Origin of the sequence: Rhodococcus phenolicus (assembly GCF_001646785.1) — a bacterium.
GTDB lineage: Bacteria > Actinomycetota > Actinomycetes > Mycobacteriales > Mycobacteriaceae > Rhodococcus > Rhodococcus phenolicus.
On sequence record NZ_LRRH01000011.1, the window covers coordinates 1 to 57,671 of the forward strand.

The window sequence follows — 57,671 nt, forward strand, 5'->3', positions numbered from 1 at the left end:
GTTGATCGTGCGCGTACCCAAGGCCTGACCCATTCGTCCCTGACGCATACACCCGTCACGGCCCCGGCGCATGCCGTCGGGGCCGTGACGTGCCTCACGTCAACGACGGGTCGTCGTAGGACTCGGGCACAATGGCGAGCATGACGAACATCCTCGACCTGTCCACCCCCGCGAAGCGATTCCGTCTCGTCGCCATCTGGGAAGCAATCACCTGGCTGGCCCTGCTGATCGCGATGTTCTTCAAGTGGGTGCTCGGCCACGAGGAAGCCATCCGGATCCCCGGCATGGTGCACGGCATCGCCGGATTCATGTTGTTCGTCGTCGTCGCCCTCGCGACCGCCTGGTCGCTCAAGTGGGATCTCAAGACGACATTCCTCGCTCTGGTCTCGAGCGTCCCGCCCTTCGGCACCATCGTCTTCGAGCGCTGGGCTGTGCGCACCGGCCGCCTCGGCGAGCTCTCCGATCCCGCTTCGCGCGAAACCGAGCCCGCACTGTCCTGACCACCCGACACGGTGCGCGCAGAACGTGACAGACTGGACGGCGTGACTCGACCCGGTTCCCGTCCAGCACGTTCCGCCGCGGCAGCAGCGGCGATCTCCGGCGCGGTGGATCTCGCACCGCTCAAGGAGAGGGCATCCGCGCCGCCGCCGCCTCCACCGCCGTCCGGTGACGGTGCCGCCGCCGGCGGCCTCGCTCCCGTCATCGACGTCACCGAGGCCACCTTCGAGGCCGAGGTACTGCAGCGTTCCATGCAGGTCCCGGTCATCGTGGACCTGTGGGCCACTTGGTGCCAGCCCTGCAAGCAACTGTCACCGGTCCTCGAGAAGCTCGCTCACGAGGCCGGCGGCACCTGGGTGCTCGCGAAGGTGGACGTCGACGCCAATCCGCGTATCGCCCAGGCGTTCGGTGTCCAGTCGGTGCCGACGGTCGTCGCGATCGCCGGTGGGCAGCCGATCGCCGACTTCCAGGGCGTGCAGCCCGAATCGGCGTTGCGCGAATGGATCGCCGCGATCCGGAACGCCGTCGCCGGGAAGCTGTCCGGCCCGCCCACAGGCGAACCGGAAGACACCCCACCGGACCCGCGGTTCATCGCCGCCGAGCAGGCACTCGACGCCGGCGACCTGGCCGGAGCCGAGGCCGCCTACAACCTGGTCCTCAACTCCGAGCCCAACAATGCCGAAGCGCTCGCCGCGGTGCGTCAGGTGCGGTTCCTCGCCCGCGCCCAGGAGCTGCCCGACGACGCGGTCGAGCGGGCCGACGCCGCGCCCGCCGACCTCGACGCCCAGCTGGCCGCCGCCGACGCCGAATTGTTCGCCCAAGAGCCGGAGAAGGCGTTCGCCCGGTTGATCGGGTTCGTCTCCCGCAGCGTGGGCGACGAGAAGACGGCCGCCCGTACCCGGCTGCTCGAACTGTTCGAGCTGTTCGATCCCGCCGAGCCCTTCGTCGTCACGGCGCGACGGAAGCTGGCGTCGGCGCTGTACTGAACACCGGTTACCAACAGACGAACGGCCCGGTCGCGGCACTGCCGCCACCGGGCCGTTCGCACTGCGGGGCCGTTCGCTCGAGTCAGTGGTACCTGCCGGTGCAACCTGCCTCGCCGCCGAGCACACCCGTGCGGAACGCATCGACGCGGGCGAAGCCGCTGGGGACAGTGTTTCCGTTGACATCGCTCGCGGCGAGACCGTCGGTGAGCAGCCCGGACACGGCCTCGTCGAGGTCGCCGGGGGACAACCACACGAGACTCTCGTCGGGATTGCCCGTCGGGTCGACGTTCGTCGGGCTCAGCGCGGCGCTGATCGCCCCGGACAGGCACGCCGCGCGCAGGGCGGTCTGCGCGTCGGTCAGCGACGCCCCGGCCTCTCGCTGCACGGCGAGCGCATACCGCGAGGCGAGCAGCACGTAGGCGTTGTAGTCACCGCGGACGTCCGCACTGAACGGATTCGACCCGGATTCCGGGGGCGCGCCACGCTCGGCGAGTTCCTCCAGGTCGACGCCGATCGTGTTCGTCGCCGGGCAGTACGACACCGGCGAGGTCGCCTTCGCGTCCGGGCAGCCGAGGTCGGAACCGGACAGGTCGAGCGTGGGCGGCGACGACAACCCGAACACGTAGTCGAACGAATGCATGATCTGCTCGACGGATTCGGCGGTGACGGGCAGCTCTCCGTCGTCGCTGCTGTCGAAGAACTGCGGAAGATCGGCGCGCCGGGATTCGACCTCGGTGGCGTCGATGCGCGTGCAGGCCTCGGCGCCGTCGGAGAAACCGATCTGCATGGCGGTGACACGCTCGAACGCCGACCCGTGGACGGAATCGGGATCGTTGGGGTCGGTATCGCGGAACTGGACCATCGACGCGAGTACCGAATTGAGTCCGTCGGACGTGTTGAGCTGGAAATGCTCGGAGTTGCCTTCGGCGACGTGCCGGACGAACGCGCCGGCGAAGCAGTCCGCCTGCTGCTCGAATACGATGCCCGGGTCGTCGTCGGAGACGATGCCGGACTTGTACTGGATGGCGTGCCCGTATTCGTGGGCCAGCACCATCACCACCGACATCGGGCCGAACACGTCGATCAGCTCGGGCAGGAGGAATGTGCGGTCCCACCCGATCACGTCGCCTCCGCTGCAGTACGCGGCGTTGACGAAGTCGAAGGTGGGCTCGCCACAGAACTCGGGACCGCGGCGCTCGGAGGGGTCCCACGAGAGCAGGGTCGAGACCGGTTCGAACGTCCCCTTCGCGATCGAGCCGAACGTGCGCTCCCAGTACGCCTCGATGTCGGCGATCGCGTTGCCCACCAGGATGTCGACGTCGCCGCCGTCACCGTTCTCGACGGTGACCTCGGCGTCCGGCACGCCGCTGCGCGGGCCGGACGGGCCGGACGACACGGCCAGTCCGGCGACGGTGAACGGGTTGTCGTAGATCGAGACGGCGGTGCCCTCGATCCGGCTCGCGCAGCCGGCCAGCAGAGCCACGGTCAGTGCTCCGAGCGCGCACCGCGTCGGCCAGCCCGTCCTTCTCACCTTGATCGCTCCTGTCGTCGAAGGACCGCGGTCACCGATGCAGTGCCAGCCAGATCGCACCGTGAGCGGGCAGGGTGACCCGCGCCGAAGCGGGTCGTCCGTGCCAGGAGTGCGCCGTTGCCGTCACGGCACCGAGGTTTCCGGTTCCGTTACCGCAGTAGGCGGTCGCATCCGTGTTGAGGATTTCCACCCACCGACCCGTTTCGGGTAATCCGACACGATAGTCCGCGTGGGTGCTCCCGGAAAAGTTGTACAGGCACGCGACGATCGAGCCGTCGCTCCCGTAGCGCAGGAAGCTGAGCACGTTGTTCACCGCGTCGTTGGCGTCGATCCAGGAGTAGCCGCCGGGTGAGGTATCCAGCGTCCACAGCGCGGGATGCTCGCGATACGTGCGGTTGAGGTCGCCGACGAGCTGCCGGACCCCGGTGTGCAGCGCACCGGTGTGTTCGTCGTCGAGCTGCCACCAGTCCAGGCCGCGTTCTTCCGACCACTCGGCGACCTGCCCGAATTCCTGTCCCATGAACAGCAGCTGCTTGCCCGGATGCGCCCACATGTACGCCAGCAGGGCGCGCAGGCCGGCGGCCTTCGTGAAGTCGTCGCCGGGCAGCCGGGTCCACAGGGTGCCCTTGCCGTGCACGACCTCGTCATGGCTGATCGGCAGCATGAAATTCTCGCTCCACGCGTACATCAACGAGAACGTGATCTCGTGATGGTGGTAGGTGCGGTGCACGGGGTCACGGGAGAGGAACCCGAGCGTGTCGTGCATCCAGCCCATGTTCCACTTCATGTCGAACCCGAGTCCGCCCACATTGGTCGGACGCGTGACGCCCGGCCACGCCGTGGATTCCTCGGCGACGGTGACCACACCCGGATGGAGTTTGTGCACGGTGCCGTTGAGTTCCTGCAGGAACGCGACGGCTTCGAGGTTCTCGCGACCGCCGTGGATGTTCGGGGTCCAGCCGCCGTGCGGCCGTGAGTAGTCCAGGTACAGCATCGAGGCGACCGCGTCGACGCGCAGTCCGTCGATGTGGAACTCCTCGATCCAGTAGAGGGCGTTGGCGACGAGGAAGTTGCGGACCTCGCGGCGTCCGAAGTCGAACACGTAGGTGCCCCAGTCGAGTTGTTCGCCGCGGGTGGGGTCGGGATGTTCGTACAGCGGGCTGCCGTCGAACCGGGCGAGGGCCCAGTCGTCCTTCGGGAAGTGCGCGGGAACCCAGTCCATGATCACGCCGATCCCGGCGCGGTGCAGCCGGTCGACGAACTCGCGGAACTCGTCGGGAGATCCGAAGCGGGAGGTCGGCGCGTAATACGAGGTGACCTGATATCCCCACGACCCGCCGAACGGATGCTCGGCGACGGGGAGCAGTTCGATGTGGGTGAAGCCGGTTTCGGTGACGTACTCGGCGAGCCGGTCGGCCAGTTCCAGGTAGCCGAGGCCCGGCTGCCAGGACCCGAGATGCACCTCGTAGACGCTCATCGGTTCCTGCCACGGCTGGGAGTTCGCGCGCGTTTCGAGCCACTCGCCGTCGCGCCACGTGTGCCGCGACTCCGTCACCACCGACGCGGTCGCGGGTGGCACCTCGGTCGCGTACGCCATCGGGTCGGCCTTCTCGCGAACCGAGCCGTCGCGACCGTGCACCCGGAACTTGTAGAGGGCGCCCGGGTGGACGTCGGGGACGAACAGTTCCCACACACCGCTGGACCCGAGCACCCGCATCGGCGCGGTCCGTCCGCCCCACATGTCGAAGTCGCCGGTCACCGTCACCCCGCGCGCTGCGGGTGCCCACACCGCGAAGGAGGTGCCGGTGACCGTGCCGTCGGGGGTCTCGTACGCGCGCGGGCGCGCACCGAGGATCTCCCACAGCCGCTCGTGGCGGCCCTCGGCGAACAGGTGCAGATCCAGTTCGCCGAGCGTCGGGAGGAATCGGTAGCCGTCGGCGACGACGACGGTGTGGCCGAACGGGTAGGTCACCACGAACCGGTAGTCGGCCGGGTCGTGCACCGGAACGAGCGCGCTGAACACGTCGGATCCCACCGGTTCGAGGGGATGATCGACGTCTCCGATGCGGACCGCGACCTTCTCCGCCCCCGGGCGCAGCGCGCGGATCAGGGTGCCTTCCGCGTGCGGGTGCGCACCGAGGATCGAATGCGGGTCGTGGTGTTCCCCGGCCGCCAGGCGCGCCAGGTCGCCGGGGGCCGGTGCGTGCCGGCGTGTCGAGACCGAGGGGGAGCCCGGCCGGTTCGGGGTGGGGTCTTCCTGCCGGGTCACGGCTACCTCCTGTAGGCGAGGGTGGTGCGCGCCGGCACCCCGATCGGTGGCAACACGAGAATGTGCGCGACGGCCCGCCACGGCTCGAGGCGCACGAAATTCGCCTGCCCCCAGTGGTATTCCTCCCCACTCACCTCGTCATGCACGGTGAAGTGCTCGTGCCAGTCCCGTCCGATCGCCGGCATGTCCAGCCACAGCGTGCCCTGTTCGGCGGCATACGGATCGAGGTTGACGACGGTGAGCACCGTGTCGCCCGACGTCGGATCGAACTTCGAGTAGGCGAGCAGCGCATCGTTGTCGATGTGGTGGAAGTGGATGTTGCGCAGCTGCTGCAGCGCCGGATGTGCACGCCGGATCCGGTTCAGCGCCGCGAGCCACGGTTCCAGTGATTCGCCGCGGCGGCGTGCCTCGTCGAACCGTCGCGGCCGCAGCTGGTACTTCTCCGAATCCAGATATTCCTCGCTGCCCGGGCGCACCGCGACGTGCTCGTACAGCTCGTATCCGGAATACACCCCCCAGGTGGGGGCGAGGGTTGCGGCCAGCGCGGCGCGCAGCGCGAACATGCCGGGACCGCCCCGCTGCAGCGTCTCGTGCAGGATGTCCGGGGTGTTCACGAACAGGTTCGGCCGGGCCTCGTCGGCCTTGGCGGCCAGTTCCTGCCCGAACTCGGTGAGTTCCCACTTGGCTTCCCGCCACGTGAAATACGTGTAGGACTGGGTGAATCCGCGCCGGGCCAGCCCGTACATCCGGGCCGGCCGGGTGAACGCCTCGGACAGGAACAGCACGTCGGGATCGGTGAGCTTGACCTCGCCGATCAGCCATTCCCAGAAGTCGGCTGGCTTGGTGTGCGGATTGTCGACCCGGAAGATCTTCACGCCCAGCGCCACCCAGTGCCGCACCACGCGCAGCACCTCGGCGTAGATGCCGTCGCGGTCGTTGTCGAAGTTGACGGGGTAGATGTCCTGGTACTTCTTCGGCGGGTTCTCCGCGTAGGCGATCGTGCCGTCCGGCAGCACCGTGAACCATTCGGGATGCTGCGTCGCCCACGGATGGTCGGGGGCGCACTGCAACGCCAGATCCAGTGCCACCTCCAGATCGAGTTGTGCCGCGCGGGAAACGAAGTCGCGGAAGTCCTGCTCGGTCCCCAGCTCCGGGTGGATGGCGTCGTGGCCACCCTCGTCGGAGCCGATCGCCCACGGCGACCCGACGTCGTCGGGTCCGGCGACGAGGGTGTTGTTCGGTCCCTTGCGGTTGATCTTTCCGATCGGGTGGACCGGCGGCAGATACACCACGTCGAAGCCCATCGCGGCGATCCGCGGCAGGTCCGCGGCCGCGGTCGCGAACGTGCCGTGCCGTGGGGTTCCGTCCTCGTTCCAGCCGCCGGTCGAACGCGGGAAGAACTCGTACCAGGAGCCGAACAGGGCGCGCCGCCGGTCCACCTGGGCGGTGAACGCACGTCCCCGGGTGACCAGTTCGCGCAGCGGATGCGCCCGCAGGATCTCGGTGACATCGGCGGCGAACGCCGGCGCGACCCGTTCCGGCAGCGTCCGCGGCGACCTGAGCGAGGCGGCGACGGCGAGCAGCGCGGGGCGGTTGCCGCGGGGCACCGTCTTCGCGGCCTTCTCGAACAGCTCGGCGCCGATCTCGAGATCGTTCGCGAGGTCCTCGGCGCCCTGGCCGGCGGAGATCTTCGCGTCCACCGCGTGCCGCCAGGTGGTCACCGGATCGCTCCACGCCTCCACCCGGTACGTCCACGTTCCGGGGCTGGTCGGGGTGAACGTCGCGTGGAAGGTGTCGGGCAGCGACCCGGGCGCCATCGGGATGCGGACGAGTTTGCCCTCGGTTTCCGGGTCGGAGCCGGGGCCGCGGACGGCCAGGGTCGCGGCGACCGCGTCGTGCCCCTCGCGCCACACCACCGCCGACACCGGCACGACTTCGCCGACGACGGCCTTGACCGGATAGCGCCCACCCGCGATCTGGGGCTGGACGTCGTCGATGGCGAGACGACCTGTCACATGTACTCCGTTTCCGTGTGCGGCCGGCAGGCGAACCGGGCGATACGAACAGCGCGGTGTATTCGCAGACAACCGTAATCGAGGTGCGGATTCCGGGCCGATCATGCGGCCGGTTTGCTCCGCGGGCCGCGATCGGCGGGTGCACCCGTGGCCGGGGCGTCGGGTGAGGGCCGCCCGGACGGACGTCACAGCTCCCGACCTCGCGCCACGACGGAAACTCGGTAGTCTTCGCGGGGTGAAAGCCTTGCGTCGGTTCACCGTACGAGCCCACCTTCCCGAGCGGCTGGCCGCGCTGGGAACCCTGTCCGCCAACCTGCGGTGGTCCTGGCATCCGCCGACCCAGGATCTGTTCGCGACCGTGGACCCGGCTCTGTGGGAACACGTCGGTCACGACCCGGTCCGGCTGCTCGGTGAGGTCCCGCCGTCGCGGCTCGACGAACTCGCCGCCGATCCCGACTTCCTGGAACGGCTCGGTGCCGCCGCCGCGGACCTGGACGAGTACCTGGCCCGGCCGCGCTGGTATCAGCACCAGCAGGAGCGCGGCAACGACATGCCGGGGGGCATCGCCTACTTCTCCATGGAGTTCGGTGTCAGCGAGGTCCTGCCCAACTATTCGGGTGGTCTCGGCATCCTCGCCGGCGACCACCTCAAGGCGGCCTCCGACCTCGGGCTGCCGCTCATCGGCATCGGACTGCTGTACCGCTCCGGCTACTTCCGGCAGTCCCTGACCGCCGATGGCTGGCAGAGCGAGCACTACCCGTCCTACGACCCGCAGGGTCTGCCGCTGCGCCTGCTCAGCGAACCGGACGGCACCCCCACTCTGGTCACCGTCACCGTGCCCGGAAACCGTGAGCTGGCCGCGCGCGTGTGGATCGCGCAGATCGGACGGGTGCCGTTGCTGTTGCTCGACTCGGACATCGCCGGCAACGACGAGGAGCTGCGCGGGGTCACCGACCGTCTCTACGGCGGCGACCAGGACCACCGCATCAAACAGGAGATCCTCGCCGGCATCGGCGGCGTGCGCGCCGTGCGCGCCTACACCCGCATCCACGGCCTGCCCGACCCCGAGGTCTTCCACATGAACGAGGGCCACGCCGGTTTCTCGGGGGCCGAGCGCATCCGGGAACTGGTCACCACCACCGGGCTCGACTTCGACGAAGCCCTGTCCGCCGTGCGCGCGGGCACCGTCTTCACCACCCACACTCCGGTGCCCGCCGGGATCGACCGGTTCCCGATCGACCTGGTGCGGCACTACTTCTCCGGGCCGAACGGGGAGAACGAGTCGTCGCTGCTACCCGGCCTGACCGTCGACCGGATCCTCGCCCTCGGCCGCGAATCCGACCCGCACGTGTTCAACATGGCCCACCTGGGACTGCGGCTGGGCCAGCGCAGCAACGGCGTCTCCCGGCTGCACGGGCGCGTCAGCCGCGGCATGTTCGACGGGTTGTGGTCCGGCTTCGATGCCGCCGAGGTGCCGATCGGATCGGTGACCAACGGTGTGCACGCTCCGACCTGGGCGGCGCGCGAATGGATCGCCCTGGCGAACCGGCTCGCCGGTCCCGACCGGGTCGAGGAGGCCCGCGGCTGGGAACTGCTGCAGACCGTGCCGTCGCAGGATCTGTGGGACACCCGGAACACGCTGCGCGGGCAGCTCGTCGCGGAGGTGCGGCGACGGCTGCGCGCATCCTGGATCGACCGCGGCGCCACCTCCGCCGAACTCGGCTGGGTCGACGGGGTGTTCGACCCGGACGTGCTCACCGTCGGTTTCGCGCGCCGCGTGCCCACCTACAAGCGGCTCACGCTGATGCTCCGCGACGAGGATCGGCTGCGGTCCCTGCTGCTCGACGAGGATCGGCCCGTGCAGCTCGTCGTCGCCGGCAAGAGCCATCCCGCCGACGACGGCGGCAAGGCCCTGATCCAGCAGGTCGTGCGGTTCGCGGACCGGCACGACGTGCGGCACCGCATCGTGTTCCTGCCCGACTACGACATGTCGATGGCGCGCTTCCTGTACTGGGGTTGCGACGTATGGCTCAACAACCCGCTGCGTCCACTCGAGGCGTGCGGCACCTCCGGCATGAAGTCCGCGCTCAACGGCGGCCTCAACCTGTCCATCCTCGACGGCTGGTGGGACGAGATGTACGACGGGGAGAACGGCTGGGCCATCCCCACCGCGGACGGGGTGGTCGACGAACAGCGCCGCGACGATCTCGAGGCGAGCGCCCTGTACGAACTGCTCGAACGGTCCGTGCTGCCGCGGTTCTACGACCGGGACGAGGAGGGAGTGCCGACCCGCTGGATCGAGATGGTGCGGCACACCCTCGAGAACCTCGGGCCGAAGGTGCTGGCGTCGCGCATGGTCCGCGACTACGCCGTGCAGTACTACGCCCCGGCGGCCGCCGCGGCCCGCGTGGTCGTCGCCGACGGATACGCCGGCGCGAAGGCACTGGCCGACTACCGGCACCGGATCGAGGCGGCGTGGCCGTCGGTGCGGGTCGCGCAGGTCGACAGCGACGGGTTGCCCGACAGCGCCGAGATCGGTGCCCGGCTGGCGCTCACCGCGCACGTGCAACTCGGCGGGCTCGACCCGGCGGACGTGCTGGTGCAGGTGGTGATCGGCCGCGTCGGCGTCGACGACACCCTCACCGACGTGACGACCACTGCGATGCGGCACACCGGCTCCGATGGTGTCGGTGAGGTCTTCGACGCCGAGGTCGCGCTGCCGTTGGCCGGCGCGGTCGGGTACACGGTGCGGGTGCTGCCGCAGCACGACCTGCTGGCGACCCCCGCCGAACTCGGACTGGTGGTGCTGCCGTAGGGCAGGGAGACACGCGGTCGCGGCGACCCGGAACGGTCAGTCCCGGAGGCGCGTGAGGGCCTTGCGCACGATCTCCGGATCGGTGGTCTCCCAGAACGCCGGTAGCGACGCCCTCAGGTAGCCGCCGTAGCGGGCCGTCGCCAGCCGCGGATCGAGAACCGCGACGACCCCACGGTCGCTGGTGCTGCGCAGCAGCCGGCCGACGCCCTGCGCGAGCAGCAACGCCGCATGGTTCGCGGCGACCGCGAGAAAACCGTTGCCGCCGCGGGATTCGACGGCGCGCTGCCGCGCGACGAGCAACGGGTCGTCGGGCCGCGGGAACGGGATGCGATCGATGATCACCAGGGACAGCGACGGCCCCGGAACATCGACACCCTGCCACAGCGACAGCGTGCCGAACAGCGAGGTCGCCGCGTCCGCCGCGAACTGCTCGACGAGCGCGCCGGTCGTGTCGTCGCCCTGGCACAGCACCGGGGTGTCGAGCCGCTCCCGCACCGCCTCGGTGGCTGCCTTCGCCGCGCGCATCGAGGAGAACAGTCCGAGGGTGCGGCCCCCGGCGGCGGTGATCAGCTCGGTGATCTCGTCGACGTACGCGGGGGACAGGCCGTCGCGTCCCGGTGTCGGCAGGTGCCTGGCGATGTACATGATCCCCGCCTTGGCGTGGTCGAACGGCGATCCGACGTCCAGTGCGTTCCACTTCAGGTCGCCGTCGTCGGACGGCGGTTCGGCACCGGATGCGGCCGCGGTGTCGCTGCGCGTCGGCGCCTGCGGAGGCAGTCCCCAGTTCACGGCGAGCCCGTCGAACGAGCCACCGACCGTCAACGTCGCCGACGTGAGCACGACCGTCGATTCACCGAACAACCGTGACCGCAGCAGCCCGCCGACGGACAGCGGGGCCATCCGCACCGTGCGGCGCACTGCCCCGCGGAACTCGTCGGCGGCGAACCACACCACGTCCTGACGCTTCGCCGGATCCGGCTCGTCGAAGGCCGTGAGCACCCGCACCGCGCCGTCGTGCACCTCGTCGACCTCGGCGACCGCCTGGGTGCGGGCCGCCGCGGCCTCCGCATCCATGCCCGGCTTGGCCGGACCGACGGCGGTGCGCAGCGCCCACGCGGCGTCGCGGACCGCCGCCAGCGCCGCCCCGGCGCCGTCGGGCAGAGTGTCCCAGCGGCCCGGCGGCAGTTCCTCGAGGAGCATCTCCCAGTTCTCGGCGGCGCCCTCGAGCTTGTCGACGTCCTCGTCCTCGGCGAGCTTCGCGCAGCGGCGCGCGGCCGCGGAGATCGTGCCGCCGGACAGTTCCGCGGTCGCGACTCCGGTCACCCGGTCGACGAGTTCATGTGCCTCGTCGATGACCACCGCGTCGTGCTCGGGCAGGATCGCGATGCCGGTGATGGCGTCGATCGCGAGCAGGGCGTGGTTGGTGACGACGATGTCGACCTGCGAGGCTTCGGCGCGGGCGATCTCCGCGAAGCAGTCCTCGCCGACGGGGCAGCGGGCCTTGCCGAGACATTCGCGGGCGGTGACGCTGACCTGTCTCCATGCCTGATCGGACACGCCGGGAGCCAGGTCGTCGCGGTCGCCGGTCCCGGTGCTCGACGACCATTCGGTGACTCGACGCACCTCCCGGCCGATCCGAGACAGCGCGAATGCGTCGAACAACTGCTCGCCGACCGGCGGTTCCTCCGCGAGTCCGGTATGAATCTTGTTGAGGCACAGATAGTTTCCGCGACCCTTCAGGATCGCGAAGCGTGGCCGCCGCCCGAGGGATTCGTGCAGGGCATCGGCCAGGCGCGGCAGGTCGCGGTCGACGAGCTGCCGCTGCAGCGCGATCGTCGCCGTCGAGACGATCACGGTGCGCCCCGTGCGGACGGCGTAGCGGATGCTCGGCACCAGATAGGCCAGCGACTTTCCGGTGCCGGTACCGGCCTGCACGGCCAGATGCTCACCGGTGTCGAGGCAGTGCGCGACCGCCGACGCCATCGTCAGCTGGTTGCGCCGCTCCGCACCGCCCAACGCGTGCACCGCGGTCCGGAGGAGTTCGGGGACGTCGGGGAGTTCTGGCACCGAGCCAGGGTATCGGTCCCCACCGTCAGGTTCGTGCGCCGACCTGACCGACCAGTTCCACACCCGCGTCGCGCAGCCGCGTCAACGCCGCCCCGACCGTCGCGTCGGACACACCCGCGGTGTAGCGCAGCAGGACGCGGGTGGCGAAACCCGCCTCCACGGCATCGAGCGCGGTCGCGCGAACACAGTGATCGGTGGCGATGCCCGCCACGTCGACGGCGGTGACGCCGCGTTCGCGCAACCAGTCGGCGAGGGACTCGCCGGCCTCCCCGGCACCCTCGAATCCCGAATAGGCGGCCTCGAACGCGCCCTTGGAGAACACCGCCTCGACCCGTTCGAAGTCCAGGGCCGGGTGGAACTCGGCGCCGGGCGTCCCGACCCGGCAGTGCGGCGGCCACGAATCGACGAAATCGGGTTCGTCCGAGAAATGGCCGCCCGGATCGATGTGATGGTCGCGGGTCGCCACCACGTGCGCGTACAGGTCGGTGGTCTCGGCGAGATAGCCGCTCAGGTCCGCCGCCACCGCGGCACCACCCGCGACCGCGAGCGCCCCGCCCTCGCAGAAGTCGTTCTGAACGTCGACGACGATCAGCGCGCGCGTCATGGCACTCACTCCTGACCGGCGAAACGGGTGGGAACCGCCGGATCACCCTCGGACAACATCAGTCCCTCCCACGGCAGGCTCCCCAGGCCGGCCGCCAGGATCGCCCGGCTCTCCTCCAGGGTAGGAAGCCCCTCGACGCGTTCGCCACCGCGCATCAGCGGCACCATCAGCTCCGTGGGGGTGCCCTCACCGTCCGGCACCGGCACGTGCGCCGAGTGGATCACCTCTTCGGTGAGCGTGCCCGTCGGCCGGGCAAATCGCACCGCGCGCTTGGCGCCGCCCCGCGACTGCTTGTGCGCGCTGCGCTTCTCGACCGGGATGCCGTCGACCTCGACCAGCTTGAACACCATGCCGGCGGTCGGCGCGCCGGAACCGGTCACCACCGCCGTTCCGACGCCGTACACGTCGACCGGTTCGGCGCGCAGTCCCGCGATCGCGTACTCGTCGAGATCGCCGGACATCACGATCTTCGTGCCGGTCGCGCCCAGCGAATCGAGCTGCTCGCGGACCTGCCGGGCCAGCACCCCGAGATCACCGGAGTCGATACGGACCCCGCCCAGCTCCGGACCGGCGACCTCGATCGCGGTCCGCACCGCCGCGGTGATGTCGTAGGTGTCCACCAGCAGCGTCGTGCCCACCCCGAGGGTCTCGACCTGGCTGCGGAAGGCGGACTCCTCGTTGCGACCCGCCGCCGTCGTGTGCAGCAGCGTGAACGCGTGCGCGGCGGTGCCCGCCGCCGGGATCCCGTAACGCCGGGCGGCCTCGAGGTTCGACGTCGCATCGAATCCGGCCAGGTAGGCGGCGCGCGCGGCGGCGACGGCGGACTCCTCGTGGGTGCGGCGCGAACCCATCTCGATCACGGTGCGGCCGTCGGCGGCGCTGACCATGCGCGCGGCCGCCGACGCGATCGCGCTGTCGTGGTTGAGGATCGACAGCGCGAGGGTCTCGAGGAGCACACATTCGGCGAACGAGCCGCGCACCGACAGCACCGGCGAACCGGGGAAGTAGAAGTCACCCTCGCGGTAGCCGTCGATGTCGCCGGAGAAACGGTAGGCGCGCAGCCACTCGACGGTCGACGGCGCCAGGAACTTGGAGACGACGTCCAGTTCGGCCTCACCGAACCGGAACGAGGCGAGCGCGTCGAGCAGACGGCCGGTCCCGGCGACCACACCGTAGCGGCGCCCTGCGGGCAGGCGCCGCGCGAACACCTCGAACGCGCACGGCCGATTCGCGGAACCGTCCGCGAGCGCGGCCTCGAGCATCGTCAGCTCGTACATGTCGGTGAACAGTGCGGTGCTCACGATGCCGGTGGTGTTCGAGTCATGAGGGTCTGCAGACACCCGATCACTCTAGATTGCGGATCCCGAGGCGGGTTTTTCACCGCGCACGAACGCCGTACCCTGGACACATGGCGCCGTGTTCCACGACAACCCCGTTCGACGTCCCGGTGATGGCGGCAGGTCAGGCGATGCCCGCCGAAGCGGAGGTCGTCGAAGAGGTCGAGGCGGTGGACCGGCCCTGGGTGACGGTGGTGTGGGACGATCCCGTCAATCTCATGCACTACGTGACATTCATCTTCCAGAAGCTGTTCGGCTACAGCAAAGCCAAGGCCACCGAACTGATGCTCAAAGTGCACAATGAGGGCAAAGCGGTCGTCTCCAGTGGGTCGCGTGACAAGATGGAGCACGATGTCCAGCGCCTGCACGCGGCCGGCCTCTGGGCGACCATGCAGCGCGACGAATGAACCCGAACAGGAGGATCCGGCCGACGTGCGTCAGTGGAGCAGGAAGAACTCGCTCAGCGGAGTGAAACTGCGGTCCGAGATGGACGCGCACGAAGCGTCGGTCCTGCGATCCCTGGTCGCATCCGTGCTCGGCATGCTCGAGGAACGTTCCTCGCAGACCCCGCAGGACGATCTCGCGGTCCTCACCGGGCTGCGCACCGGCAATTCGAGCCCACCCGACGTTCCTGCTCTCGCACGGCTGCTGCCGGACTTCCACCGGCCCGAGGCCGACCACAACCAGCACCCCGACGACGAGACCGCCGACCTCAACGGCGCCCTGCGCAGCCTCCACGAACCGGACATCATCGACGCCAAACTCGCCGCCGGCGCGGTGATCCTGCGGACCGTCCCCGAATCCGGCGGCAAGGTCGTGCTCAACCCCGAGCAGGCCGAAGCCTGGTTGTACGGCCTCAACGACGTGCGCTTGGCGCTCGGCACCACCCTCGGCATCGACGCCGACACCCCCGACGCCCTCGACGACGACGATCCGCGCGCCCCGCACCTCGACGTCTACCACTGGCTCACGTGGATGCAGGACTCGCTGGTGCAGGCGCTGCTGCCGTGAGCCCGACGCTGACGCCGGGCCCCACGAACTCCCTCGCCGACATCGCCGGACTCCACGTCGGACACCACCATCTGCTCGACGACGCCGTCACCGTGGCCGCACCCGGAGCGCCCGGCGCCGGCGCCGCCACCGGCTGCACCGTCGTACTCACCGACCGGGCCGCGGTCGCGGGCGTCGACGTTCGCGGCGGCGGTCCCGGAACCCGCGAAACAGACCTTCTCGATCCCAGCCATTCCGTGCAACGCGCCGACGCCGTGCTGCTCACCGGGGGCAGCGCATACGGCCTCGCCGCCGCGGACGGTGTGATGCGGTGGCTCGAGGAACACGGCCGCGGCATCGCGATGGGAGCCGGCGCTCCCGGCGAACCACCCCTCGTCGTGCCGATCGTGCCGGGAGCGGTCATCTTCGACCTGCCGGTGGGGGACTGGTCGGCCCGTCCCACCGCCGACAGCGGATTCGCTGCCACCGCGGCCGCGGCCGGCGCGACCACCGTCCCGCGCGGATGCGTCGGCGCCGGCGTCGGCGCGCGCGCAGGAATCCTCAAGGGCGGGGTCGGGACCGCGAGCGTGCGCATCGGCGACGGTGCGGCGGCCGGGGCGACCGTCGCGGCGCTCGTCGTCGCGAACCCGGTCGGATCCGTCGTCGACCCGGAAACCGGTCTGCCCTGGGGACTGGGGCCGGGACGGGCGGCGGAGCTCGGGCTCACCGCGCCCGCCGCCGAGGACATCGAGGCCGGCCGGGCGCTCGGCGCCAAGGGCACCGTCCTGAACACCACCATCGGTGTCGTCGCGACGGACGCCCCGCTGACGAAGGCCGCCTGCCGCCGCGTCGCGGTCGCCGGGCACGACGGTCTGGCTCGCGCGATCCGGCCCGCTCACTCGCCGCTCGACGGGGACACTCTGTTCGCCCTGTCCACCGGCACCGCGAACCTTCCCGAGACCGGGCCGGTGCCCGACGCGTTCCCGGCCGAGCTGCCCGTGCTCGCCGCGGTGTGCGAGGCCGCGGCCGAGGTGGTGCAACGAGCGATCGTCGATGCGCTCCTCAGCGCGACGGGACTCGCCGGAATTCCGTCCTACCGCGACGTGTACTCCACCGCATTCACCCGGCGGTGACCCCCGCGGGAGCAGCGCGCGGGCCGGGCACACAGCACAATGGAGCAATGACCACACCGACCGGCATCGAAGCCGCGACCCGGCCGATCTGGCAACGCGCCGCCCTGTGGATCGGCGGCTTCGTCGCTCTGCTGTACGGCATCGAAGGCGTCGACACGGTGACCTCCGCGGACCTCGACGCGGCCGGCGTCGAACCTCGCACCGCCGACGGCCTGACCGGGGTGCTGTTCGCGCCGCTCCTGCACGACGGCTGGGGCCACCTGTCGGCCAACACCGTCCCCCTGCTGATCCTCGGTTTCCTCGTATTGCTGTCCGGGATCGGACGTGGCCTGGCCGCGACCGCGATCATCTGGGTCGTCGGGGGACTGGGAACCTGGCTGTTCGCCGGTTCCGGGTACATCCACGTCGGCGCGTCGGTGCTGGTGTTCGGCTGGCTGACCTATCTGATCGTCCGGGGCTGGTTCACCCGCCACACCGGGCAGATCGTCATCGGCATCGTGGTCCTGCTCGTCTACGGCAGCATGTTGTGGGGTGTGCTGCCCAGCGACCCGCGCGTGTCCTGGCAGGGCCACCTCTTCGGTGCGATCGGTGGTCTCCTCGCCGCCTGGATCCTCTCGGCCGACGCACGCAGGGCCCGCCGCGCAGGGGTCCCACCGGGCACGCTGCCACGCTGACCTGAGACGGAGACAATCCGTTCATCACCGCGACCGCCACGTCACAACGTTCGTGTCACTGTGAGTTGCCGGCTCGTAATCGGGCTCTGCTTCATCGGGGACCTTCGACGTGGCAGCATGACCTCTATGCGCATGACCGTTCTGGGCTGCTCGGGCAGTGTCGCCGGGCCCGATTCTCCCGCGTCGGGTTATCTGCTCACCGCTCCGGACACCCCGCCGCTGGTGATCGACTTCGGTCCCGGCGTCCTCGGCGCACTCCAACGGCACGCCGATCCCGGTGAAGTCTCCATTCTGCTCTCGCATCTGCACGCCGATCACTGCCTCGACATTCCCGGACTGCTCGTGTGGCGGCGCTACTCCCCGAACCGGCCGGAAGGGCGTGTCCCCCTGTACGGACCGAGCGACGCCGCGGTCAGGCTGGGAGTAGCCTCCGCCGAATGCGCCGGAGAGGTGGACGACCTGTCGGACACGCTCGACCTGAACACCCTCACCGACGGTGGCGACTTCCGGTTCGGTGCGCTCACCGTGCAGCCCCGCCGCGTCAACCATCCGCCCGAGGCATACGGATTCCGGATCACCAGCGATTCCGGGCGCACCTTCGTCTACACCGGCGACACCGGCATGTGCGACGAGGTCGTCGAACTCGCGCGCGGCGCCGACGTGTTGCTCGCCGAAGCGTCGTGGACACACGATCCGGTCGCGCGCCCCGAGAACATGCATCTGTCCGGCACCGAAGCGGGACAGGTCGCCGCGCGCGCCGGCGTCGGTGAGCTGCTGCTCACCCACATTCCGCCGTGGACGTCGCGCGAGGACGTCATCGCCGAAGCGAAAGAACAGTATTCGGGGCCGGTGCACGCCGTCTCCGCCGGGGACGTCTACCGCATCTGACCGATCGCCTAGGCTCGTCGGGTGACCACACGAGAAGACGGCAGGGCGGACGATCAGCTCCGCGACATCCGGATCACCCGAGGATTCACCAACCACCCCGCAGGCTCGGTGCTCGTCGAATTCGGGCAGACCCGCGTCATGTGCACAGCGAGCGTCGAAGAGGGCGTGCCGCGCTGGCGCAAGGGCTCGGGCCTGGGCTGGCTCACCGCCGAATACGCGATGCTGCCCGCCGCGACCCACACCCGCAGCGGTCGCGAATCCGTCAAGGGCAAGGTCGGCGGGCGTACCCAGGAGATCAGCCGGCTCGTGGGCCGCTCGCTGCGCGCCTGCATCGACCTCGCGGCGATCGGTGAGAACACCATCGCACTCGACTGCGACGTCCTGCAGGCCGACGGCGGAACCCGCACCGCGGCGATCACCGGCGCCTACGTCGCGCTGTGCGACGCGGTGACGTGGCTGCGTGCCGCGGGCCGGCTCGCGGACCCGCAGCCCATCTCGTGCCAGATCGCCGCGGTCAGCGTCGGTGTGGTCGACGGCCGCATCCGGCTCGATCTGCCGTACGAGGAGGACTCGCGCGCCGAGGTCGACATGAACGTCGTCGCCACCGAGACCGGCACCCTCGTCGAGATCCAGGGCACCGGTGAAGGCGCGACCTTCCCGCGCTCGACGCTCGACGGACTGCTCGATTCCGCGCTCGCCGGCATCGAGGAACTGTGCCGCATCCAGCGGGAAGTGCTCGCGCAGCCCTACCCGGGCGTGCTTCCGGAACCGGAGATCGTCGAGCCCGCGAAGAAGAAGTTCGGAGCCTGACGTGGCGGTGAAGGTGCTCGTCGCGAGCCGGAACGCGAAGAAGCTGCGCGAACTGCAGCGCGTCCTCGACCGCGCCGGAATCGACGGTGTCGAGCTGATCGGTCTCGACGAGGTGCCGCCGTTCCCGGAAGCCCCCGAGACCGGCGCGACGTTCGAGGAGAACGCCGCGGCGAAGGCCCGCGACGGTGTGCTCGCCACCGGTCTGGCGTGCGTCGCGGACGACTCCGGACTCGAGATCGACGCGCTCGGTGGCATGCCGGGGGTGCTGTCGGCGCGCTGGTCGGGCACCCACGGCAACGACGACGCGAACACCGCGCTGGTGCTCGCGCAGTTGGCGGACGTGCCCGACGAGCGCCGCGGAGGTGCCTTCGTATCGGCCTGTGCGCTGGCCGTTCCCGCCGGCAACGACGCATCGGTCACCGTCGTACGGGGTGAATGGCGCGGCACGATCGAGCGGGCGCCGCGCGGCACGAACGGTTTCGGCTACGACCCGATCTTCCGGCCGGAAGGCGAGGAACGCACCGCCGCCGAACTCAGTGCCGAGGAGAAGGACGCGGCATCGCATCGCGGACGCGCGCTCGCGCTGCTGGTACCGGCCCTCGAGGCGCTGAGCCGGGGCTGACCCCGGCACCGAACGCAGCCGCTCCCCACCCGGACGACCGGGAGGGGAGCGGCGTTCGTTTCGTCAGGCCCGAGCCAGGGCCGTGGGATGCGCTTCGGTGTCGATGCCCGGGATGCCGCGTCCGCGCAGCGACGCGCCGGCGGTCTCGGCCACGAAGCACAGCGCGACCAGGCCCACCGCGCACGCCCCCATCATGTAGAAGGCCGGCACCAGATCGTTTCCGGTCCGCTCCACGAGCCATTCGTTGACCGCCGGTGCGGTCCCGCCGAACAGCGACGTCGCGACGTTGTAGGAGATCGCGAAACCCGCGAACCGCACCTGCGTCGGGAACATCGCCGGGAAGGTCGCCGAGATGGTCGACAACTGCAGGACGTACAGCAGGCCGAGGACGGTGAACGCGACGATCGCCCAGGCGAAGTTGACCGACATCAGCATGTACATCGGGATCGCGAGCACCAGCAGACCACCCATGGAGACCGCCCACAGCGGTTTGCGGCCGATCCGATCCGACAGCGCGCCGGAGAACGGAATCACCGCCATCATCGCGAGCTGGCCGATCACCACCAGGATCAGCGACGACGTGCTCGTCAGCCCGATCCGATTCTCCAGATAGGTGGGCATGTAGCTCAGCAACGTGTAGTTGCACACGTTCAGGGCGACGACCAGGCCCATCAACTTGACGACCGGTCGCCAGTACTTGGCGATGAGGTCCTTGAACTCGGCGCCGACGCTCGCTTCCTCCCCGTGCGCATCCTCGAGTTCTCGGAACACCGGGGTCTCGTCGAGCTTGGAACGCAGGTACAAACCCACCAGCGCGAGCGGGCCCGCGACGAAGAACGGCAGTCGCCAACCCCACGTCGCCATGAACGCATCGGTCGAGAGCAGATCGATCATCAGGACGAGGATCGCACCCACCGAGAAGCCGCCGAGCGTGCCGAACTCGAGGAAGCTGCCGTAGAAACCGCGTTTGCGGTCGGGGGAGTACTCGGCCATGAACGTCGCGGCGCCCCCGTACTCGCCGCCCGTCGAGAACCCCTGGATCATCCGCAGCAGGACGAGCAGCAGCGGCGACCAGAAGCCGATGGACTCGTACGACGGGACCGCGCCGAGCAGTACCGTCGCGCTACCCATCAACAGGATGGTGAAGGCGAGGATCTGGCGCCGGCCGAGCCGGTCACCGAGCGGCCCCCAGACGAAGCCGCCGAGCGGACGCATGAGGAACGAGACGGCGAAGACACCCAGCGTGAGCAGCGTGGCGGACTCGAGGTCTCCGGGAAAGAACGAATTGGCGATATATGTGGCGGTATAGGCGTAAACGCCGTAGTCGAACCATTCGGTGAAATTGCCCATCGCGGACGCAGCGATGGCGCGCCGTACCTGACTCGGAGGTTCTCCGTGTGACTCCAGAGGCTCGCCGGCTGAAACGGTACTCACGAATATTCCCCTCGATCGAAAGTAATATCCGGAGCGAGTACCCGAGCCCCCGGCGGATGAAACATACCCGGTGTTTCTTCGGTGCCGTCGAACCGCCGCTGGATCACCGTCTGCACGTAGGTGGTCACCATCGCGGTCAGTTCGTCCGCGATCACCTCGCGGTCGATGTCGGGTTCCTCGAGAACGTACGCGATCGCGACGTTCTCGACGGTCCGGACCAGCATCCACGCGATCGTGTCGAGCGGCCGGCCCGAACGATGCGCGCGGTTGGACCTCAGCCACACCGCGAACAATGTGCCGATGCGCTCCTCGAACTCCGACAGTCGGTTACCCGCGGTGCGGGGGATCTGTTCGAGCATCACCCGCAGCAACCGCGGGTTCTCACCGAGCGCGTCGAGTAGTTCGAGCACGGTGGCCCGCACCGACGACGACCAGGTCGGGCCCTCGAGCGCCGCGACGAATACGCGCGAAATGCGAGCATGCAGTTCTGTCGTCCACCGATCCACCACCTCGGCGACGATCGCGTCCTTGTTCGGAAAGTACTGGTACAGCGATCCCGGGCTGATCCGTGCGGTCGCCGCGATCCGGTTCGTCGACGCACCCTCGTAGCCGTGTTCCAGCAGAACCGTCCGCCCTGCGTCGACGATGCGCTCGACCATCTCGCGGGATCGGTCCTGTCTCGGGGTGCGACGCATCTGCCGCCGCCCGGGCGTCGTCACCGGCGCAGCCGAAATACGAATTGAACGCGAGTAAAAGCTCGTGTGACCATGACCGCATGATGACACGGGAGCTTCCGACCGGCACCGAGACCGGTGCGTACCCAGCGCGATTCGCCGGAATCCGCCCGCGCAACGAGCGCATCGGACGGCCCTTGAAGCACTTCGCGCGGGTCGACACCGTCGACGAGGAACTGCTCGACCGGATCGGGCGGCGCATGAACGCCCGCGACGAACTCGGGGCAACGCTCGTGCACGCCCTGCGCCGCGACCGCACCGACCCGCAATGCGTCACGATGCGGCAGTTCCACCAAGCCCTCGAACACGGCATCGACACCGTGCCCGATGCACCCGAGACGCTGCGCGAGTTCTTCGCCGTCGTCGACACGGTTCCCGGCTGGGTGGACTTCGACCTGCTCGAGAAGGGCGCGCGGGCGTTCCGCCGCATGGGCCGCAGCCGGAACGACGTGCTTCTCCAGCTCTCGTTGATCGGCGGCTACCGGTTCGGTGGCCCGCCGGACCTGCTGGTCGCCACGGGCGGGTTGACCGGCTCGACCGCCATGCGACGCCTCGGTGAAACCCAGAAGTGGGGTACCGCCGTCGGTGAGCCGGGTGGGATGCGACGCGATGGTGAAGGGTTCAAGCTGACCGTCCACGTGCGTGCCATGCATGCGCTGGTCAACCATCGCTTCGAGACGAACGGTCGCTGGGACGTCGAGCGCTGGGGGCTGCCCATCAACCAGACCGATCAGGCCGCGACGCTCGGGTTGTTCAACGGCACGCTGCTCCTCGGCGTCCGTGCTCTCGGCTACCGGGTTTCACGCGACGAGTCCCGCGCCGTGATGCACCTGTGGAAATACGTGGGCTGGCTGATGGGCATCGACGAGGAGTGGCTGTTCGACAGCGAACGTCGCCAGCACCACTTCAACTATCACGTGGTGCTCGTCCAGGACGACGTCACGCCCGCCGGCGCCGATCTGTCCCGCGCGCTCGTCGACGGCCAACGCGAACTCGATTACGGCCGGTTCCCGAAGCTGCGCGGGCAATACGAGAGAGTGCGTCTGCTGAGCATGCTCCGATTCTTCCTCGGCACCGACGGCCTGAACGATCTGGGTCTGCCGTCGATTCCGCCGCTGGCCGTCGCACCAGTGATCGCCGGAAACGTCGTCAAATCGATGGTGATCAACCGCACCGCGACCGGCCGGCGGTTTCTGGAGCGGGTCGGCGACCGCGCCGCGCGCCGGGAACTGAGGCTGAAGTTCGGAGCGACGGAACCGACCGTCGGAAAACTGAACGTATAGCGCTCGGCGTCAACGGAATTCGACAACGTACCGGCGCTGCCACGGAGTCTCGACGGCGCGGGGCGCGTAGTGCTCGCGGACGAATGCGACCGCTTCGGCTCGCGGCACCCCGTCGAGCACGGCAAGGCACGCCAGCGCGGTGCCGGTGCGTCCGATCCCGCCGGAGCACGCGATCTCCACGCGTTCACCGGCGGCGCGTTCCCATGCCTCGTGCAGCGCAGCGGAGGCGTCGACGCGGTCGGTCGGCAAGCGGAAATCGGGCCAGCGCACCCACCGCGCCGGCCAGGCCGTCGGCGGGGGATCGCGGCGCTGCAGGTACACCGCGAACGTCGGCACGGGACCGTCGGGCACCGGACGGCGCAGGCCGCGACCGCGGACGAGCCGCCCCGAGGGCAGGCGCAGGACACCCGCAGCCGTGGGGTCCCATGATTCCGATGCCACAGGTTCGGATGCCACAGGTTCGGATGCCACAGGTTCGGATGCCACAGGGTCGGGTGTCAGACCCCGAAGTCGGCCTTCACCTGCTGGGTGCGCTTGTGCTCCACGAAGAACGACAGAAACGGAATGGTGCCTGCGATGAGCGTTCCGATCGTGCGGCTGAGCGGCCAGCGCACCTTGATGGACAGGTCGAACGTGAGCACCAGGTACACCGCGTATACCCATCCGTGCACGATCGCGATCCACGACGGAACGTTCTCGATGCCGATGACGTACTTGGCGATCATCTCGCCGACGAGGACCAGCAGCCAGATGCCGGTGGCGTAGGCGAGGACGCGGTATCGCAGGAGCGCCGAGGAGATCTTCTTCCGGTCGGCGTCGCTGAGGATCCGCGGCGCTGTGCCGGTCGTCTCGGGGGTGGTGCTCACTGACCGCTCCTTCCGGACCTGCGCGCAAGCTGCGCGAGGCAGTCGTTGTACTCCAGCATCTGCCGGGCCTCGGGGTCGTCGAGGTTGGTGTCCTCGGCCGGCGCGAGCTTCGTGCCGGGGCGCGGGGGCAGCAGGTGCTCGGGGATTTCGGTGGGCTCGCTCGACTCGGACGGTCGCGGTGCCCCGGTTTCCTGGGCTTCGGTCTCCTCGGCCTCGAGGCGCACGAACCGGCGGTAGGCATACACGCAGAAGAACGCGAATGCCGGCCACTGGAAGGCGTATCCCAGGTTCTGTCCGGTGCCACCGACGGCCTCGAAGCGGGTCCACTGCCAGTACCCGAGTGCCAGGCATCCGGTCGCCGCGACGACGACCAGGATGATCAGAGCGGCGCGGCGGGGCGGACGAGTTTCGGACACGCCATCGACGGTACCCGAATGCGCTGCCGACCTGCCGAGACCGGTCGTGCTGCCGTGCGCCAGGTCACCCGGGAGCGTCCACGTTTCGGAGGACGCCGCGCGCGCCGGGGAAGGAGTGATGAGTTCGGGTCCGCGGCCGAGTCGGTATCAGCAGGCTCAGGAAGGGACGTGGACGATGAGCGCACAGACGAACACCCGCACAACCGAGGTGCGGAAATCCGTGACGAGCAGTGACGACGAGACCATGGTGGTCGTTGCCGGGCACTGCCGCTTCCCGGCCGAGCATCGCGATGCCGCCCTGGCCGGGTACCGAACTCTCATCGAGGCAGCCCGGCGCGCACCGGGCTGTATCGACCTGTCCATCACCGCCGATCCGATCGATCCCGAGCGGATCGACATCTGCGAGATCTGGGCAGGGGAGGAGCAACTGAATGCGTGGCGCCGGAAGGCGCCCCACCCGAAGGTGCCGCGCGGGGTGCAGGCGACGGACCTGGAGGTGTGGGAGTACGTCGTCGCGAATCGCCGTGCGCCGTTTGCCGGTAGTCGGAAGCGGTGAACGACACGAGGTCGCGAACTCTGGGAGTTCGCGACCTCGTGTCCGCAGTTCACGGTACTGCTACGCGTGCGCGAGGGGGGATTCGAACCCCCACGCCCTTCCGGGCACGGCGTCCTAAGCGCCGCGCGGCTGCCTGTTACGCCACTCGCGCGTAGGCGTATGCAGAATACGGCATAGGACTCAGTCTCGTGCGTCGCGTTGCCTCAGATTGCGACCAGCGTATGTCGGAGTCTGGCTATGGCAGTTGGGACACAGAAAGCGGACGTTTCCGGGTCGAGAATCGTTCGGGTTCCCGTCTATGTGATCTACATGCAGGGTGAGTGGCATCCCATTCCACACGGAGTCGATCCCGCACAGAGCGCAGATATGGGAAATTCCGTACTCGAATAGTGCTCTCCTCAACTGATGGGCGGGTACCCGGCGGGAGCCCTCGGGCCGCTCTGTGAGCAGAGTTTGCCAATTGTGCCGGTTGTGAGGCGTGTACTCGCCCGGGCCGGGCTTCCCAGTGAAGTGGGATGTATCGAGCCCGAGGCTTCGGATACGTCGGGAAATGTACGTGTGGGTGCCCCCCGCGGGTCTCAGGCCTAGGCAGCGGAGAACTGCCGCCATGCTGGATGACGCTCGTACAGCCTCCTCGAGCATCTCTTTCGTGTACTTGACCGCTCTGGCCATCGAACCCCCTGATGTCGAATGTATGTTCGATAAGTTCGACAGTAGCGCCAGGGTCCGACAAGTTTCGGCTCTCGAGCACGCCGCCGCCTGCCCGTCAAGGTGGTAACAATTAGGTAACAATAAACGTGAGGGTTTCCTCGGGTTCGTGGACGTCCACGCACCGGCGCAGCCAGCATGGACGAGACCTACTCGCGAGTTACTTTCGATGCGATTGTGAGACGAATCACTGGTCAGGCGTCCGCGCGCGACCCTTCGCGAAACAAAACATGAGGAAATCCTCATGATTCTGTGTCAATCTTGGCCCCGCACGTAAGAGCAGATCAGAGCCCATGCAACACGCCAACGACGGCGAGTGCTTCCAGGATTCACGCCTCGACCGCAGGGGTGTTCAGGAGAGGAACAACACGCGTGACGATCGACGAGACCACACCAGCCGACAACGGACGGAACTCGAAGGCATCACGACGCACCAACGAACGCGGGGTCACCACCTCGCGGCCCGGCGCACTGGTCGACAAGATCCTCGCCGGTGAGCCCTACGCTCTCGCGTTCGGTGGACAGGGTGCCCCCTGGCTCAGCTCGCTCGACGAACTCAGCCGCGACAACGGCCTCGAGCCGGTCCTGACCGACCTGGTCAACGCCGCCGCAGCAGCCCTCGCCCCCGTCGCACACGACCTCGTGGTCGTGCGCCCTGCCGGATTCGATCCCGTCGCGTGGATCCTCGAGCAGGATGTCGCCGACGAGGACGAGCAGCCGGCTGCCGGACCGTCCCCCACCACACTGACTTCCGCCGCGGTGTCCATGCCCGGCGTCTTCCTCACCCAGGTCGCGGCTCTGCGCGCCCTGGCCAACCAGGGTCTGGACGTGTCCGCGCACGCGCCGACCGCCGCAATCGGTCACTCCGCCGGCGTGCTCGCCGTCGAGGCCGTCGCCGCCGGCGGCCGCAAGGACGCCGAGATCCTCGCGATCGCACAGCTGATCGGTGCTGCCGCGACCCTCGTCGGCCGCCGTCGCGGCGTCATCGCCGGTGCTGAGCGTTTCCCGATGGTCGCCGTTGCCGGGGTCGACCCCGACCGCCTGCGCGCCATCGTCGCCGAGGTGTTCGACGGTCAGGATCCCGAGCGCAGCGCGGTCGTCGCGATCCGCAACGCCCGTCGTCGCGTCGTGCTGTCCGGCCCGCCGGCGGCGCTCGCGCGCGTCCAGCAGCGCTGCGAGGAGATCTCCGCCGCCGAGACCCGGGAGCGCGAGTCGAAGAAGCGCGGCGGTGCCGTGTTCGACCCGACCTTCGAGCCGGTTTCCGCCGAGGTCGGCTTCCACCATCCCGCTCTCGCCGATGCGGTCGAGCAGGTCACCGACTGGGCGTCGCGTTGCGACCTGGACGTCGAACTGGCCCGTTCGCTCGCGCAGGCGATCCTCGTCGACCCGGTCGACTGGATCGAACTCGTCGACGGTGCCGTCGCGTCCGGCGCCTCGTGGATCCTCGATCTCGGCCCCGGTGAGCTGCTCACCCGGATGACCGCCTCCGGTCTGCGCGGCCAGGGCGTCGGCATCATCGCCGCCGCGACCCGTGGCGGCCAGCGCAACCTCCTCACCCCGGGCGCCGAGCCCGAGGTGCCGCGCGCGTGGACCGAGTTCGCGCCCAAGCCCGTCGCTCTGCCCGACGGCCGCATCGGCGTGGAGACCTCGTTCACCCGCCTGACGGGCCGTTCGCCGATCCTGCTCGCCGGCATGACCCCGACGACGGTGGATCCGAAGATCGTCGCGGCCGCCGCGAACGCCGGTCACTGGGCCGAGCTCGCCGGTGGCGGCCAGGTCACCGAGCAGATCTTCGCCGACCACGTCGCGGAGCTGAAGGACCTGCTCGAGCCGGGCCGCGCCGTGCAGTTCAACTCGATGTTCCTCGACCCGTACCTGTGGAAGCTGCACGTCGGTGGCAAGCGGCTCGTGCCGAAGGCCCGCGCCGCGGGCGCGCCGTTCGACGGTGTGGTCGTCACCGCGGGTATCCCGGAGCTCGAGGAAGCCGTCTCGATCATCGAGGAGCTCACCGAGGCCGGCATCAGCCACGTCGCGTTCAAGCCGGGCACCGTCGCGCAGATCCGTTCGGTGATCCGCATCGCGAACGAGGTCCCGGACTTCCCGGTCATCGTGCACATCGAGGGTGGCCGCGCCGGTGGTCACCACTCGTGGGAGGACCTCGACGACCTGCTGCTCGACACGTACGCCGAGCTGCGCACCCGCCCGAACCTGGTGCTGTGCGTCGGCGGTGGCATCGGCACCCCGGAGCGGGCCGCCGACTACCTGACCGGCCGCTGGTCCACCGAGTACGGCTTCCCGGCGATGCCGCTCGACGGCATCCTCGTCGGCACCGCCGCGATGGCCACCCTCGAAGCGACCACCGCTCCCGTGGTCAAGCAGCTGCTGGTGGACACCCCCGGCACCCCCGACTGGGTCGGTGCCGGTACCGCGACCGGCGGCATGGCGTCGGGTCGCAGCCAGCTCGGCGCCGACATCCACGAGATCGACAACGCCGCGTCCCGCACCGGCCGCCTGCTCGACGAGGTCGCCGGTGACGCCGACGCCGTCGCGGCCCGCCGCGACGAGATCATCGCCGCGCTGGACATCACCGCGAAGCCGTACTTCGGTGACGTCGCGGAGATGACCTACCTGCAGTGGCTGACCCGCTACCTCGAGCTCGCGATCGGCGCGGATTCCGCATGCGAGTTCGACTGCGGCACCGATCTCGCCGACGCCGTCGCCGAGGCGCACACCAGCCCGTGGCTGGACGTGTCCTGGCGTGACCGTTTCCGCGAGATGCTGCAGCGCGCCGAGGCCCGTCTGCACCCGGTCGACCGCGGCCCCATCCCGACGCTGTTCGACGAGGACGCGACCCTCGAGCGTCCCTACGCGGCGATCAAGGCGCTCACGGGCCGGTACCCGGACGCAGGCGACGTCGTGCTGCACCCGGCGGACGTGCCGTTCTTCGTTTCCCTGTGCCGCACGCCGGGCAAGCCGGTGAACTTCGTGCCGGTCGTCGACCAGGACGTGCGCCGCTGGTGGCGGTCCGATTCGCTGTGGCAGGCCCACGACCCGCGCTACACCGCCGACCAGGTCTGCGTCATCCCGGGCACCGTCGCCGTCGCGGGCATCACCCGTGTCGACGAGCCCGTCGGCGAGCTGCTCGACCGCTTCGAGAAGGCCACCGTCGACGAGCTGCTCGCTGCCGGTGCCGAGCCGGTTCAGGTCGTCGCGCGTCGCCACCGGGACCGCGCCGCCGGCCTGCTCGACGCCGTCCTGTCCGCGCCCGACGTCGCCTGGTCGGGCCGTCAGACCCTGAATCCCGTCCACCGCCTCGGTGATGTCGTCGAGTGGACCGTCGAGGCCGACGGCGCTGCCGTGCACGCCCCGACCGGTGCGACCCTGAGCGTCCTCGACGACGAGCACGTCGGCCTCCGCGTGCCGCTGCTCCGCGACAAGGCCGTCGAGATCCGTATCACCGTCCCGGCATCCGTGCGCACCGGCGGTGCCCCGGTCGTCACCGAGGCCGACGCCGCCGCGTCGATGTCGGCGCTGCTCGGTGTCGCCGCCGGTCAGGAACTGCCGGTCGTGAAGAAGGGTGCCGCCCGCATCACCCTCGGCTGGCTGCCGGAGAAGATCGCCGACCACGCCGGTGTCACCGGCGCCGGCCTGCCCGCGAACCTGACGACGGGCACCAGCGGTGTTCCGGACGTGCTCGTCGGCGCGTGCTGGCCCGCGGTGTTCGCGGCACTCGGCGCGTCCCGGACCGACGACGGGCTGTCGGTCATCGAGGGCATGCTCGACCTGGTCCACCTCGACCACGCCATCGACGTCAAGGACGGTCTGCCGAACGACCCGGCGATCCTCGGCGTCAGAGCACAGGTCGCGAACGTCGCCGACACCGACCTCGGTCGTGTCGTCGAGGTCCGTGTCGACATCGCCGCCGACAACGGCGACGGCTCCGGCGACAACGTCGTCGCGCAGCTGGTCGAGCGGTTCGCGATCCGCGGCCGCACCGGCACCGTCGAACTCGCCGACCCGGTCCGTGCCGGTGGTTCGCTCTCGGACGACGCCGCGGACACCGCCCGTCGTCGCCGCCGCGATGCCGTGATCGTCGCGCCCATCGACATGAGCGCGTTCGCCCGTGTCTCGGGTGACCACAACCCGATCCATACCTCGGACAACGCCGCGCTGCTGGCCGGTCTGGGCACCCCGATCGTGCACGGCATGTGGTTGTCGGCCGCCGCTCAGCAGGTCGTCACCGCCGTCGAGGCCGACGCGAAGCTGCCGGTCCGCCGCCTGACCGCCTGGACCGCCCGGTTCCTCGGCATGGTCCGCCCGGGCGCGCAGATCGACGTGCGCGTCGACCGCGTCGGCACCGACAACGGCGCCGAGATCATCGAGGTCGGCTGCCGCGTCGACGGCGACCTGGTGATGGTCGCGACCGGCCGCACCGCTGCCCCGAAGACCGTCTACGCGTTCCCCGGTCAGGGCATCCAGCGTCCCGGCATGGGCCTCGACGCCCGCGCCCGCAGCAAGGCCGCCCGCGAGATCTGGGATCGTGCCGACAAGCACACCCGGAAGGCACTGGGCTTCTCGATCCTCGCCGTGGTGCGCGACAACCCGACCGTGCTCAAGGCGCGCGGGGTCACCCACAAGCACCCGGACGGTGTGCTGCACCTGACGCAGTTCACCCAGGTCGCGATGGCGACCCTCGGTGTCGCGCAGATCGCCGAACTCCGCGAGGCCGGCGCGTTCGTCGAGGGGTCGTACCTCGCGGGCCACTCGGTCGGCGAGTACAACGCGCTCGCCGCGGTCGCCGGTGTGCTGCCGCTCGAGGCGGTGCTGGAGGTCGTGTTCCAGCGCGGCTCCGCGATGCATGCCCTCGTCCCGCGCGACGAGCAGGGCCGCTCGAACTACCGCATGGCCGCGATCCGGCCGTCGCAGTTCGGTGTCGCCGACGACGACCTGCAGGACTTCGTGGCCGGTGTCGCCGCGGAGGCCGGTGAATTCCTCGAGATCGTGAACCTGAACCTGCGTGGCTCGCAGTACGCCATCGCCGGTACGGTGGCGGGTCTCGAAGCCCTCGAAAGCGTCATCGAGCGCAAGGTCGCCGAGTTCGGCGGCAAGCGCGCATTCATCCTGGTCCCGGGCATCGACGTGCCGTTCCACTCGACCGTCCTGCGTGGCGGTGTGGATGACTTCCGCGAGCGGCTGCTGCACCTGCTGCCCGAGCAGATCGACCCGGACATCCTCATCGGCCGCTACATCCCGAACCTCGTGCCCAAGCCGTTCAACCTGCGCCGTGAGTTCATCCAGGAGATCGCGGACCTGGTTCCGTCGCAGCCCCTCGCCGAGGTCCTCGCGGACTTCGACACCTGGGCGGCGAAGCCGGTCGAGCTGACCCGCGTCGTGCTCGCCGAGCTCCTCGCGTGGCAGTTCGCGTCGCCGGTCCGCTGGATCGAGACGCAGGATCTGCTCTTCGCCGACGAGGCCGACGGTGGTCTCGGCGTCGAACGTTTCGTCGAGGTCGGCCTCGGTGCCGCCCCGACCGTCGCGAACCTGGCGTCGCAGACCCTGAAGCTGCCGGGCCGTTTCGGTGAGCCCGTCGAGGTCCTCAACATCGAGCGGGAAGCGTCGGTCGTGTACTCCACGGACGTCGATCCCGCTCCGGTCGAGGACGACGAGCCGGCGGCGCCTGCTGCCGAGGCCGCTCCGGCTGCCGCTGCCGCTCCGGCCGCTGCTCCCGCCGCACCCGCCGGTGGCCCGCGCCCCGACGACATCGCGTTCAAGGCCGCCGACGCCACCCAGGTGCTCATCGCCCTGTGGACGAAGCTGCGCCCCGACCAGATCGGCCCCGCCGACACGATCGAGGCCCTGTGCGACGGTGTGTCCTCGCGCCGCAACCAGCTGCTCGTCGACCTCGGTTCCGAGCTGTCGCTCGGTGCGATCGACGGTGCCGCGGACGCCGACATGGGCGCACTGGCAGGCACGGTCGATCGTCTGGCCCGCACCTACCGCCCGTTCGGCCCGGTGCTGACCGACTCGATCAACGACCACCTGCGCAAGGTGTTCGGGCCGTCCGGCAAGCGTCCGGCGTACGTCACCGACCGTGTCACCAAGGTGTGGGGCCTGGGCGAAGGCTGGTCCCAGCACGTGACCGCCGAGGTCGCGCTCGGCAGCCGCGACGGTGTCTCCATCCGCGGTGGCGACCTGGGTGGCCTGTCGCAGGGCGCCCTGTCCGACGCTGCCGCCGTCGACACGCTGATCGACGCGGCCGTGCAGTCCGTCGCCGGTCGCCGCGGTATTGCGGTGTCCATGCCGTCCGCCGGTGGCGGCGGGGGAGCGACCGTCGACGCCGCAGCTCTCGGCGAGTTCGCCGAGCAGATCACCGGCCGTGACGGTGTGCTCGCCAGCGCCGCTCGCCTGGTGCTCGAGCAGCTCGGCCTGGCCGAGCAGACCTCGGGCCTGGCGGACAAGGCAGACAGCGAACTGATCGACCTGGTCTCCGCGGAGCTCGGCTCCGACTGGCCGCGTCAGGTCGCACCGGCGTTCGACGCCCGCAAGGCCGTCCTCATCGACGACCGCTGGGCCACCGCCCGTGAAGACCTGGCCCGTGTCTGGCTGAGTGACGGGGCGAGCGAAGCGACGGGGAACTCGAACGGGGCGAGCGAAGCGACGGGGAACTCGAACGGGGCGAGCGAAGCGACGGGGAATTCCGACGGCATCGCCGTCGAGCGTTTCACCGGTGCCGGCGCCACCGTCGCCGCGCACGCCGCCTTCTGGCAGCGCAAGGCCACCGAGGCCGGTCGCACCGTGCTCGCCGAGACCTTCGGCCGCATCGCGACCGCCGCCGCCGACGTCACCGACGCCGAATACGCGGACGAGGTCGCCGTCGTGACCGGCGCCAGCAAGGGCGGTATCGGCGCAGCCGTGGCCGCGAAGCTGCTCGGCGGTGGCGCGACCGTGGTCGTGACCACGTCGAGCCTGAACGACTCCCGTCTCGGCTTCTACAAGGAGCTGTACGCACAGAACGCGCGTGCCGGTGCGGCCCTGTGGGTGATCCCGGCGAACATGGCGTCCTACGCGGACGTCGACGCCCTGATCGAGTGGCTCGGCACCGAGACCGTGGAGAACGCGGGTGGCGCCAAGAAGCTCGTCAAGGACGCGCTGACCCCGACGCTGCTGTTCCCGTTCGCCGCGCCGCGCGTGGCCGGCTCCCTCGCCGACGCGGGTGCCCGCGCGGAGATGGAGATGCGGGTGCTGCTGTGGTCGGTCGAGCGGCTCATCGCCGGACTCGCCGCAATCGGCAACGACCGCGACGTCGACACCCACCTGCACGTGGTGCTGCCCGGTTCCCCGAACCGCGGCATGTTCGGTGGCGACGGCGCCTACGGCGAGTCGAAGGCCGCGCTCGACGCGGTCGTCACCCGCTGGGGTTCCGAGAAGATCTGGGCCGAGCGCGTCACCTTGGCGCACGCTCTGATCGGATGGGTACGCGGCACCGGCCTCATGGGCGGCAACGACCCGCTGGTCGAGGCCGTCGAGGCCGCCGGCGTGCGTACCTGGTCGACGCAGGAGATGGCCACCGAGCTGCTGAAGCTGGTCGGTCCGGAGGCGCAGCGCCTGGCGGCCGACAAGCCGCTCGTCGCGGACCTCACCGGCGGTCTCGCCGGGGCCGATCTGGATCTGCCGGCACTGGCGAAGCAGGCGCAGGACGCGGCCGACGCCGCCGAGACCGAGGTCGAGGACGAGTCGGGCACCATCGCGGCCCTGCCGTCCGCGCCGCGCCTCGACGCCGCCCTGCCCGTCCCGGCGTGGAACGAGCTCGACGTCGACCCGGCCGACCTGGTCGTGATCGTCGGCGCCGGCGAGCTCGGCCCGTTCGGTTCGGCCCGCACCCGCTTCGAGATGGAGGTCGACGAGGAACTGTCGGCCGCCGGTGTGCTGGAGCTGGCCTGGGTGACCGGCCTGGTCGAGTGGGAGAACGACCCGAAGCCCGGCTTCTACGATGTCGAGTCCGGTGAGCTGGTGCCGGAGGCGGAGATCGCCGATCGCTACCACGACGCGGTGGTCGAGCGCTGCGGCATCCGCCGCTACGCCGACGACGGCGCCATGATCGACAACACTGCTCCGCTGCTGACCTCGGTGTTCCTCGACAAGGACCTGTCCTTCGTCGTCGGTTCCGAGGCCGAGGCCCGCGCGTTCGTCGACGCCGACCCGGAGAACACGGTCGCGTCCGTGGACGCCGAGTCCGGCGACTGGACGGTCACCCGCAAGGCCGGCACCGAGATCCGCGTCCCGCGCAAGGCGAAGCTGACCCGCACGGTCGGCGGTCAGATCCCCACCGGGTTCGACGTCACCAAGTGGGGCATCCCCGCGGACATGGCGGAGTCGGTGGACCGGGTCGGCCTGTGGAACATCGTCACCACCGTCGACGCGTTCCTCACCGGTGGCTTCACCCCGTCGGAGCTGCTGCGCTGGGTGCACCCGTCGCTGGTGGCGAACACGCAGGGCACCGGCATGGGCGGCATGACCTCGATGCGCTCGCTGTACATCGACACGCTGCTCGGCGAGTCCCGCGCGAACGACATCCTGCAGGAAGCCCTGCCGAACGTCATCGCCGCGCACGTCGTGCAGTCCTATGTCGGCGGCTACGGCGCGATGGTGCACCCGGTCGCGGCGTGCGCCACGGCCGCGGTGTCGGTCGAGGAAGGCGTCGACAAGATCAAGCTGGGCAAGGCCGAGCTGGTCGTGGCCGGCGGCTTCGACGACCTGGGCATCGAGGGTATCGTCGGCTTCGGTGACATGTCCGCGACCGCCAAGTCGGAGGACATGACCGCCAAGGGCATCAGCGACAACCGGTTCTCACGGGCCAACGACCGCCGTCGCGGCGGGTTCGTCGAGTCGGCCGGTGGCGGCACGGTGCTGCTGGCGCGCGGTGACCTGGCACTGGAGATGGGCCTTCCGGTTCTCGGTGTGGTCGCGTGGGCCGGGTCCTTCGCCGACGGCGTGCACACCTCGATCCCGGCTCCGGGTATCGGAGCTCTCGGCGCCGGTCGCGGTGGACGCGAGTCCGGCCTGGCCCGGGAACTGCGCAAGCTCGGGGTGACCGCCGACGACATCGCCGTGATCTCCAAGCACGACACGTCCACGGCGGCGAACGACCCGAACGAGGCCGAGCTGCACGAACGCCTGGCCGGCGCGCTGGGCCGCAGCGAGGGCAACCCGCTGTTCGTGGTGTCGCAGAAGACCCTCACCGGTCACGCCAAGGGCGGCGCGGCGGCTTTCCAGCTGATCGGCCTGTGCCAGGTCCTCAGCCAGGGTGTCGTCCCGCCGAACCGCAGCCTGGACTGCGTCGACGAGAAGATGGCCGAGTTCGAGCACCTGGTGTGGGCACGGACCCCGATCCGGTTCGGCGAGCAGTACGCGCTCAAGGCCGGTCTGCTGACCAGCCTCGGGTTCGGGCACGTGTCCGGTCTGATCGCGGTGGTGCACCCGCAGGCGTTCGTCGAGGCGATCCCCGCCGAGCGCCGCGCGGCGTACGTCGCGCAGTCGCAGCAGCGCACCGTCGACGGTAAGCGTCGCCTGGCCGCCGCGATGACCGGCGGTGCCGCGCTGTACCAGCGGCCGGCGGATCGTCGCCTCGGGGGCGACGGGGTTCCGGCGAAGGCGTCGCGTCAGCTCGAGGCGGACATGCTGCTCAGCGCGGAGGCGCGTCTCGGCGACGACGACGTGTACCGCTCGGGTCTGCCCGGCTGCAAGTAGCAGGGGCCGGGGCGAGCGAGGCGACGGGAAAGGTAACAGCCGGATGGGAGTCGCGGGTGTCGGGTTCGACCTGGTGTCGGTGACGGAGTTCGAGGAGCAGCTGGGCCGCCCCGGCACCACGATGCTCACGAGCTTCACACCGGGGGAGCGTCGCGACGCGAACACCCGCAGCTCCCGTCCGGGACGCCACTTCGCGGCCCGGTGGGCGGCCAAGGAGGCGCTGATCAAGGCATGGTCGGCGTCGATGTTCGGTCGCCCCCCGGTGCTGCCGGAAGGCATCCACCGTGACATCGAGGTGATCTCCGATGCGTGGGGCCGGCCCGGCATCCGGGTGTACGGGGCTGTGGCCGAGCACCTGGCGGGCATGAGCATCCATGTTTCGCTCACCCACGACGGGGACATGGCGGGGGCGTTCGTCGTTCTCGAGGGCGCGCCGGGCGGGTAGATCCGGCAGTGCGACGGCTCAGGCCGGGGAGGTCGCGGCCTCCTCGGCTTCGTCCGTTCCCTGGGCCGTGTCGGTGTCGAGATCGCCTGCCGCCATTTCGCCGGCCGCTGCCGCCACTGCGCCGGCCTTGGCCTGCAGGCGCTTGCGTTTCTTGGCTCGCGCCCGCGAGTCCTGCTCGGCGACCTGCAGATACGCGACCATCAGCCGTTTCAGTTCGACGACCGCGTCGGCGTGGGACTGGTCGTCCTGAACGGAGAAGTTCAGCATCGAGTAGACGACGTGGACGAGGACCTCGGCCATCAGTTTGCGGCGCGGCCTGGGGGTTTCGGGGGTGAGCGGCGCGAGCATCCGTTCGACCTGCTCGGCGAACTTGCGTTCGTGGATGGCCCCGGTCGCGCGGGTCGACGGGGTGGACTGCATCGCCAGCCACACCTCGCGGCGCGACGGATCGGTGGTCCACAATCCGGCCATGTGGTCGACGAAGCTGTTGAGGAACCGCAACCAGTCGACCGACGGGATCTTGCCGTTGAACTGGGCCAGTTCGTCGCGCACACCCACCAGGTCCTGGCGGTTGAGTTCGCAGACGATGACGTACTTGTTCGCGAAGAACTGGTAGAGCGTGCCGATCGGAACATCCGCGCGGGACGCGACCTCTTCACACGTGAACGATTCGAAACCGACCTCGGTGAGCAGTTCCCGGGACGCGCTGAGCAATGCGTCGAACTTGCGACGGCTGCGCTCCTGCGTCGGGCGCCGCCGCGGCACGAGTTCCTGTGGCGCTGACTGCACCTCCAGCGCCGGGTCGATCCGGCGCGAAGTTCGCCGCGCGTTCGTTGCAGACTCCACGCGCCCAGGCTAGCCGCAGAGTGTCCGATTGCCGAGAGATATCCGTGAGGGCGAGTCGCAGCAATCGCGGCGCGGCAGCTGCCCGCACAGTCACGCGGCGAGCGTGAACTGCATCACGTCGATGTGTCCGGTGCGGAAGTGGTCGGCCGAACCGCGCAGATATTTCATGAAGCGCTGGTACGTGTCCTCGGACGACAACGCGACCGCTTCGGCGTGCCGCGCGGACAGGGCGGCGGCCCAGAGTTCGAGCGTCCGGACGTAGTGCGGGCCGAGCGGATGGATGCGTTCGACCCGGAAGCCGGCGCGTTCGGCGCACTCGACGACCACTTCCGGTTGCGGGAGCTGCCCGCCGGGGAAGATCTCGCGTTTGATGAACAGGTGGAACAGTGCGTCGTCGCGGGTCACGGGGATCCCGCGGGCCTTCAGTGTGGCGAGGGTGTGCCCGACGATGGTGTGCAGCAGCATCCGGCCGTCCGGTGGAAGTATCTGCCGGCACCGGTCGAAGAACTCGTCGTAGCGTTCGCGACGGAAGTGTTCGAACGCCCCGATGCTCACGATCCGGTCCGCGCTGCCGGTGTACTCCTCCCAGCCCTGCATCAGGACCCGGGCGGTGCGCGGCCCCGGCAGGCGGTCCGCCCGGGCCGCGACGTGCTCGTACTGGTTGCGGCTCAGCGTCAGCCCGATCGCGTTCACGTCGTAGTGCGTGACCGCCCGGAACATCGTCGAGCCCCATCCGCATCCGATGTCGAGCAGGGTCGCCCCGGGGTGCAGGTCGCATTTACCCAGAGCCAGATCGATTTTGGCGGTCTGTGCCTGCTCGAGCGTCATGTCGTCGCGTTCGAAGTACGCGCAACTGTAGGTCAGGGAGGGGTCGAGGAACAGGGCGAAGAAGTCGTCGGACAGATCGTAGTGGGACTGGACCTGTTCGTAGAACGGTGACAGTTTCCGGGCCATCGCGATGCCTTTGTTGTCCACGGGCCTGGAGTGATTCGACGGTGGCCCGTCTGTCGAAGATCAACGGTACGCGGTCACCGTGCGGTGCGTCGGCGGAACAGTGCGGTTGCCGTCAGCAGCCCGATTGCCGTGAACGCCGCACACCAGGCCACCGCGACCACCGCGGCATCACCGATGGGGGTTCCGGTCAGGAGGCCGCGCACGGTCTCGATCACGGGAGTCACCGGCTGGTGTTCGGCGAAGCCCCGCAACCAGGTGGGCATCGTGTCGGGAGGCACGAAAGCGCTGCTCACGTACGGCAGGAAGAGGAGGAAGAAGGTGAATCCACTTGCGGCCTCCTCGTTTCCGGCGAGCATTCCGAGTGCCGCCGAGATCGCCGAGATCGCCAGGACGAAGAGCGTGACGACACCGAGCGCGGCCAGCCATTCGGCGGGCGTGGCGTCGGGGCGGAATCCCATGAGGGCGGCGACCGCGAACACCACGGCGGTGCTCACGAGATTCCGGACGACACTGGCGACGACATGGCCGGTGAGGACAGCGGAGCGGGCGATCGGCATCGACCGGAACCGGTCGACGATGCCGCGCTGCATGTCGGATGCCACCGCCACCGCCGTCTGGGCCGCACCGAACGACGCCGAGAGCAACACGATGCCGGGCACGACGTAGTTGAGGTAGTCCGTCCCGGTGTCCATGGCGCCACCGAAGACGTAGACGAACAGCACGAGCAGCATCACCGGCAGTGCCAGACCCAGGAGCAGGGCGTCGGGACTGCGGACCATGCGACGCAGGTTGCGGCCCGTCACCGCGACGTAGTCGCGGGCGGTCTCACCGAGCGGTGGGATGCGGTCGGCGGATGCGGTGATCGTCATGACAGAACCTCCGAACGGCCGGCAGCACCGGTGAGGGAAAGGAACACGTCGTCGAGCGTGGGCGAGTGGAGACCGAATTTCTCGACCGGAACTCCGGCGTCGGCGAGGCGGTTGAGCAGTTGTGTCAGGTGCGGAAGGCTCCCGTCGGTGGGCACCTCGAGTGTCAGCGCCTCCCGGTCCGGGTTACCTGCCAGCACCGATGTCGCGTGAGCGAGGTCGCGTTCGCCGGCGAAGCGCAGTTCCAGATGTCCGCCGGGAACGAGTGCCTTCAGTTCGTCGGGCGTGCCTTCGGCGACGATCCGCCCGGCGTCGAGGACGGCGACGCGGTCGGCGAGCCGATCGGCTTCCTCCAGGTACTGGGTGGTGAGGAAGACGGTGACGCCGTCGGCGGCGAGTTCGCGGATCACCTCCCACATGACGAGGCGACTGCGTGGATCGAGGCCGGTGGTGGGCTCGTCGAGGAACAGCAGCTGAGGTGACGCGACAAGGCTCATCGCGATGTCGAGCCGCCGGGCGGTGCCGCCGGAGTAGGTGCCGGCGCGCCGGTCGGCGACATGGCCGAGGTCGAATCGCTCGATCAGCTCCCGGGCGCGCCGGTCGACCGCCGCGGCCGGCAGGTGAGCGAGGCGTGCGGCGAGGCGAAGGTTCTCGGTGCCGGTCAGAACGTCGTCGATCGCGGCGTACTGACCGGTGAGAGCGATGCGTCGGCGGACCGCGCGGGCACGGGCCGGGAGTGTCGCACCGGTGACCTCGACGGTGCCGGAGTCGAAGGGGAGCAGTGTGGTCAGGATGCGCACGGTGGTGGATTTGCCTGCGCCGTTGGCCCCGAGGAGGGCGAAGACGGATCCGGAGTCGACGCGTAGGTCGACGCCGTCGAGCACGGTCGTCGAACCGAACGACTTGCGCAGATTCTCGACGCGGAGTGCGGGGGAATTGTCGGACATGTCACCGTCCTGGAGGTGTGAGGAGGACCGACCTGTGGCCGAACTGTGTATGTCATATACCACTGTGTAGAGCATACACAGTTTTAGGATGGCGGCACACCCCGAGAAACGGAGAAGCATGAGCACCTGGACTCCCGGCGGCGGACTGCCGCGCAGCGTGCGGCTCGCCTGGGGGCTGACCGACCACGGCTCCCGAGGCCCCAAGCGGGGGCTGAGCCTCGATCAGGTGCTCGACGCGGCCGTCGCGGTCGCCGACGCGGAGGGGCTCGCCGGGCTGTCGATGAGCAACGTGGCCAAGCGACTGGGCTTCACCACGATGTCGCTGTACCGGTACGTCGACAGCAAGGAACAACTCGTCGAGCTCGCGTGGGACCGGGCGATCGGCCCGCCCCCGCAGCTTCCGGAGACCGGCGAGTGGCGTGCGCGGCTCGAACGCTGGGCCGTCGCCGAATACCAGGCGATCCGCGCGCGCCGATGGTGCACACAGCTGCCGATACGCACCGCACCCTACTGGCCCAACAACATGCGCTGGCTGGACGCCGCGCTCGGAACCCTCTCCGGCACGGATCTCGACGAGCCGACGAAACTTCAGGTGGTGCTGACCGTCTCGCTGTACGTCCTCGGCCGGGCGCGGCTCTCCTGGGAGCTCGAGCTCGCGACGCAGAACGACGAGATGGATTACGCGGACGTCATGCCCCGGCTTCTCGACCCGGAGCGATTTCCCCGGGTGCTCGCCGCGGTGGAGGGCGGCGCGTTCGGGCCCGACGACACCCCCGACGACCCTGCCGAGAACGCGGAGTGGCACATCACCGACTTCCGCTTCGGGCTCGACCGGCTCCTCGACGGATTCGACGTGTTCATCCGACAGATCGAGGAGGAATCGTGAGCGGGGCAGACACCGAACTGATCCGGAGCCGGATCCGAGCGCAGATGCCCACCGCCCGAGGTGAACTCGCGACGCTGGTGGGATTCCGGTCCGTCGCCGACCCGCGCCAGTTCCCCGTCGAGGAATGCGTCGGTGCCGCCACCTGGGTGCGCGACGCCTTCCTCGCCGCGGGGATCGAGCAGGCCGACCTCGTCGAAGCCTCGGACGGATCACTGGCCGTGATCGGGCACAGTCCGGCCCCCGCCGGAGCGCCCACGGTCCTGCTCTACAGCCACTACGACGTGCAACCACCGGGCGACGAGGCCCTGTGGACGAGCCCTCCCTTCGTCCTGACCGAACGAGACGGTCGCTGGTACGGCCGCGGCGCGTCCGACTGCAAGGGCAACGTCCTGATGCACCTGCTCGCCCTGCGGGCTCTGCGTCCCGACGGCCCGCTGCCGGTCGGTGTGCGGATCGTCGTCGAAGGGTCCGAGGAGATCGGCGGCGCCGGACTCCACGATCTGGTCGCGCAGCGCCCGGATGTGTTCGCCGCCGACATGATCGTCATCGGCGACTGCGGCAACGTCGAGGCCGGACAGCCCACGCTCACGACGTCACTGCGCGGCATCGCGAACGTCGTCGTACACGTGGAAACGCTTGCGGGACAGGTGCATTCCGGAGTCTACGGTGGGGCGGCACCGGATGCGCTCGCCGCTCTGGTCCGGTTGCTGAACACGCTGCGCGACGAACACGGCGACACCGTCGTCGACGGACTCGACAGCACCGCCCGGTGGGGCGGGGTGCCGTATCCGGAGGATCGCTTCCGGTCCGACGCGGGCGTGCTCGACGGAGTGTCCCTGCTGTCGTCCGGATCGGTCGCCGATGCCGTGTGGGCACGGCCGGCGCTCAGCGTCGTCGGTCTCGACGCGCCGCCCGTCGTCGGCTCGGCAGCCGCGATCGTGCCGCGCGCATCGGCCCGCTTGAACCTGCGGGTGCCGCCCGGTCTGGACCCGACGGTCGCGCAGGACGCCCTCGTCGCCCACCTCGAGGCGCACGTGCCGTGGGGTGCACACCTGCGGGTGGAGCGGGAGTCCGTCGGGGAGCCGTTCCTGGCGGCGACCGACGGCCCCGGGTACCGCGCTCTGCGCGCGGCACTCGAGGCCGCATACGGCCGCGAGGTCGCGACCGCCGGCGAAGGTGGATCGATCCCGTTGTGCACCGCGCTGCAGCGCGCCGTCCCCAACGCCGAGATCGCACTGATCGGGGTCGAGGAGCCGCGTTGCGTCATCCACGCCCCGAACGAGAGCGTCGATCCGGCGGAGATCGAGAACCTCGCCGTCGCCGAGGCGTTGCTCCTGCGTGCCCTTGCCGACCGGCCGGAAACCTAGACCGACAGGTCGCGACGCAACTTGGCGACGTGACCGGTCGCGCGCACGTTGTACTGCGCGACCTCGATCTTTCCGTCCTCGTCGACGAGGAACGTCGAACGGATGACGCCGGTCACGGTCTTGCCGTACATCTTCTTCTCGCCGAATGCGCCCCAGGCGGTGAGCGTGGCCTTCTCCGGATCGGACAGCAGCGGGAAGGTCAGCTCCTCCTTGTCGCGGAACTTCGCGAGCTTGGCGGGCTTGTCGGGGGAGATTCCGACGACGTCGAGGCCGGCACCGTTCAGTTCGGCGAGGTTGTCGCGGAAATCGCATGCCTGCTTCGTACAACCGGGTGTGCTGGCGGCGGGGTAGAAGTACACGATCACCTTGCGGCCGCGGTAGTCCGACAGCGACACCTCGTTGCCGTCGGCGTCGGGCAGGGTGAACTCGGGTGCGGTGTCGCCGGGGGCGAGTCTGCTGTTTTCCGTCACGTCCGCCACGGTAGTGGACTCCGCGTCCACTACCGTGGTCGCAGCACACAGCAGCGACTCCTGGAGGATCACGTGGGTAGGGACACCGAGGCCATCGAGCGGGACATCGAGAACGCTCGCAACCAGCTCGCGAGCACGCTCGACGAATTGAGTGTGCGGGCCAATCCGAAGAATCTGGTGGCCAACACCAAGCAGACGCTCGTCGCCAAGGTGAACCAGCCGAACGTCAAGTACGCCGTCATCGCGGTCGGTGTCGTCGTCGGCGCTCTGGTTCTGCGCAAACTGCTGCGCTGACGATCAGTCGATGCGAGGGGCACCGTCGTCCGGTCACGGACGGCGGTGCCCCTCGCCTTGCTTGCGGCCGGTGTGAAGCGCCACTACCTTCCCGCTTCGATCTTGGCGTGGTTCACTGAGAGGACGTCGATCGTCTCGTCTCGAAGGGGTGGCGGTCATGCGGAACGCGCAGCGTGTTGCACGACTCGTCCTGGTTGCGACGCTTGCCGCGACCCTCGCGCTCGGCACGGGAGCCGCGGCCACCGCCGGCCGCATCGGGATCGACCCGCAGGGCGGGCCGCCCGTGCATGCACTGACACCCGCGAACGGGGCTGTCGTCGGCATCGCGCACCCGGTGACCGTTCGCTTCGACGGCCCGGTGGCGGATCGGGCCGCCGCGGAGCGGTCCGTCGCGATCATTCCGTCCGTGCCCGTCGCCGGAGGATTCCGGTGGCTCGACGACCGGCAGGTGCAGTGGGTTCCCGACGGCTTCTGGCCCGGCCACACCGCCGTCACCGTCCTGGCGGGCGGCACGCGGTCGCAGTTCCGGACCGGCGACGAGTTCGTCGCCGTGGCGAACCTGTCCACGCATCAGTTCACCGTGTCGATCGACGGGGAGATCGTGCGGACGATGCCGGCGTCGATGGGCAAGCCCGGGTACGAGACACCGACCGGGACGTTCCCGGTGCTCGAGAAGTTCCGGGACCTGGTGATGGACTCGTCCACCTACGGGGTCCCGATCGATGCCCCGGAGGGCTACCGGATCGACACCGAGTACGCGGTCCGGCTGACGTGGAGCGGCATCTTCGTGCACGCTGCTCCCTGGTCGGTCGACTCGCAGGGATACGAGAACGTCAGTCACGGGTGCATCAACCTGAGTACCGAGAACGCGGCCTGGTACTTCGACAACGTGGAGATCGGCGACCCGGTCGTCATCACGTACTAGCGCTCGTCCACGCCGTCCGCAGGTGCTCGGCAGCGTGGTCCCGCTGGCTTCCCCGCGCCTCTGATCGATGCCGCACTCGGTGCTGGGGAGCGACTGCGGTGCGTCCTCGAGCGGGCCGTCGCATCCGTCGAGTTCAGCGAATTTTTCCCCTCGGTCCTCGTCGGCTCCGGTGGTGGATGTGTTCGACCTGTTCTGGCCGAGGGTGGAGAACCGGCTTCGATCTGAGAAACGAGGAAGGCCTGCACCGAAATTTCGGTGCAGGCCTTCTGCTGTGCGCCATCAGGGACTCGAACCCCGAACCCGCTGATTAAGAGTCAGCTGCTCTGCCAATTGAGCTAATGGCGCTTGGCGGTTTGTCTCCGGGCCGTTGTCTCGGCGACGAAAAGAAGATTACACACTCCGCTGTATCGCGCCAAATCGCCTGCTCATCGCCGGTTTCCTCGGTCGCGGCCGGTAACGTCAGAGGGGTGGCCGGCGATTGGTATTCGAACGTTATTCGCGCTCCGGGTTTCTGGTTTGGTTCGGATCTTTGCAGCCTGGCATCATCGTGGATACGTGCATTGACGTGCAGTTTTGCGGCCTGGGGGGAGGTCCGGACATCGGAGGGTGGATTGTGATCGAGAAGAATCTGCGGGTGCCTCGGCGCCGGTCCCGGCGTTCGGCCGCGGCGATGCTGGGAGCGGTTCTGGTCGGAACCATGACCTTCGTCACTGCCTGTTCCGGGGGATCGGCCGGTGGAGCCGATGAGGTGCCCATCGATTCCAACCCGCTCGCCGCGCTCATCAAACCGACGGTGTCGTCGAGCGCTGTCGACGGCGGTGTCGGTTTCTCGCCGATCGACCCGGTGACGGTGTCCGTCGTCAACGGAAAGCTCGACTCGGTCACGCTCAGCAACCCGGACGGTGTCGCCGTCGGTGGCGCGCTCGCGCCGGACGGCACGACCTGGGTCAACACGGAACCACTCGGCTACAACCGCGAATACACGCTCGAGACGGTCGCGTACGGGCTCGGTGGCGCGACGACCTCTGTCGCCAGGTTCACCACGAGTGCCCCCGGCAACCTCACCCAGCCCTACGTGCTGCCCGGGGAAGGCTCGGTCGTGGGCATCGGCCAGCCCGTCGCGGTGCAGTTCGACGAGAACATCCCGGACCGGCGTGCGGCCGAAGCTGCCATCACGATCGTGACGAATCCGCCGGTCGAGGGTGCGTTCTACTGGCTCAGCAACCGTGAGGTGCGGTGGCGTCCGGAGAACTACTGGGCGCCCGGCACGACCGTGACCGTCGACGTGAAGGCCTACGGCAAGGATCTGGGCGACGGCCTGTTCGGTCAGTCCGACGTGCACTCGTCGTTCACCATCGGCGACGCCGTGGTCATCGAGGTCGACGACAACACGAAGACCGTCACCGTCAACCGCAACGGCAGCGCGATCATGTCGATGCCGACGTCGATGGGCAAGGACAGCACGCCCACCCCCAACGGCGTCTACACCATCGGTGACCGCTTCGATCACATGATCATGGATTCGTCGACGTACGGGGTGGCGGCCGACTCACCGCAGGGTTACCGGACGCCCGTGGATTGGGCGACCCGCATGTCCTACAGCGGGATCTTCTTCCACTCGGCGCCGTGGTCGCTGGGGGATCAGGGGGTCCGCAACGTCAGCCACGGCTGCCTGAATCTGAGTCCGGCGAATGCGAAGTGGATCTTCGACAACACCAAGCGCGGTGACATCGTCGTCGTGCGCAACACGGTCGGCGGAATCCTCGAGGGAACCGAGGGGCTGGGCGACTGGAACATCCCGTGGGCGACGTGGAAGGCGGGCAACGCCAGCACCTGACCTCGCGTACGCACAACGGAGGGTGACCGGAACGCCGGGCGCCCTCCGTTGTGTTGCGGGCTGGTTCAGGGGCGGGGCCAGGGACGGCCGACGTAGCGTTCGACGTCGGTGTTGAAACGTTCGAGCCAGCCGGCGAAGGTCGCCACGTCCTCCGGGGACCATTCGTTCAGGATCTCGTCGAGCACCCGGATGCTGTGCGCGCGTTCCTCGGCGAGCCGGTTGCTGCCGTCGCCGGTGATGCGGAACTTGCGTGCCATCCCGCCGTCGGGGTCGGGTATCCGCTCGACCAGCCCGTCGCGCAGCATCGCGCCGGTCTGCCGGTTCAGGGTCGATGCATCCAGGCCGAAGGCATCGCTCAGTTCACCGATCGACATCGGACCCTGCATCTCGATCCGGCCCAGCAGCGTGTAGGCGCTGCGGTCCAGGCGACCGACTGCGCGTCGGGGGCGGGCGGTCTGTGCGCTGAGGTGCCGACCCAGCAGCATCGTCTCGAACTCGATCAGGTTGGTGGGCTTGTCCATTTCGTCCTTTTGCTGCTCGGCCCCCGTGGAACTTTCGTCAGGTATACCACGCGATGTGCGTAATGCATAAGTTGTGCACGATGCACTGCATATGTAAGGTGCACAGAATTATATTGCTCTAGTTAAGGAGATTGGGGTGAACAACCCGACACCCGCAGTTCGTCCGGGCGCACTGGTAGGTGTGCTCGCCTTCACCGGCATCGTGGCCTCGCTCATGCAGACGCTCGTCGTGCCGTTGATCGCGCAGCTGCCCGTGATCCTCCACACCACCGCGTCCAACGCGTCCTGGGTCATCACCGTCACGCTCCTGGCCGCCGCGGTCGCGATGCCGGTGACCGGGCGCCTCGGCGACCTGTACGGCAAGCGTCCCGTGATGTTCGCCTGCACGATTCCCCTGATCGTCGGGTCGGCGATCTGCGCGATGGCGTCGTCCCTGTTCCCCATGATCCTCGGCCGTGGTCTGCAGGGCCTGGGCATGGGCCTGATCCCGCTCGGCATCAGCATCCTGCGCGACGTGCTGCCGCCGGAGAAGCTGCATTCCTCCATCGCGCTGATGAGCTCGTCGATGGGTATCGGCGGTGCCCTCGGTCTGCCCGTCGCCGCTGCGGTCGCCGAGAACGCGAACTGGCGGGTGCTGTTCTGGGCTGCTGCGGTGCTCAGCGCCGTCGTCCTCGTGGCGATCTGGGTCATCGTGCCGGCCACGCCCGTCCAGGGAACCCGCGGAAAGTTCGACCCGTTCGGTGCGGTCACGCTCGGCATCGGACTCGTCTGCCTGTTGCTTGCGGTCTCGAAGGGCGCCGACTGGGGCTGGACGAGCAGCACCACCCTCGAGATGTTCGCGGCCGCGATCGTCGCGATCGGTGTGTTCGCGTGGTGGGAACTGCGCATCGACGATCCGCTGGTCGACCTGCGTATCACCGCTCGCCGTCCGGTCCTGTTGACCAATCTGGCGTCCATCGTCGTCGGCTTCGCCATGTACGCGCAGTCGCTGATCGTGCCGCAGCTGCTGCAGCTGCCGGAATCGACCGGGTACGGCCTCGGCCAGTCGATGCTCGCGATGGGACTGTGGATGGCTCCCTCCGGCATCATGATGATGCTCGTCTCGCCGCTCGGCGCGCGACTGTCCGCCGGTCGCGGACCGAAGGTGACACTGCTCGTCGGTGCCCTGGTCATCGCTCTGGGCTACGGCTCGTCCATGGCACTGATGGGCACGACGTGGGGCCTGCTGATCGTCACCAGTATCTGTGGCGTCGGCGTGGGTCTGGCCTACGGTGCGATGCCCGCGTTGATCATGGGGTCCGTGCCGCAGACCGCGACCGCCGCCGCGAACAGCTTCAACTCGCTCATGCGGTCGGTCGGCACCTCGGTGTCGGCCGCGGTCGTCGGTGTGGTGCTCGCGCAGATGAGCATGCAGCTGGGTGAGCACACGCTGCCCACCGAAGCCGGTTTCCGGACCGGACTGCTCATCGGCTGCGGCGTGGCGCTCGTCGCCGCGTTGATCACCCTGGCCATCCCCGGTAAGCCCGCCGGTGCGACGTTGCGGCGCGCCGACAAGGAGCGCGACACCGTCGAGGTCTAGTTCGTTGTCCGCGGCTGTGGCCCCCGACCGGAAACGGCCGGGGGCCACAGCCGTTTCCCGTTCCCGGGTGACGGTTCTCTTCGGCGGGGGACGGGAAACGCGGTGGTAGGGAAAAGAAAAGACCCCCGACCGCGCGGTCGGGGGTCTTTCTCGGGGGTGAGTGACGGGACTCGAACCCGCGACAGCCAGGATCACAACCTGGTGCTCTACCAACTGAACTACACTCACCATCGCATCCGCTATCGGCCGGGGCCGGTTGCGACTGCGATAGAAATACTAGCCTGCTTTCCCCGAAAACGACGAATCGCCTGGTCAGGCAGGTCCAAGATCCTTTACGGCGGCGGTGATGTCCGCAGGCGGCGGCCCGGGAGGCGCCACGAACGCGGTGCGCCGGTAGTAGCGCAGCTCCCGGATGGACTCCTTGATGTCGGCGAGCGCGCGGTGCGACAGGCCTTTCTGGGGCTGGCCGAAGTAGATCCGCGGGTACCAGCGCCGGCACAGTTCCTTGATCGAGCTGACGTCGACCATGCGGTAGTGCAGATACGTGTCGAGTTCCGGCATGTCCCGGGAGATGAACTGCCGGTCGGTGCCGATGGAGTTGCCGGCCAGGGGAGCGGTACCGGCTTCCTTGACGTGCGTCCGGACGTAGTCGAGGACCAGTTTCTCGGCTTCGGCCAGCGTGACCGTCGAGCGGCGTACCTCGTCGGTCAACCCGGACCGTTCGTGCATCTGCTGCACGACCTCGGGCATCGCGGCCAGCGCGTCGTCGTCGGCGTGGATCACGATGTCCACACCCTCGCCGAGCACGTTGAGATCGCTGTCGGTAACCAGCGCGGCGATTTCGATGAGTTTGTCGCTTCCGATCCGCAGACCGGTCATTTCGCAATCGATCCAAACAAGTTTGTCCTGCACGAGAGTACAGAGTAGTCAGACGGGCGACCGGGTTAAGGTCTGCGGGGGAAACAGACGCCGGCCGTGCTGGTTCGAGGAGGCTGAACATGACCGTGGATCCGACCCGATCCGGCGAGGCACTGTCCGCCGCCGAGAAGGCGAAGGCCGCGAAGGCCGCCGCCGAAGAAGCGGCCCGAGTCGCCGCCGAAGCCGCCGCCGCGGCCGAACTGGCTCAGCGTGAGGCCGAGGAGGCCGCCGCCGCGGCCGAGACCGAACCGGATGAGGCCGCCCAACCGAACGCGGCCACCGCCGGAACCGCCGCAGGCCCGGCCGCGGAGATCGCCGCGGGTTACGCGTTCTCCGGTGCGACCCTGGAACTGGGCACTGTCGTCCACGACGGCGTCGTCGACCCGGGTGCCCGGGTCCGGATCCCGCTGGCCATGATGAACCGGCACGGCCTCATCGCCGGCGCGACCGGCACCGGTAAGACCAAGACCCTGCAGGGCATCGCCGAGCAGCTGTCCGCGGCGGGCGTGCCCGTGGTCATGGCCGATGTCAAAGGCGACCTGTCGGGCCTGTCCGCGCGCGGGGAGGGCGGCGACGCGATCGTCACTCGCGCCGCCGACACCGGCGATGCCTCGTGGACCCCGGCCGGTTTCCCGGTTCAGTTCTTCTCGCTCGGCACCGACGGCATCGGCATCCCGGTCCGCGCGACCGTCACGGCGTTCGGCCCCATCCTGCTGAGCAAGGTGCTCGGCCTGAACACCACCCAGGAATCGACGCTCGGACTGATCTTCCATTGGGCGGATCAGCGCGGCATGGCGCTGCTCGACCTCAAGGATCTGCGGCAGGTCATCGCGTACCTGACCAGCGACGAGGGCAAGGCCGATCTCAAAGGTATCGGCGGTGTCTCGGCCGCGACCGCGGGCGTCATCCTGCGCGCGATCGTCAACCTCGAGGCCGACGGCGGCGACACGTTCTTCGGCGAACCGGAGATCGACACCGAGGATCTGCTGCGTGTCCTGGGCGGCAACGGGGTGATCAGCCTGTTCGAGCTGGGCGCGCAGGCAGCGCGTCCGGTGCTGTTCTCGACGTTCCTGATGTGGGTGCTCGCCGACCTGTTCCAGACACTGCCCGAGGAGGGTGACCTGGACAAACCGAAGCTCGTGTTCATCTTCGACGAAGCGCATCTGCTGTTCGCGGACGCGTCGAAGGCCTTCCTGCAGCAGGTCGAGCAGACCGTCAAGCTCATCCGGTCGAAGGGGGTCGGCGTGTTCTTCTGCACGCAGCTTCCTACAGATGTTCCCAACGCGGTCCTCTCGCAGTTGGGTGCGCGGGTGCAGCACGCGCTGCGTGCGTTCACGCCCGACGATCAGAGGGCCCTCACCAAGACGGTCCGCACCTACCCGAAGACGAGGTTCTACGACCTCGAGAACTCGCTGACCTCGCTCGGGACGGGGGAAGCGATCGTGACGGTCCTGTCGGAGAAGGGAGCGCCGACACCGGTGGCGTGGACCCGGATCCGGCCCCCGCGTTCGCTGATGGACACCGTCGGCGACGACGCGATCCGTGCCGCCGCCCAGGGACATCCGCTGTTCGCGAAGTACGGGCAGACCGTCGACCGGGAGTCGGCGTACGAGATGCTCACGACGAAGGTCGCAGGCGCGCCCGATGTGGATCCGCCGCTGGACGTGCCGCCGCTGCCGGATCTGTCCGAGACGATGCCGGCCCCTCGGGACGAGGGGCCGACGATCGTCGAACAGGTGCTGGGCAGCTCCGCGATGAAGAGCTTCCTGCGGTCCGCCGCGTCCGCTGCGGGGCGGGAGATCTCCCGCAGCATCTTCGGAACCGGTCGCAAGCGGCGCTAGCCGCCGAGCTTCTTGTAGAAGGTCCCGACGATCGGGGCGACGATCGCGCGCGGGGTGTAGTTGCCCGCGACGGACATGGCTTTGCTGATCAGTCCGGGCACGATGCGCATCCGGTTCTCGGCGAGACCGTCCAGCGACACCTTCGCGGTGTGCTCGCTCGAGATCCACAGGAAATCGGGGACGAGCTTGTCGACGATCGAGGCGTCGGCCGGGTCGGGGGTCTCGGTGCGCACCGGCCCCGGTGCCAGCAGGGTGACGTTCACGCCGGTGCCCTTGAGTTCGCCGCGCAGCGATTCGGAGAACGTGTTGACGAACGCCTTCGAGGCCGCATAGGTCGCGTTGTTCGGGATCGGCATGTTGCCCGCGGCGGACCCGACGTTGAGGATCGCGCCGGAGCGACGCTCGAGCATCTGCGGTAGCACCGCCAGGGTGAGGTCGTGCACGGCGACCGCGTTGAGCTCGACCTGCGCGCGTTCGTAGGACGGGTCCAGATCGGACACCGGTCCGAATGTGGCGATCCCGGCGTTGTTGCACAGGATGCTGACGTGGCGGTCGGCAAGTTCCTCGACCAGCTTCGCGCGGGCGTCGCGATCGGACAGGTCGCAGGCTCGTACCTCGACGGTGACGCCGTGCGCCGCGCGGAGAGTGGTGGCGAGCTCTTCCATCACCTCGCCGCGCCGTGCGACGAGGATCAGCGAGTGACCGCGCGCTGCGAGTTCGGTGGCGAGGGCCTCACCGATACCGGAGGAAGCGCCGGTCACGACCGCGCGGGCGTCTGGAGTGGGGTTCGGCAGAGTCACGGTGGGTCAGCCTAGTCGCCGCGGCTCGGGCTCGGTTGTCCGTGTCTTTCGGGAAGACTTCCCTAAACGGGGAGGTTGGCCGGTATTGTTTGTAGGGCGCAGGTCGCGAAGCGCCGCCGATGCCCCCGAGGTTCGGCGCGTTGGAACGAAGGAGTGATCGTGGTCACAGCTGTCATGGACGGTCGAACAGCCCGCGCGGAACGCACGCGCCGAGCGGTGGTCGAGGCGCACATCGCGCTGCTCCGGGCGGGCATGCTCAAGCCCACAGGTGCGCAGGTCGCGGAGCAGGCAGGCGTTTCCCTGCGGGCGCTGTGGGTCAATTTCAGCGACCTCGACACCCTGATGGCGTTCACCGGGGCGGAGATGCTGCGCCGTCAGGACGAACTGTTCGTGCCGGTGCCTCCGCATCTGCCGCTGGCGGAACGGATCGACGGCTTCTGCCGGCAACGCGCGCGGCTGCTCGAGTTCATCGCGCCCTACTCACGAGCCGCGGTCGTGCGCCAGCATTTCTCCGAAGCGCTCCGGGCTCACCGGCGGCGCCACATCGCGCGGGTCACCGACGAGGTGAGGGTCCTGTTCGCCCGCGAACTCTCGACCCTCGACAAGGACCGTCGCGCCCGCCTGGTCTACGCGCTCGGGGTCGCCGCCACGTGGGGATCGTGGGCGGTCCTGCGCGACGAACTGCAGCTCGGCGTGGACGAGGCGACCGCCGTGCTGCGCCAGTCGGTGGCCGGGCTACTGGCCGGCGTCACCGTCTGACAGGTTCTCAGATCCGGGCAGCGAGCCGGGTCCCCTGCTCGATCGCGCGCTTCGCGTCGAGTTCGGCGGCGACATCCGCCCCGCCGATCACGTGTGTGGTGACGCCTGCCGACAGGAGTTCGTCGGCCAGGTCCCGCACCGATTCCTGACCTGCGCACACGACGACCGTGTCGACGGCGAGCACCCGGAGGTCGCGGCGCTCGGCGCCGAAGCTGATGTGCAGGCCGTCGTCGTCGATGCGTTCGTAGTTCACACCCGACAGCTCGTGTACGCCCTTGTGTTTCAGGGACGCTCGATGCACCCAGCCGCTCGTCTTACCGAGCCCGGCCCCGATCCGGCCGGACGATCGTTGCAGCAGGTACACCTCGCGCGGAGACGGCGACGGTTGCGGGACGGACAATCCACCGTTCGCGTCCTCATCGTCGCAGACGCCCCATTCCCGCTTCCACTCCGCGAGATCCATTGTCGGGGAGGAGGTGTGGGTGAGGAATTCGGCGACGTCGACGCCTATGCCGCCCGCGCCGATCACCGCGACCCGGGTGCCGATCGGGGCCTCGCCGCGTACCGCCTGCGGGTACGACAGGACGTTCGGCCGGTCGATACCCGCGATTTCCGGCACGCGGGGTCGCACACCGGTCGCGACGACCACGTCGTCGAACCCGGTCAGGTCGGCGACGTCCGCGCGGACACCCAGTCGCACATCGACGCCGGTCAGCTCGAGCTGACGCGTGAAGTACCGCAAGGTCTCGGAAAACTCCTCCTTCCCGGGGATGAGCCGGGCGATGCCGAACTGACCTCCGATGCAGTCGTCCGCTTCGAACAGGGTGACGCGATGTCCGCGCCGCGCGAGGTTCACTGCCGCCGACAGCCCCGCCGGTCCGGCACCGACGACCGCGACCGTCCTGCTGCGCCGGGTGGGGGAGAGCAGCAGTTCGGTTTCGCGGCCGGCACGCGGATTGAGCAGGCACGAGACGTGCTTGTTGACGAACGCGTGGTCGAGACACGCCTGGTTGCAGGCGATGCACGTGTTGATCTCGTCGGCGGTTCCGGCGGCGGCCTTGCGCACCCAGTCGGGGTCCGCGAGCATCGGCCGTGCCAGCGAGACGAGGGCGGCCCGGCCGTCGGACAGGATCGCCTCTGCGGTCTCGGGCATGTTGATGCGGTTCGACGCGGCAACCGGAATACTCACGTGCTGGGCGAGTTTCGCGGTGACGTCCACGAACGCGGCACGAGGAACGGACGTGACGATCGTGGGCACCCGGGATTCGTGCCAGCCGATGTCGGTGTTGATGAAGGTCGCACCGGCTGCTTCGACTTCCTGTGCAAGCGAGACGATTTCGTCCCACCGCTGGCCGCGCTCGACGAGATCGGCCATCGAAAGCCGGAACGAGATCACGAAGTCCGGGCCGCCGACCGCCCGGACGCCCCGCACGATCTCGACGGCGAGACGGCGGCGCTTGGCGGGAGTGCCGCCCCACTCGTCGGTGCGCCGATTGGTGCGTTCGGCGAGGAACTGGTTGATGAAATATCCCTCACCACCCATGATTTCGACGCCGTCGTAACCGGCTTCCCGAGCGAGCCCGGCGCAGCGCACGAACGCCCGGATCTGTCGGCGCACACCCCACGAGGTGAGTCGGCGCGGCCGGAACGGATTGATCGGTGCCTTGATCGACGACGCGGACACGCTCAGCGGCCAGTAGCTGTACCGGCCGGCGTGCAGGATCTGCAGCAGGATCCGCCCGCCCTCCGCATGCACGGCGTCGGTGATCGTCCGGTGCCGGCGGGCCTCGATCCGGTTGGTGAGCTTGGCGCCGAACGGCAGCAGCCATCCGGTGCGCGTGGGGGCGTAACCGCCGGTGACGATGAGCGCGACACCCCCGCGGGCACGTTCGGCGAAGTATGCGGCCAGTTTCCCGGTGTTCGCGGCGCGGTCCTCGAGCCCGGTGTGCATCGATCCCATGATCACCCGGTTGGGCAACGTGATCGGTCCGAGGTCGAGAGGGGACAGCAGCGTGGGATAGTGGTCGGTCACGGCACGTCCTGTTCCGAAGCGGGAGTGAGAGCGTCGAGCATGTCCTGGCACCAATCGCGGAAACCCTCTTCGACGCGGATGCCTCCGCGCAGCACGAGGTACTGGTGCAGGTCCGGGCCCCGACGCGGCGGGGACTCCGGGAAGTCGCGTTTCTCGATCAGCCGGTAGACGTCGAGCCGCGCGGCGTGGGCGTCGCGGTGACGGGTGATCTCCGCGAGCAGTTCGGTCAGCGTGCCGGGGCGCGCTGCACGGACCTTCACGGCGAGTTCGCTGCGCAGATGGTCGGGTTCGGACGGCGTGGCGACCCAGCGGTCCAGTTCGGCGTGGCCGGCGCCGGCCACTCGATAGACCTTCTTGTCCGGGCGACCCTCCTGCGCCACGGTTTCACCGGTCACCCAGCCGCGATCCTTCATCCGGTGCAGTACCCGGTAGATCTGCTGGTGGCTGGCGCTGTGGAAGAACCCGATGGACCGGTCGAAGCGGCGGGCCAGTTCGTAGCCGGATCCGGCCCGCTCGTCGAGGGAGACGAGCAGGGCATGTTCGAGTGCCATGACGACAGTATGCAACGAGGTGCATATGGACACAAATGCATAGGGCGGAAGTGGTGGTTGGTATACCGAAATTTCGATACACCAACCATCATTGCGGGCACTTCCGGCCGGTCGGCGCCCGCGTGCAGGGACGTTGTCCACAGGTGGCAGTTCCATCCCCAGGACGAGCGAATCGAGTGGTTCTCCGGCGGATCCCGCGGTCGCGTTGCGGCACCATCGCCGGCATGGAGGATCCACGAGTGTTGACGCGCGCACGACTACTCGCGGCGGGTACGTCCGCCTTCGAGATCGCTCGCGAACTTCGAACCGGCGAGCTGGTGCCGGTCGCCCACGGCGTCTACTTGCGACGGGGCGATCACGGTGCGCTCGACGGCACCGGCCGGCATCGGGTGCTCGCGCGTCATTTCGGCTCGACTCTGGACCAGGGGGAGGCGATCAGCCACATCTCGGCGGCGACGCTGCACGGGGCACCTGTCTGGAATCTCCCGCTGACGCGTGTGCACGTGTCGCGGACTCCCGGCGCCGGCGCACGGCACCGGGGACGGTTGCACATCCACACCGCGCGATGGATGGATGCAGACCTCACAGTCGTCGATGCTGTACCGGTGACGTCGGTGGCCAGGACGATCGCGGACGTCGCACGCACCGTGCCGCGCCCACAGGCGGTGATCATCGGTGATGCGCTCCTGCGCATCGATCCCGCGGCCGCGGCGTGGTTGCCACGCGTGGTGGAGGCCGCGTCGGGGCTCCACGGTGTCGCACGTGCGCGTGCGGTGGCAGGCTTCCTCGACGCACGCAGCGAGAGTGTCGGCGAGTCGTTGTCGCGGGTCCGGATCGAGGAGGCGGGCCTGCCCCGTCCGGTTCTGCAGCACGAGGTCGTCGTGCGTGACGGACGGCGTTGCCGCCTCGACTTCTTCTGGGACGAGGCCGGAGTCGTCGGAGAGTTCGACGGGGCGGGAAAATACTCGGACCGGCGCGACCTCGTCGCAGAGAAACTCCGAGAGGATGCGTTGCGCGACGTCGGGTTCGAGGTGATCCGCTGGAACTGGGCGGAGCTGGACCGTTTCGACGTGGTCGTGCGGCGGTTCGAGCGTGCTCGCGCACGGAGAAGACGACAGTGACGATCGGTGTACCGAAATATCGGTCGTCAACCGTCATATGGGGCAGCTCCGCGACGACCGGTTTAGGCTGCGGGAATGAGCGCACACACGGCCGTTCCGGCAGGGATCGGGACGGCGACGACGCGGCGGCAGGTCTTCGCGTGGGGTCTGTGGGACTGGGGATCGGCCGCGTTCAATGCGGTGATCCTCACGTTCGTCTTCTCCGTGTACCTCACCGACGCCGTCGGCGACGACCTGCCCGGAACCGTCTCGGCGAGTACATGGTTGGGCTGGTCGCTCGGGATCGCCGGGTTCGTCATCGCGGTCACAGCGCCGGTCTCCGGGCAACGTTACGACGCCACCGGCCGGCGCAAACGGTCCCTCGCGGTACTCACCTTCGTCACGGTCGCGGCGATGGCCGGGATGTACTTCGTGCGCGACGACCACCACTATCTGTGGTTGGGGCTGGTCCTGCTCGGTGTCGCCTCGGTGATCGCCGAGCTCGCCCAGGTCCCGTACAACGCGATGATGCGCCAGATCTCCACCGAGGAGAACATCGGCAGGGTTTCCGGATTCGGTTGGTCCATGGGGTATTTCGGCGGCATCGTGCTGCTGCTGTTGTGCTATACCGGGTTCATCGCCGGAGACGGAGACACCCGCGGCTTCCTGGCGCTGAGTACCGACGACGGCACCAACATCCGGCTGGTCGCGCTGCTCGCCGCCGTGTGGTTCGGCGTCTTCGCGATTCCGGTACTGCTCGCGGTCCCCGAACTGCCCCCGACCGGTGTCGATCCCGGTGCGGACAAGGGTGGCCTCGTCGAGGCATACAGGGTGCTGTGGCGCGACCTGCGTGAGCTGTGGCGCGCGGACCGTCGCACCATCTGGTTCCTGGGCGCGTCGGCCCTGTTCCGCGACGGCCTCGCCGGCGTCTTCACGTTCGGCGCGGTGCTCGCCGTGACCGTCTACGGCATCGGGTCGGGCGACGTGCTGTTGTTCGGGGTCGCGGCGAATGTGGTGGCCGCGCTCGGCGCGCTCGTCGCCGGACGTATCGACGATCGGGTCGGCCCGAAGGCGGTCATCGTGGTCTCGCTCGCCGCGATGATCGTCGTCGGGGTGGTGCTCCTCGCGGTGTCCGGCCCGGTGATGTTCTGGATCTTCGGGCTGTTGCTGTGCCTGTTCGTCGGGCCCGCGCAAGCGTCCGCGCGCACGTTCCTCGCGCGGATCACCCCGCCGGGCCGGGAAGGCCAGATGTTCGGGCTCTACGCCACCACCGGCCGGGCGGTGTCCTTCCTTGCGCCTACGCTGTTCGGGTTCTTCGCGTGGGGATTCGGCGCGGACCGTGCGGGCATCGCCGGACTCCTCGTCGTGCTCGGCGCCGGTCTCGCGGCGTTGCTGGCCGTGCGGGCACCCGAATCGGCGGTCAGCCCTTGAAGTAGACGAGCTGGTGGGTCGTCGCGAGCAGTTCGCCGTCGCTGCTCCACAGCTCACCGGACTGGTCGAAGTAGCCCTTGCCGAAATGCTGCGAGCGTGCAGTGCCGAGTACCGACGCGTCGGACTGGCGTGCCAGCGCGTCCGCGTCCGCGTGGAAGTAGACGGTCAAGGACACCGTTCCGGCGGGCATGTACTGCCCGCGCCGCAGGAACACCCGCGGGAAGAACACATCGCACAACGAGGTCAGTGCCGCGAAGTCCAGTGGACGCGGCGGCGCGTCCCGCACCCACAAGGTCGTCGTCGAATCAGGGTTCTCGCCGGTCTCCGGCCCCGGTACCGCGCCCTCGACGAAGCGCATCTCGTAGTTGCGCGACCACGCGATGAACTCGGGGAGCGACTGTTGCGCGACATCCTGTGCCGGGGGAGCATCGGGCGCGACGGCCTCGGTCGACGACCAGGTGTCGCGTCGCGTGCCGAACACCGCGGTCGCGGTGGTCGTGACCGCCCCGTCCTGGGACAACTCGATCGACCAGTGCTGCGTCGACCTGTTGGTGCGCACCGGGCGCGCGGCGATCTCGAACTCACCATCCGCCAGTGGCCCGCAGTAGTTGACGGTGAGCGAGAGCGGCACGCCGAGAACCTCGGGATGCTGCTGGACCGCGCGCACCAGGGTCGCGGCCGTGATTCCGCCGAACGGTCCGACCATGTTCGCGTACGCCGGGTGGGTGCGGCCCGTGTAGCGGTGCGCGTCGGCGGCGACGAGCGAGACGGCGGCGTCGAAGACGTGGGTGTCTTCGGTGGTGTCGAGTTCGGTCACGGTGGACTCCTGACGTCCCGGTGCTGGCGTTCTAAGTATGACAACATACATAATTCGAGTAGGCAATTCCGATCGGATCGTGGGAGGGTGCGATGGCACGGCGGCAGAGCGGAACCACGGGACCGCGCGCGGCGATGACGGCCAGCGCCGTGACGTTGATGCGGGAACGCGGGGTGGCTGCGACCTCGTTCGCCGACGTCCTCGCCCACAGCGGAGCTCCCCGCGGGTCGATCTATCACCACTTTCCCGGTGGCAAGACCCAGCTGATCGAGGAAGCCACCCGCTCGGCCGCCGATGAGCTCACCGTCAGGATCGAGCAGATCCTGGACTCGGGCGACACCGTCAGCGCGCTCCGGTGGCTCGTCGACCTGTGGCGACGAGGCCTCGAGGCCACCGGCTACGTAGCGGGCTGCCCGATCGTCGCGGCCGCCCTGGGCACCGAGGCGTCGGCCCGCGACATCGCCGGCGCCGCTTTCGTGCGCTGGAGCGAGATGATCGGCGC

47 protein-coding genes and 3 tRNA genes (1 of these 50 running past the window's edge) are annotated in these 57,671 nt (G+C 69.1%); 25 read left to right on the plus strand and 25 right to left on the minus strand.

Translation table 11 applies throughout. The features are described 5' to 3' along the window. Positions 1 to 140 precede the first annotated feature (140 nt). Positions 141 to 500: a DUF3817 domain-containing protein gene (locus A8G15_RS04460; protein ID WP_068155997.1), complete on the plus strand. Its 360-nt coding sequence runs from the start codon at positions 141 to 143 to the stop codon at positions 498 to 500. Positions 501 to 593: 93 nt separating this feature from the next. After that, positions 594 to 1,484, plus strand: coding sequence for a tetratricopeptide repeat protein (locus A8G15_RS04465; protein ID WP_068156001.1), 891 nt, complete (start codon positions 594 to 596; stop codon positions 1,482 to 1,484). Positions 1,485 to 1,566: 82 nt separating this feature from the next. Here the strand turns inward: A8G15_RS04465 and A8G15_RS04470 are convergent, their stop codons facing one another. From A8G15_RS04470 to A8G15_RS04480, 3 genes are all read right to left on the minus strand, one after another. Then, on the minus strand, positions 1,567 to 3,015 hold the full coding sequence (locus tag A8G15_RS04470; RefSeq protein ID WP_068155771.1) for a neutral zinc metallopeptidase: 1,449 nt from the start codon (positions 3,013 to 3,015) through the stop codon (positions 1,567 to 1,569). A 31-nt stretch (positions 3,016 to 3,046) separates the two neighbouring features. Further along, entirely contained in the window at positions 3,047 to 5,200 is a 2,154-nt protein-coding gene (glgB, locus tag A8G15_RS04475) for a 1,4-alpha-glucan branching protein GlgB (RefSeq protein WP_068156004.1), read from the minus strand. Positions 5,201 to 5,286: 86 nt separating this feature from the next. Next, positions 5,287 to 7,299: a maltotransferase domain-containing protein gene (locus A8G15_RS04480; RefSeq protein ID WP_068155772.1), complete on the minus strand. Its 2,013-nt coding sequence runs from the start codon at positions 7,297 to 7,299 to the stop codon at positions 5,287 to 5,289. Positions 7,300 to 7,534: 235 nt separating this feature from the next. Here A8G15_RS04480 and glgP point away from each other — a divergent pair, with 235 nt between their 5' ends. Then, a complete protein-coding gene (glgP, locus tag A8G15_RS04485; protein ID WP_068155773.1) occupies positions 7,535 to 10,114 on the plus strand; it encodes an alpha-glucan family phosphorylase in 2,580 nt (859 codons plus the stop codon). A 36-nt stretch (positions 10,115 to 10,150) separates the two neighbouring features. On the opposite strand, the gene A8G15_RS04490 is transcribed toward glgP, so the two are convergent. The 3 genes from A8G15_RS04490 to A8G15_RS04500 are packed head-to-tail and all read right to left on the minus strand — an operon-like array spanning position 10,151 to position 14,125. Further along, positions 10,151 to 12,181 carry an ATP-dependent DNA helicase gene (locus A8G15_RS04490; RefSeq protein ID WP_068155774.1) on the minus strand — a complete coding sequence of 677 codons (2,031 nt, stop codon included), beginning with the start codon at positions 12,179 to 12,181 and terminating at the stop codon, positions 10,151 to 10,153. A gap of 25 nt (positions 12,182 to 12,206) precedes the next feature. After that, positions 12,207 to 12,785, minus strand: coding sequence for an isochorismatase family protein (locus A8G15_RS04495; RefSeq protein WP_068155775.1), 579 nt, complete (start codon positions 12,783 to 12,785; stop codon positions 12,207 to 12,209). 5 nt (positions 12,786 to 12,790) lie between these two features. Further along, a complete protein-coding gene (locus A8G15_RS04500) occupies positions 12,791 to 14,125 on the minus strand; it encodes a nicotinate phosphoribosyltransferase (RefSeq protein WP_068155777.1) in 1,335 nt (444 codons plus the stop codon). Positions 14,126 to 14,193: 68 nt separating this feature from the next. Between A8G15_RS04500 and clpS the strand changes: the two genes are divergently transcribed. From clpS to rdgB, 7 genes are all read left to right on the plus strand, one after another. Next, positions 14,194 to 14,529: an ATP-dependent Clp protease adapter ClpS gene (gene clpS / locus A8G15_RS04505; protein ID WP_068155779.1), complete on the plus strand. Its 336-nt coding sequence runs from the start codon at positions 14,194 to 14,196 to the stop codon at positions 14,527 to 14,529. 25 nt (positions 14,530 to 14,554) lie between these two features. Further along, complete coding sequence (gene aosR / locus A8G15_RS04510) at positions 14,555 to 15,133, plus strand: oxidative stress transcriptional regulator AosR (RefSeq protein ID WP_068155782.1); 579 nt, start codon at positions 14,555 to 14,557, stop codon at positions 15,131 to 15,133. Continuing rightward, positions 15,130 to 16,245, plus strand: coding sequence for a P1 family peptidase (locus tag A8G15_RS04515; protein ID WP_068155784.1), 1,116 nt, complete (start codon positions 15,130 to 15,132; stop codon positions 16,243 to 16,245). The genes aosR and A8G15_RS04515 overlap by 4 nt, the downstream gene beginning before the upstream one ends. A 47-nt stretch (positions 16,246 to 16,292) precedes the next feature. Further along, positions 16,293 to 16,919, plus strand: a complete 627-nt coding sequence (locus A8G15_RS04520) for a rhomboid family intramembrane serine protease (protein ID WP_068155785.1) — start codon at positions 16,293 to 16,295, stop codon at positions 16,917 to 16,919. Positions 16,920 to 17,045: 126 nt separating this feature from the next. Then, entirely contained in the window at positions 17,046 to 17,807 is a 762-nt protein-coding gene (locus tag A8G15_RS04525) for a cyclic nucleotide-degrading phosphodiesterase (protein ID WP_068155788.1), read from the plus strand. Positions 17,808 to 17,828: 21 nt separating this feature from the next. Further along, positions 17,829 to 18,617, plus strand: coding sequence for a ribonuclease PH (rph, locus tag A8G15_RS04530; protein ID WP_068155789.1), 789 nt, complete (start codon positions 17,829 to 17,831; stop codon positions 18,615 to 18,617). Position 18,618: 1 nt separating this feature from the next. Then, on the plus strand, positions 18,619 to 19,239 hold the full coding sequence (gene rdgB, locus A8G15_RS04535) for an RdgB/HAM1 family non-canonical purine NTP pyrophosphatase (protein ID WP_211270114.1): 621 nt from the start codon (positions 18,619 to 18,621) through the stop codon (positions 19,237 to 19,239). Positions 19,240 to 19,302: 63 nt separating this feature from the next. Here rdgB and A8G15_RS04540 read toward each other — a convergent pair whose 3' ends face one another. After that, entirely contained in the window at positions 19,303 to 20,589 is a 1,287-nt protein-coding gene (locus tag A8G15_RS04540; protein ID WP_245687704.1) for an MFS transporter, read from the minus strand. An 80-nt stretch (positions 20,590 to 20,669) separates the two neighbouring features. Further along, a complete protein-coding gene (locus A8G15_RS04545) occupies positions 20,670 to 21,392 on the minus strand; it encodes a TetR/AcrR family transcriptional regulator (protein ID WP_245687700.1) in 723 nt (240 codons plus the stop codon). A 59-nt stretch (positions 21,393 to 21,451) separates the two neighbouring features. Here A8G15_RS04545 and A8G15_RS04550 point away from each other — a divergent pair, with 59 nt between their 5' ends. Continuing rightward, entirely contained in the window at positions 21,452 to 22,690 is a 1,239-nt protein-coding gene (locus tag A8G15_RS04550; protein WP_068156010.1) for an oxygenase MpaB family protein, read from the plus strand. A gap of 9 nt (positions 22,691 to 22,699) precedes the next feature. Here A8G15_RS04550 and A8G15_RS04555 read toward each other — a convergent pair whose 3' ends face one another. Genes A8G15_RS04555 through A8G15_RS04565 form a run of 3 tightly spaced genes read right to left on the minus strand, consistent with a single transcriptional unit; the run spans position 22,700 to position 23,972 of the window. Further along, positions 22,700 to 23,131, minus strand: coding sequence for a protein-tyrosine phosphatase family protein (locus A8G15_RS04555; protein ID WP_068155798.1), 432 nt, complete (start codon positions 23,129 to 23,131; stop codon positions 22,700 to 22,702). A 56-nt stretch (positions 23,132 to 23,187) separates the two neighbouring features. Beyond that, positions 23,188 to 23,556 (minus strand): DUF3817 domain-containing protein, encoded by a 369-nt coding sequence (locus tag A8G15_RS04560; protein WP_068155801.1) that lies wholly within the window; start codon positions 23,554 to 23,556, stop codon positions 23,188 to 23,190. Continuing rightward, complete coding sequence (locus tag A8G15_RS04565; RefSeq protein WP_068155804.1) at positions 23,553 to 23,972, minus strand: transcriptional regulator; 420 nt, start codon at positions 23,970 to 23,972, stop codon at positions 23,553 to 23,555. The genes A8G15_RS04560 and A8G15_RS04565 overlap by 4 nt, the downstream gene beginning before the upstream one ends. Positions 23,973 to 24,147: 175 nt before the next feature. Here A8G15_RS04565 and A8G15_RS31035 point away from each other — a divergent pair, with 175 nt between their 5' ends. Next, positions 24,148 to 24,528 carry a putative quinol monooxygenase gene (locus tag A8G15_RS31035; protein WP_169833856.1) on the plus strand — a complete coding sequence of 127 codons (381 nt, stop codon included), beginning with the start codon at positions 24,148 to 24,150 and terminating at the stop codon, positions 24,526 to 24,528. A 67-nt stretch (positions 24,529 to 24,595) separates the two neighbouring features. On the opposite strand, the gene A8G15_RS04575 is transcribed toward A8G15_RS31035, so the two are convergent. Beyond that, positions 24,596 to 24,679: transfer RNA gene (locus tag A8G15_RS04575), tRNA-Leu, on the minus strand. Between the two features lie 929 nt (positions 24,680 to 25,608). Between A8G15_RS04575 and A8G15_RS04585 the strand changes: the two genes are divergently transcribed. Further along, positions 25,609 to 34,983: a type I polyketide synthase gene (locus tag A8G15_RS04585; protein ID WP_068155811.1), complete on the plus strand. Its 9,375-nt coding sequence runs from the start codon at positions 25,609 to 25,611 to the stop codon at positions 34,981 to 34,983. Between the two features lie 43 nt (positions 34,984 to 35,026). Continuing rightward, positions 35,027 to 35,428: a holo-ACP synthase AcpS gene (gene acpS / locus A8G15_RS04590; protein WP_068155813.1), complete on the plus strand. Its 402-nt coding sequence runs from the start codon at positions 35,027 to 35,029 to the stop codon at positions 35,426 to 35,428. Between the two features lie 18 nt (positions 35,429 to 35,446). On the opposite strand, the gene A8G15_RS04595 is transcribed toward acpS, so the two are convergent. The 4 genes from A8G15_RS04595 to A8G15_RS04610 all read right to left on the minus strand — a co-directional run bounded on the left by A8G15_RS04595 (position 35,447) and on the right by A8G15_RS04610 (position 39,041). Next, positions 35,447 to 36,274 carry a TetR/AcrR family transcriptional regulator gene (locus A8G15_RS04595; protein WP_068155815.1) on the minus strand — a complete coding sequence of 276 codons (828 nt, stop codon included), beginning with the start codon at positions 36,272 to 36,274 and terminating at the stop codon, positions 35,447 to 35,449. Between the two features lie 90 nt (positions 36,275 to 36,364). Further along, on the minus strand, positions 36,365 to 37,228 hold the full coding sequence (locus A8G15_RS04600; RefSeq protein WP_068156015.1) for a cyclopropane mycolic acid synthase family methyltransferase: 864 nt from the start codon (positions 37,226 to 37,228) through the stop codon (positions 36,365 to 36,367). Positions 37,229 to 37,302: 74 nt separating this feature from the next. Then, complete coding sequence (locus A8G15_RS04605; RefSeq protein ID WP_082899654.1) at positions 37,303 to 38,097, minus strand: ABC transporter permease; 795 nt, start codon at positions 38,095 to 38,097, stop codon at positions 37,303 to 37,305. Beyond that, a complete protein-coding gene (locus tag A8G15_RS04610) occupies positions 38,094 to 39,041 on the minus strand; it encodes an ATP-binding cassette domain-containing protein (RefSeq protein WP_068155818.1) in 948 nt (315 codons plus the stop codon). The genes A8G15_RS04605 and A8G15_RS04610 overlap by 4 nt, the downstream gene beginning before the upstream one ends. Positions 39,042 to 39,159: 118 nt before the next feature. Between A8G15_RS04610 and A8G15_RS04615 the strand changes: the two genes are divergently transcribed. Continuing rightward, positions 39,160 to 39,927: a TetR/AcrR family transcriptional regulator gene (locus A8G15_RS04615; protein ID WP_068155821.1), complete on the plus strand. Its 768-nt coding sequence runs from the start codon at positions 39,160 to 39,162 to the stop codon at positions 39,925 to 39,927. Then, positions 39,924 to 41,294: a dipeptidase gene (locus A8G15_RS04620; protein WP_082899655.1), complete on the plus strand. Its 1,371-nt coding sequence runs from the start codon at positions 39,924 to 39,926 to the stop codon at positions 41,292 to 41,294. Before A8G15_RS04615 ends, A8G15_RS04620 begins: the two co-directional genes overlap by 4 nt. Here the strand turns inward: A8G15_RS04620 and bcp are convergent. Continuing rightward, positions 41,291 to 41,764 (minus strand): thioredoxin-dependent thiol peroxidase, encoded by a 474-nt coding sequence (gene bcp, locus A8G15_RS04625; RefSeq protein WP_068156025.1) that lies wholly within the window; start codon positions 41,762 to 41,764, stop codon positions 41,291 to 41,293. The genes A8G15_RS04620 and bcp overlap by 4 nt on opposite strands. Before the next feature lie 72 nt (positions 41,765 to 41,836). Here bcp and A8G15_RS04630 point away from each other — a divergent pair, with 72 nt between their 5' ends. Both A8G15_RS04630 and A8G15_RS04635 read left to right on the plus strand, forming a co-directional pair. Next, a complete protein-coding gene (locus A8G15_RS04630) occupies positions 41,837 to 42,058 on the plus strand; it encodes a DUF3618 domain-containing protein (protein WP_068155822.1) in 222 nt (73 codons plus the stop codon). Between the two features lie 157 nt (positions 42,059 to 42,215). Next, the gene (locus tag A8G15_RS04635) at positions 42,216 to 42,983 is read left to right on the plus strand and encodes a L,D-transpeptidase (RefSeq protein ID WP_068156028.1); all 768 of its coding nucleotides are present in this window, start codon (positions 42,216 to 42,218) and stop codon (positions 42,981 to 42,983) included. A gap of 272 nt (positions 42,984 to 43,255) precedes the next feature. Here A8G15_RS04635 and A8G15_RS04640 read toward each other — a convergent pair. Beyond that, positions 43,256 to 43,328, minus strand: a tRNA-Lys gene (locus A8G15_RS04640). A 352-nt stretch (positions 43,329 to 43,680) separates the two neighbouring features. Between A8G15_RS04640 and A8G15_RS04645 the strand changes: the two genes are divergently transcribed. Further along, the gene (locus tag A8G15_RS04645; protein ID WP_245687705.1) at positions 43,681 to 44,820 is read left to right on the plus strand and encodes a L,D-transpeptidase; all 1,140 of its coding nucleotides are present in this window, start codon (positions 43,681 to 43,683) and stop codon (positions 44,818 to 44,820) included. A 65-nt stretch (positions 44,821 to 44,885) separates the two neighbouring features. Here A8G15_RS04645 and A8G15_RS04650 read toward each other — a convergent pair whose 3' ends face one another. Continuing rightward, on the minus strand, positions 44,886 to 45,341 hold the full coding sequence (locus A8G15_RS04650; RefSeq protein ID WP_068155831.1) for a MarR family winged helix-turn-helix transcriptional regulator: 456 nt from the start codon (positions 45,339 to 45,341) through the stop codon (positions 44,886 to 44,888). A gap of 136 nt (positions 45,342 to 45,477) precedes the next feature. Here A8G15_RS04650 and A8G15_RS04655 point away from each other — a divergent pair, with 136 nt between their 5' ends. Beyond that, positions 45,478 to 46,920, plus strand: a complete 1,443-nt coding sequence (locus tag A8G15_RS04655) for an MFS transporter (RefSeq protein ID WP_068155834.1) — start codon at positions 45,478 to 45,480, stop codon at positions 46,918 to 46,920. A 155-nt stretch (positions 46,921 to 47,075) separates the two neighbouring features. On the opposite strand, the gene A8G15_RS04660 is transcribed toward A8G15_RS04655, so the two are convergent. Beyond that, positions 47,076 to 47,148 (minus strand) — tRNA-His (locus A8G15_RS04660). An 84-nt stretch (positions 47,149 to 47,232) separates the two neighbouring features. After that, complete coding sequence (gene orn / locus A8G15_RS04665; RefSeq protein ID WP_068155837.1) at positions 47,233 to 47,832, minus strand: oligoribonuclease; 600 nt, start codon at positions 47,830 to 47,832, stop codon at positions 47,233 to 47,235. A gap of 86 nt (positions 47,833 to 47,918) precedes the next feature. Here orn and A8G15_RS04670 point away from each other — a divergent pair, with 86 nt between their 5' ends. Beyond that, a complete protein-coding gene (locus tag A8G15_RS04670; RefSeq protein ID WP_068155841.1) occupies positions 47,919 to 49,679 on the plus strand; it encodes a helicase HerA-like domain-containing protein in 1,761 nt (586 codons plus the stop codon). On the opposite strand, the gene cmrA is transcribed toward A8G15_RS04670, so the two are convergent. Further along, positions 49,676 to 50,479, minus strand: a complete 804-nt coding sequence (gene cmrA / locus A8G15_RS04675; protein WP_068155844.1) for a mycolate reductase — start codon at positions 50,477 to 50,479, stop codon at positions 49,676 to 49,678. The genes A8G15_RS04670 and cmrA overlap by 4 nt on opposite strands. A 159-nt stretch (positions 50,480 to 50,638) precedes the next feature. Between cmrA and A8G15_RS04680 the strand changes: the two genes are divergently transcribed. Next, positions 50,639 to 51,238 (plus strand): TetR/AcrR family transcriptional regulator, encoded by a 600-nt coding sequence (locus A8G15_RS04680; RefSeq protein WP_245687701.1) that lies wholly within the window; start codon positions 50,639 to 50,641, stop codon positions 51,236 to 51,238. Positions 51,239 to 51,245: 7 nt separating this feature from the next. Here A8G15_RS04680 and A8G15_RS04685 read toward each other — a convergent pair whose 3' ends face one another. Both A8G15_RS04685 and A8G15_RS04690 read right to left on the minus strand, forming a co-directional pair. Then, on the minus strand, positions 51,246 to 53,270 hold the full coding sequence (locus A8G15_RS04685; RefSeq protein ID WP_068155847.1) for an NADPH-dependent 2,4-dienoyl-CoA reductase: 2,025 nt from the start codon (positions 53,268 to 53,270) through the stop codon (positions 51,246 to 51,248). Further along, positions 53,267 to 53,821, minus strand: a complete 555-nt coding sequence (locus A8G15_RS04690) for a PadR family transcriptional regulator (protein WP_068155849.1) — start codon at positions 53,819 to 53,821, stop codon at positions 53,267 to 53,269. The genes A8G15_RS04685 and A8G15_RS04690 overlap by 4 nt, the downstream gene beginning before the upstream one ends. Before the next feature lie 224 nt (positions 53,822 to 54,045). Here A8G15_RS04690 and A8G15_RS04695 point away from each other — a divergent pair, with 224 nt between their 5' ends. Beyond that, a complete protein-coding gene (locus A8G15_RS04695; protein ID WP_068156035.1) occupies positions 54,046 to 54,942 on the plus strand; it encodes a hypothetical protein in 897 nt (298 codons plus the stop codon). 75 nt (positions 54,943 to 55,017) lie between these two features. Further along, the gene (locus A8G15_RS04700; protein WP_068155852.1) at positions 55,018 to 56,352 is read left to right on the plus strand and encodes an MFS transporter; all 1,335 of its coding nucleotides are present in this window, start codon (positions 55,018 to 55,020) and stop codon (positions 56,350 to 56,352) included. Here A8G15_RS04700 and A8G15_RS04705 read toward each other — a convergent pair. After that, positions 56,342 to 57,169 (minus strand): acyl-CoA thioesterase, encoded by an 828-nt coding sequence (locus tag A8G15_RS04705; RefSeq protein ID WP_068155854.1) that lies wholly within the window; start codon positions 57,167 to 57,169, stop codon positions 56,342 to 56,344. The genes A8G15_RS04700 and A8G15_RS04705 overlap by 11 nt on opposite strands. A gap of 92 nt (positions 57,170 to 57,261) precedes the next feature. Between A8G15_RS04705 and A8G15_RS04710 the strand changes: the two genes are divergently transcribed. Beyond that, a protein-coding gene (locus A8G15_RS04710; RefSeq protein ID WP_068155856.1) for a TetR/AcrR family transcriptional regulator crosses the window boundary here: on the plus strand, positions 57,262 to 57,671 show its 5' portion. Its footprint extends 184 nt past the window's final position; the window shows 410 of its 594 coding nt (coding positions 1–410); the start codon lies at positions 57,262 to 57,264; the stop codon falls past the right edge of the window.

Coding starts and splice junctions, on each gene's coding strand:
- A8G15_RS04460 (WP_068155997.1), top strand. CDS start 141: ATGACGAACATCCTCGACCTGTCCACCCCCGCGAAGCGATTCCGTCTC.
- A8G15_RS04495 (WP_068155775.1), bottom strand. CDS start 12,785: ATGACGCGCGCGCTGATCGTCGTCGACGTTCAGAACGACTTCTGCGAG.
- clpS (WP_068155779.1), top strand. CDS start 14,194: ATGGCGCCGTGTTCCACGACAACCCCGTTCGACGTCCCGGTGATGGCG.
- A8G15_RS04520 (WP_068155785.1), top strand. CDS start 16,293: ATGACCACACCGACCGGCATCGAAGCCGCGACCCGGCCGATCTGGCAA.
- A8G15_RS04525 (WP_068155788.1), top strand. CDS start 17,046: ATGCGCATGACCGTTCTGGGCTGCTCGGGCAGTGTCGCCGGGCCCGAT.
- A8G15_RS04540 (WP_245687704.1), bottom strand. CDS start 20,589: ATGGGCAATTTCACCGAATGGTTCGACTACGGCGTTTACGCCTATACC.
- A8G15_RS04550 (WP_068156010.1), top strand. CDS start 21,452: ATGACACGGGAGCTTCCGACCGGCACCGAGACCGGTGCGTACCCAGCG.
- A8G15_RS31035 (WP_169833856.1), top strand. CDS start 24,148: ATGAGCGCACAGACGAACACCCGCACAACCGAGGTGCGGAAATCCGTG.
- acpS (WP_068155813.1), top strand. CDS start 35,027: ATGGGAGTCGCGGGTGTCGGGTTCGACCTGGTGTCGGTGACGGAGTTC.
- A8G15_RS04600 (WP_068156015.1), bottom strand. CDS start 37,228: ATGGCCCGGAAACTGTCACCGTTCTACGAACAGGTCCAGTCCCACTAC.
- A8G15_RS04605 (WP_082899654.1), bottom strand. CDS start 38,097: ATGACGATCACCGCATCCGCCGACCGCATCCCACCGCTCGGTGAGACC.
- A8G15_RS04610 (WP_068155818.1), bottom strand. CDS start 39,041: ATGTCCGACAATTCCCCCGCACTCCGCGTCGAGAATCTGCGCAAGTCG.
- A8G15_RS04615 (WP_068155821.1), top strand. CDS start 39,160: ATGAGCACCTGGACTCCCGGCGGCGGACTGCCGCGCAGCGTGCGGCTC.
- A8G15_RS04635 (WP_068156028.1), top strand. CDS start 42,216: ATGCGGAACGCGCAGCGTGTTGCACGACTCGTCCTGGTTGCGACGCTT.
- A8G15_RS04645 (WP_245687705.1), top strand. CDS start 43,681: ATGACCTTCGTCACTGCCTGTTCCGGGGGATCGGCCGGTGGAGCCGAT.
- A8G15_RS04650 (WP_068155831.1), bottom strand. CDS start 45,341: ATGGACAAGCCCACCAACCTGATCGAGTTCGAGACGATGCTGCTGGGT.
- A8G15_RS04670 (WP_068155841.1), top strand. CDS start 47,919: ATGACCGTGGATCCGACCCGATCCGGCGAGGCACTGTCCGCCGCCGAG.
- A8G15_RS04690 (WP_068155849.1), bottom strand. CDS start 53,821: ATGGCACTCGAACATGCCCTGCTCGTCTCCCTCGACGAGCGGGCCGGA.
- A8G15_RS04695 (WP_068156035.1), top strand. CDS start 54,046: ATGGAGGATCCACGAGTGTTGACGCGCGCACGACTACTCGCGGCGGGT.
- A8G15_RS04700 (WP_068155852.1), top strand. CDS start 55,018: ATGAGCGCACACACGGCCGTTCCGGCAGGGATCGGGACGGCGACGACG.